Origin of the sequence: Hymenobacter translucens, assembly GCF_020685205.1 — a bacterium.
Lineage (GTDB): Bacteria > Bacteroidota > Bacteroidia > Cytophagales > Hymenobacteraceae > Hymenobacter > Hymenobacter translucens.
The window spans coordinates 228,313-285,983 of record NZ_JAJERB010000007.1 but is presented as its reverse complement, the minus strand read 5'-3'; the positions used below and the strand labels follow the sequence as shown (position 1 = coordinate 285,983).

Annotated in this window: 44 protein-coding genes (2 of these 44 only partly in view); 19 read left to right on the top strand and 25 right to left on the bottom strand. The window is 64.5% G+C overall.

Annotated features, from left to right (window positions below; all coding sequences use genetic code 11):
- From LJY25_RS16455 to LJY25_RS16440, 4 genes are all read right to left on the bottom strand, one after another.
- Positions 1–18, bottom strand: the beginning of a protein-coding gene (locus LJY25_RS16455; protein WP_227609480.1) for a sensor histidine kinase. It extends 1,770 nt beyond the left edge of the window; only the first 18 of its 1,788 coding nucleotides appear in the window; the start codon lies at positions 16–18; its stop codon lies beyond the left edge, outside the window.
- Positions 19–261: 243 nt separating this feature from the next.
- Entirely contained in the window at positions 262–1,026 is a 765-nt protein-coding gene (locus LJY25_RS16450) for a response regulator (protein ID WP_227609479.1), read from the bottom strand.
- A gap of 128 nt (positions 1,027–1,154) precedes the next feature.
- On the bottom strand, positions 1,155–2,084 hold the full coding sequence (locus LJY25_RS16445; RefSeq protein ID WP_227609477.1) for a DUF389 domain-containing protein: 930 nt from the start codon (positions 2,082–2,084) through the stop codon (positions 1,155–1,157).
- A 102-nt stretch (positions 2,085–2,186) separates the two neighbouring features.
- Positions 2,187–2,816 (bottom strand): flavin reductase family protein, encoded by a 630-nt coding sequence (locus tag LJY25_RS16440; RefSeq protein ID WP_227609475.1) that lies wholly within the window; start codon positions 2,814–2,816, stop codon positions 2,187–2,189.
- 304 nt (positions 2,817–3,120) lie between these two features.
- Between LJY25_RS16440 and LJY25_RS16435 the strand changes: the two genes are divergently transcribed.
- Both LJY25_RS16435 and LJY25_RS16430 read left to right on the top strand, forming a co-directional pair.
- Positions 3,121–3,612, top strand: coding sequence for a carboxypeptidase-like regulatory domain-containing protein (locus tag LJY25_RS16435; RefSeq protein WP_227609473.1), 492 nt, complete (start codon positions 3,121–3,123; stop codon positions 3,610–3,612).
- Positions 3,613–3,876: 264 nt separating this feature from the next.
- The gene (locus LJY25_RS16430; protein ID WP_227609471.1) at positions 3,877–5,013 is read left to right on the top strand and encodes a hypothetical protein; all 1,137 of its coding nucleotides are present in this window, start codon (positions 3,877–3,879) and stop codon (positions 5,011–5,013) included.
- Positions 5,014–5,061: 48 nt separating this feature from the next.
- Here the strand turns inward: LJY25_RS16430 and LJY25_RS16425 are convergent, their stop codons facing one another.
- From LJY25_RS16425 to LJY25_RS16415, 3 genes are all read right to left on the bottom strand, one after another.
- Positions 5,062–10,650, bottom strand: a complete 5,589-nt coding sequence (locus LJY25_RS16425; protein ID WP_227609470.1) for an alpha-2-macroglobulin — start codon at positions 10,648–10,650, stop codon at positions 5,062–5,064.
- Positions 10,651–10,794: 144 nt separating this feature from the next.
- On the bottom strand, positions 10,795–10,989 hold the full coding sequence (locus LJY25_RS16420; protein WP_227609469.1) for a PID-CTERM protein-sorting domain-containing protein: 195 nt from the start codon (positions 10,987–10,989) through the stop codon (positions 10,795–10,797).
- A 68-nt stretch (positions 10,990–11,057) separates the two neighbouring features.
- Positions 11,058–17,477, bottom strand: coding sequence for a T9SS type A sorting domain-containing protein (locus LJY25_RS16415; RefSeq protein ID WP_227609467.1), 6,420 nt, complete (start codon positions 17,475–17,477; stop codon positions 11,058–11,060).
- A gap of 499 nt (positions 17,478–17,976) precedes the next feature.
- On the opposite strand from LJY25_RS16415, the gene LJY25_RS16410 reads away from it, so the two are divergent.
- The 7 genes from LJY25_RS16410 to LJY25_RS16380 all read left to right on the top strand — a co-directional run bounded on the left by LJY25_RS16410 (position 17,977) and on the right by LJY25_RS16380 (position 23,786).
- A complete protein-coding gene (locus tag LJY25_RS16410; RefSeq protein WP_227609465.1) occupies positions 17,977–18,540 on the top strand; it encodes a helix-turn-helix transcriptional regulator in 564 nt (187 codons plus the stop codon).
- Between the two features lie 115 nt (positions 18,541–18,655).
- Positions 18,656–19,072, top strand: a complete 417-nt coding sequence (locus LJY25_RS16405; protein ID WP_227609463.1) for a hypothetical protein — start codon at positions 18,656–18,658, stop codon at positions 19,070–19,072.
- 212 nt (positions 19,073–19,284) lie between these two features.
- Entirely contained in the window at positions 19,285–20,286 is a 1,002-nt protein-coding gene (locus LJY25_RS16400; RefSeq protein WP_227609462.1) for an LLM class flavin-dependent oxidoreductase, read from the top strand.
- Positions 20,287–20,393: 107 nt separating this feature from the next.
- Positions 20,394–21,596 carry a dipeptidase gene (locus LJY25_RS16395; protein WP_227609460.1) on the top strand — a complete coding sequence of 401 codons (1,203 nt, stop codon included), beginning with the start codon at positions 20,394–20,396 and terminating at the stop codon, positions 21,594–21,596.
- Positions 21,597–21,699: 103 nt separating this feature from the next.
- Positions 21,700–22,761 carry an endo-1,4-beta-xylanase gene (locus LJY25_RS16390; protein WP_227609458.1) on the top strand — a complete coding sequence of 354 codons (1,062 nt, stop codon included), beginning with the start codon at positions 21,700–21,702 and terminating at the stop codon, positions 22,759–22,761.
- A gap of 134 nt (positions 22,762–22,895) precedes the next feature.
- On the top strand, positions 22,896–23,189 hold the full coding sequence (locus LJY25_RS16385) for a hypothetical protein (protein WP_227609456.1): 294 nt from the start codon (positions 22,896–22,898) through the stop codon (positions 23,187–23,189).
- 231 nt (positions 23,190–23,420) lie between these two features.
- Positions 23,421–23,786 (top strand): response regulator transcription factor, encoded by a 366-nt coding sequence (locus tag LJY25_RS16380; RefSeq protein ID WP_227609454.1) that lies wholly within the window; start codon positions 23,421–23,423, stop codon positions 23,784–23,786.
- Positions 23,787–23,866: 80 nt separating this feature from the next.
- Here the strand turns inward: LJY25_RS16380 and LJY25_RS16375 are convergent, their stop codons facing one another.
- Positions 23,867–24,010 (bottom strand): hypothetical protein, encoded by a 144-nt coding sequence (locus LJY25_RS16375; RefSeq protein ID WP_227609452.1) that lies wholly within the window; start codon positions 24,008–24,010, stop codon positions 23,867–23,869.
- A 144-nt stretch (positions 24,011–24,154) separates the two neighbouring features.
- Here LJY25_RS16375 and LJY25_RS16370 point away from each other — a divergent pair, with 144 nt between their 5' ends.
- From LJY25_RS16370 to LJY25_RS16350, 5 genes are all read left to right on the top strand, one after another.
- Complete coding sequence (locus tag LJY25_RS16370; protein WP_227609450.1) at positions 24,155–24,958, top strand: penicillin-binding transpeptidase domain-containing protein; 804 nt, start codon at positions 24,155–24,157, stop codon at positions 24,956–24,958.
- Positions 24,959–25,100: 142 nt separating this feature from the next.
- On the top strand, positions 25,101–26,051 hold the full coding sequence (locus tag LJY25_RS16365; protein WP_227609449.1) for a sugar phosphate nucleotidyltransferase: 951 nt from the start codon (positions 25,101–25,103) through the stop codon (positions 26,049–26,051).
- 115 nt (positions 26,052–26,166) lie between these two features.
- The gene (locus LJY25_RS16360; RefSeq protein WP_227609447.1) at positions 26,167–29,508 is read left to right on the top strand and encodes a UTP--glucose-1-phosphate uridylyltransferase; all 3,342 of its coding nucleotides are present in this window, start codon (positions 26,167–26,169) and stop codon (positions 29,506–29,508) included.
- A gap of 109 nt (positions 29,509–29,617) precedes the next feature.
- Positions 29,618–30,526 carry a LysR family transcriptional regulator gene (locus LJY25_RS16355; protein WP_227609445.1) on the top strand — a complete coding sequence of 303 codons (909 nt, stop codon included), beginning with the start codon at positions 29,618–29,620 and terminating at the stop codon, positions 30,524–30,526.
- Positions 30,527–30,599: 73 nt separating this feature from the next.
- Positions 30,600–31,793 carry a threonine synthase gene (locus tag LJY25_RS16350; RefSeq protein ID WP_227609443.1) on the top strand — a complete coding sequence of 398 codons (1,194 nt, stop codon included), beginning with the start codon at positions 30,600–30,602 and terminating at the stop codon, positions 31,791–31,793.
- A gap of 85 nt (positions 31,794–31,878) precedes the next feature.
- Here the strand turns inward: LJY25_RS16350 and LJY25_RS16345 are convergent, their stop codons facing one another.
- Genes LJY25_RS16345 through LJY25_RS16335 form a run of 3 tightly spaced genes read right to left on the bottom strand, consistent with a single transcriptional unit; the run spans position 31,879 to position 34,267 of the window.
- Positions 31,879–32,328 carry a hypothetical protein gene (locus LJY25_RS16345; protein WP_227609442.1) on the bottom strand — a complete coding sequence of 150 codons (450 nt, stop codon included), beginning with the start codon at positions 32,326–32,328 and terminating at the stop codon, positions 31,879–31,881.
- A gap of 27 nt (positions 32,329–32,355) precedes the next feature.
- Entirely contained in the window at positions 32,356–33,747 is a 1,392-nt protein-coding gene (locus tag LJY25_RS16340; RefSeq protein ID WP_227609440.1) for a M64 family metallopeptidase, read from the bottom strand.
- A 4-nt stretch (positions 33,748–33,751) separates the two neighbouring features.
- A complete protein-coding gene (locus LJY25_RS16335) occupies positions 33,752–34,267 on the bottom strand; it encodes a hypothetical protein (protein ID WP_227609438.1) in 516 nt (171 codons plus the stop codon).
- Positions 34,268–34,282: 15 nt separating this feature from the next.
- Here LJY25_RS16335 and LJY25_RS16330 point away from each other — a divergent pair, with 15 nt between their 5' ends.
- Positions 34,283–35,272 carry a M28 family peptidase gene (locus LJY25_RS16330; RefSeq protein WP_227609437.1) on the top strand — a complete coding sequence of 330 codons (990 nt, stop codon included), beginning with the start codon at positions 34,283–34,285 and terminating at the stop codon, positions 35,270–35,272.
- Here LJY25_RS16330 and LJY25_RS16325 read toward each other — a convergent pair whose 3' ends face one another.
- A complete protein-coding gene (locus LJY25_RS16325) occupies positions 35,273–36,475 on the bottom strand; it encodes a tetratricopeptide repeat protein (protein ID WP_227609435.1) in 1,203 nt (400 codons plus the stop codon). It abuts the gene before it with no gap.
- 102 nt (positions 36,476–36,577) lie between these two features.
- A complete protein-coding gene (locus LJY25_RS16320) occupies positions 36,578–37,951 on the bottom strand; it encodes an ATP-binding protein (protein WP_227609433.1) in 1,374 nt (457 codons plus the stop codon).
- Between the two features lie 111 nt (positions 37,952–38,062).
- On the opposite strand from LJY25_RS16320, the gene LJY25_RS16315 reads away from it, so the two are divergent.
- Both LJY25_RS16315 and LJY25_RS16310 read left to right on the top strand, forming a co-directional pair.
- Positions 38,063–39,901, top strand: a complete 1,839-nt coding sequence (locus LJY25_RS16315; RefSeq protein WP_227609425.1) for a polysaccharide deacetylase family protein — start codon at positions 38,063–38,065, stop codon at positions 39,899–39,901.
- 263 nt (positions 39,902–40,164) lie between these two features.
- Positions 40,165–41,556, top strand: coding sequence for an ammonium transporter (locus LJY25_RS16310; protein WP_227609424.1), 1,392 nt, complete (start codon positions 40,165–40,167; stop codon positions 41,554–41,556).
- A 20-nt stretch (positions 41,557–41,576) separates the two neighbouring features.
- Here LJY25_RS16310 and LJY25_RS16305 read toward each other — a convergent pair whose 3' ends face one another.
- The 7 genes from LJY25_RS16305 to LJY25_RS16275 all read right to left on the bottom strand — a co-directional run bounded on the left by LJY25_RS16305 (position 41,577) and on the right by LJY25_RS16275 (position 50,251).
- The gene (locus LJY25_RS16305; RefSeq protein ID WP_227609423.1) at positions 41,577–42,200 is read right to left on the bottom strand and encodes a ZIP family metal transporter; all 624 of its coding nucleotides are present in this window, start codon (positions 42,198–42,200) and stop codon (positions 41,577–41,579) included.
- Positions 42,201–42,403: 203 nt separating this feature from the next.
- The gene (locus LJY25_RS16300) at positions 42,404–42,673 is read right to left on the bottom strand and encodes a DUF167 domain-containing protein (protein WP_227609422.1); all 270 of its coding nucleotides are present in this window, start codon (positions 42,671–42,673) and stop codon (positions 42,404–42,406) included.
- 61 nt (positions 42,674–42,734) lie between these two features.
- The gene (locus LJY25_RS16295; protein ID WP_227609421.1) at positions 42,735–43,487 is read right to left on the bottom strand and encodes an endonuclease III domain-containing protein; all 753 of its coding nucleotides are present in this window, start codon (positions 43,485–43,487) and stop codon (positions 42,735–42,737) included.
- 42 nt (positions 43,488–43,529) lie between these two features.
- Positions 43,530–44,390, bottom strand: a complete 861-nt coding sequence (locus LJY25_RS16290; protein ID WP_227609420.1) for a hypothetical protein — start codon at positions 44,388–44,390, stop codon at positions 43,530–43,532.
- Positions 44,391–44,550: 160 nt separating this feature from the next.
- Positions 44,551–48,162, bottom strand: coding sequence for a DUF2339 domain-containing protein (locus LJY25_RS16285; protein ID WP_227609419.1), 3,612 nt, complete (start codon positions 48,160–48,162; stop codon positions 44,551–44,553).
- A gap of 102 nt (positions 48,163–48,264) precedes the next feature.
- Positions 48,265–48,678 (bottom strand): response regulator, encoded by a 414-nt coding sequence (locus tag LJY25_RS16280; RefSeq protein WP_227609418.1) that lies wholly within the window; start codon positions 48,676–48,678, stop codon positions 48,265–48,267.
- A 58-nt stretch (positions 48,679–48,736) separates the two neighbouring features.
- Entirely contained in the window at positions 48,737–50,251 is a 1,515-nt protein-coding gene (locus LJY25_RS16275) for a sensor histidine kinase (protein ID WP_227609417.1), read from the bottom strand.
- Between the two features lie 86 nt (positions 50,252–50,337).
- On the opposite strand from LJY25_RS16275, the gene LJY25_RS16270 reads away from it, so the two are divergent.
- Entirely contained in the window at positions 50,338–51,150 is an 813-nt protein-coding gene (locus tag LJY25_RS16270; RefSeq protein ID WP_227609416.1) for a TrmH family RNA methyltransferase, read from the top strand.
- On the opposite strand, the gene LJY25_RS16265 is transcribed toward LJY25_RS16270, so the two are convergent.
- Entirely contained in the window at positions 51,110–51,844 is a 735-nt protein-coding gene (locus tag LJY25_RS16265; RefSeq protein ID WP_227609415.1) for a DoxX family membrane protein, read from the bottom strand. The genes LJY25_RS16270 and LJY25_RS16265 overlap by 41 nt on opposite strands.
- A 65-nt stretch (positions 51,845–51,909) precedes the next feature.
- Entirely contained in the window at positions 51,910–54,954 is a 3,045-nt protein-coding gene (locus tag LJY25_RS16260; RefSeq protein ID WP_227609414.1) for a DUF7948 domain-containing protein, read from the bottom strand.
- Between the two features lie 265 nt (positions 54,955–55,219).
- Here LJY25_RS16260 and LJY25_RS16255 point away from each other — a divergent pair, with 265 nt between their 5' ends.
- The gene (locus LJY25_RS16255; protein ID WP_227609413.1) at positions 55,220–55,507 is read left to right on the top strand and encodes an acylphosphatase; all 288 of its coding nucleotides are present in this window, start codon (positions 55,220–55,222) and stop codon (positions 55,505–55,507) included.
- A 48-nt stretch (positions 55,508–55,555) separates the two neighbouring features.
- On the opposite strand, the gene LJY25_RS16250 is transcribed toward LJY25_RS16255, so the two are convergent.
- From LJY25_RS16250 to typA, 3 genes are all read right to left on the bottom strand, one after another.
- Positions 55,556–56,380 (bottom strand): T9SS type A sorting domain-containing protein, encoded by an 825-nt coding sequence (locus LJY25_RS16250; protein ID WP_227609412.1) that lies wholly within the window; start codon positions 56,378–56,380, stop codon positions 55,556–55,558.
- Positions 56,381–56,597: 217 nt separating this feature from the next.
- Positions 56,598–57,500: a T9SS type A sorting domain-containing protein gene (locus tag LJY25_RS16245; RefSeq protein WP_227609411.1), complete on the bottom strand. Its 903-nt coding sequence runs from the start codon at positions 57,498–57,500 to the stop codon at positions 56,598–56,600.
- A 113-nt stretch (positions 57,501–57,613) separates the two neighbouring features.
- Positions 57,614–57,671, bottom strand: the 3' end of a protein-coding gene (typA, locus tag LJY25_RS16240; protein WP_227609410.1) for a translational GTPase TypA. The gene runs 1,751 nt beyond the window's last position; the window shows 58 of its 1,809 coding nt (coding positions 1,752–1,809); the start codon falls outside the window, past its right edge — the gene reads right to left on this strand; it ends in the stop codon at positions 57,614–57,616.

Here is a 57,671-nt window from a genome sequence, read left to right as displayed (position 1 = left end):
AGTATCAGTCGCCGCCAAAGCATTCGGTTTGCCAGCTGCCGTTTGCGCCCGGGCTTCTGGCGCCGGGGCCGAACCAAAAAGCAGCAGAAGCAACAGCAGACGAAGCATGGTCGCGGAAGAGGGCGGAAGAAGAGCCGGCGGCTGGCCGGGGTGAAGTCGGCACCAAACGAATGTAGCAGTCCGGATGCACTGCCGGGCCGAAAAGAAGGCCAACGGCCCTGCTGCGCCAGTGAATGACGCTATCTGGTAGGCCATCCCGGGTTAGCGGAACTGAAACTGCCGGAGAAACGCCTCCCGGTACTGCCGTCCCAGCGGCACGCCCTGACCCGCCACGGTGGCTTCGGAGTCGGAGAAGCTCTCGACCCGCTGAATGTTGACGGCAAACGAGCGGTGTACCCGAACCAGCTGGGCAAACTGCAGCCGCTCCAGCACCGTGCCCAGTGTCAGGCGCAGGGCGTACTTGCGGCCGGACGTGATAAGCGTGGTATAAGTATTGTCGGCCTCCAGCAGCAGAATATCGGCCAGGGGAATCCGCACGAACTGGTGATTGTCCTTGATGAAGACGTGGTCGTTGAGCTGCAGGATGGTGTCCCGCGTCAGCGCGTCGCGGTCGGCCGGGGCCGGGCCGGGCGTGGGAGGAGTGGGACGGGCAAAATTGTGCAGGGCCAGCGCCAGGGCAGTGCGCAGACTAACCCGGGTAGCCGGCTTGGGCAGATAAGCCGCCGGGCCCGTGGCCAGGGCCCGCTCCAGGGTTGGCTGGTCGGCCAGCGCGGTCAGGTAAATGAGTGGAACCGGGCGCAGCGCCAGCAGCCGGCCCGCCGTTTCGATGCCGTCCCAGGGACCCTGCAGATGAATGTCGCACAGTACCAGGTCCACGCGGTGCTGGCTGAACAGCTCCAGGGCCCGGGGACCGGTGCCGGCAATGCCCACCACGGTGTAGCCCTCCGACTGCAGCGTGGCCTTCAGGTCCAGGGCCAGCACGGCCTCGTCCTCGATAATCAGCAGCTGAACCTGGTTGTCGGACATGGCGGAAAAGCAGGGAATAGCCGGGCCGGCAATCCGGCGGCCCCGTAGTGCAAGTTCGCGTCCGGCACCCGAAGTGCCAAACGCCGGCCGGCTTTTCCCGCGCCTGACCGACCCGGGATGTCCTGCGGCTATACGATCGGCTTGCGCTGGTGCACCAGCTTCTGCTTGATCCACAGAAACGGCGCCCCCAATCCCACGATAAAGCCCCAGTCGGCCCCGAACCGCTCCAGGCCCTCGAGCGCCAGCTCGGGCCGCCCGACGGCCAGGCCGGCCCCAATCAGTGCGGCAGCCGGAATAAAGGCCATGGCAATGAGTGGGCCGGCCTGGAAGCTGCGCCGGTACGCCGCCAGCATTACCACGCCTGCCAGCGCCCCGGCCCCCGAAAGCAAAAGCTCCATCAGGCGGGGGTGAGACAGGTGCTCAACCTCCGGGTTGGCCGCCAGCGCGGCGCCCGAGGCCTCCCCGGCGGCCGTCAGCGCCAGCATGGTCAGGGCAGCCGTGGCAATCAGCACCGCATAGCCGGCCAGGGTGGAGGTCACGCCGTGACGCACCACGCTCCAGCGGCGCAGCACCAGCCCCAGCGTTACTTTCGTCATCGGGTCGAAGCCCGGCGCGATGATGGCGGCGGCTATAAACGAAATGGCCTGGGGCACCGGCTCCGATACCAGGCCCACCGCGCAGATCAGTCCGCCCAGGGCCATAAGCAGCAGGTAATTGGCCGTAATGGCGCCCTGGTGGCGCAGGCCGCTTTCCATTTCCTCCCAGATAGCCTCATCCTTGTCGTGCTCGATGGTTTCCTGCCTGGCCGGAGCAATAAAGCTGGCTACCTCGCTGGTTATCACGCTCAGGTCGTTGGCAGTCGGGACGGCAGCCCGGGCCAGGCGCAGCACCTCGTCAGCTCCGCGGTTGAGCACGTGCACGGTGAGCACGTCACCAACCGGCTTGCGGGACGCGCCGGGGCTTACGCTCAGACCAATAACTTCCGGCACGGCGGTTAGCTGCTGGCACAGGAGCTCGGTGACAGAGGAGGCGACGGTGATTTCCAGGGTGCGGTGCATAGCAGCGGGGTAGAGGGCGGAAACTGCCCCGTTTCCAGCTGAGCAGTAACGCCTGTACGGACCAGCCAGCTCGGCTGTTGGAAGAAAATTCCTGGCTTCGGCTTATTGAGCCACCGGCGGCTGCCCCACCCGGGCGTAGCCAAACCGCACCGGAGGCAGCACCTCGTGGTAGGCATCGAGGCCTGAAATACAGGCGTCGCCGAGGGCTACCAGGTCCAGGGTGCCATCGGGGCGCAAAGAGGTTTCGGGCAGGTACACGTGCTCGACGGTGCCCACCAGCAGCACGGTGCCATTGGAGATGGGCAGCTCTTCGAGCAGACGCAGGCCGATGCCCAGCGGACTTTCGGCCACGTAGGGCGCCGGAAAACCGTCGCGGTAAACTGGCGTGAACCCACAGGCGTCGAACTCGGATACTTCCGGGGCAAAGTCGGCGGAGGTGTAGTGCGCCCGGGCCGCCAGCGCCGCCGGTACGTGGTTGAGCGTGTAGCAGCCGCTGGCTTTCAGGTTCTGGTAGGTGTGGCGGGGAACGGTGGTGGGCCGGGTTACGAGGCCGAGCAGGGGCGGGTCGGAGCCCAGGTGCAGGGCCGAGCTGAACACTGCCAGGTTGGTGGCCCCGTCGGGGGCGGCGGTGCCCACGAGGTTGGCAGGCTTGAAACCGGGAAGGCCGTTGACGAGGTTCAGGCGGTAGATGCGCTCAAAGGCGTGAATGTCGGCGGCGGTGATATGGCGCATGGCGGCGGAGAGGTGATGAAGGAGGCACTAGCTTTTCAGACCCTGAGAGCGGGCTTTTGTTTAGACCCGGGTTCCGGCTGTTGGTACACATCGAGTACGGATAGGAGGTATCGGAGTCTGATTTGCTCTTTTCCTGGGTCGGCAGACATCATTCACCCAGCAAACCGGACCGTTGGCATGCGTATAGCCGAGCTTCGGCCAAGAGTTGAAAACCGGGCGGGCGCCTGCCGTAGGTTTGTTTCATCGCTCAGCCACTAAGCCGGTCGGGCCGCCAAAGATCAACTTCTCTACTACGTCCTGCGCCATGTTTACTTTTCGCACCCTCGCTTCTTTCGCCGCTGCCACCGCCCTGCTGCTGACCTCGCTCACCAGCGTAGCCTCCACCGGCGGCGCTGCTGCCACGGCCTCGGCCACCACCAAAACCGTGGTTGCCACCAAGCGCCCGGCTATGGCTAGAAAGACAGGTAAGCGGACGGTCAAGTTTACCGCGCTGAAGCCGCTGAAGGTGGTGCCCACGACGGATATTTTCTCTGACCACCGCCCCGTAACGCTGACCGGCTGGGTAACCGGCGCCGACGGCATGCCCCTGTCGGGTGCCACGGTCTGGATTACCAACGGCGTGCAGAAGCAGGTGAGCGTCACCGACGCCAAAGGCGACTTCGTGATGAGCCTGCCCAACAACGCCACGATAAGTCTGACGGTGGGCTACGCCGGCTACGAAAACCGGACGGTCGTGCTGACCCAGCCCCGGAAGCAGAATGGCGTAAGCATTTCCCTGGAGTCAGAGAAGCAGTAAACGCTTGTTCAGGAGCCCGCAAATAAGCTTCCTGACTTCGCGTCCGCCCGCCGCATCGGCCGGCCCGCCGTGGCGTTGTCCACGGGCAGGGCCGGCCGATGCGGCGTTAAGCGGGTTGCCCGTTCGGGTGCTTACAAGGAGCGCACCTGCTATAAATAAGCCGGTGTTTTGTGGTAAGAATTGCGGGATTCTGCTTAGGTTTCCGGTTGTGTCGCTGCCGGTCCGGGCTGCGGCCGGCTTTACTGCTCTTATCCGCTGCTGCCCATGCTTCGCCTGCTGTACCTGCTTGCCCTGCTTCTGCTCCTGACGCCGAAAAGCCACGGCAAAGAGAAGTACACCGACCTCGTAGCGGCCGTCAAAGGCGGCGACGTGCGGGTGTCGGCGGTGGTAGCCGCCACGCTCGGCAGCACCAACAATGTACGCTGCCAGCTTAAGAATCTCACTTCCCGCTCTCTGTCACTGCGGGTGCCGCCGGGCCTGCATTTCGGCTCCGAGCCCAGCGCCCAGGACCTGCTCACCTGGCAGCCGCAGCAGCTGGTCATAGCCCCCGGGGCCGAGCAGGCCATCAGCCTGCAGGGCTTCTGCCTGGAAGCGGCCGACCATGCCCCCGCCCAGAATGCGGGTCTTGCCTTTATCGGCTACGCCAAGCCGGCCCTCAAGTCCCTGGCCGACTCACTTGCCAAGTACCCGGTCATTGCGGCCGACTACGGCCAGAGCCTGGTCTGGGCCCTGACGGACAAGCGCCCCCTATGGGAAGACCTGGCCGTGGCGCCTGAGCTGGAGAGGGCGGCGCGGAACGTGAGTCGCTTTCTGAGCGCGCAGACCGGACAGCCGGCGGTGGCGGTAGTGCGTTCCCGGCCCGGCTACCGGCGCATGGCACCCGAAATATTCTCGAAAAAGGTGACGATGCTTTACCAGAACCATGCGGCTCAGCCCGTTACGCTGGTACTGCTGGACTCGGCGGGGCGGGAGCTGCGCACGTTTTTCCGCAACCGCCCGGCGCCGACCGGCGTGCTGCGCTACACGTTTGGCGTCAATGAGGTTGTGCGACCGGGCAAACGCCCGCTGTACTTCCTGAAGCTGCTCGGGCCCGGCAACCAGCTCCTAAGCCAGCTGCGCGTCGATGCCACGACCAGCGAGGCAGAGCCGGTGCTGCGGGTGCGCCGCTTCACTTATCAGTTCAAGCTTACCAGGCCGGTCCGGAACGTGCGCGTCACGGTGCGTCTGGCCGACGGCACCCTGGTCAAGGAGTTTCCGCGCGAAGGCTCCCTGCCCGCCGGTCCGGCCGAGTTTCAGCTCGGCTTCGACCACACGTACCCACCCGAAACGGCCTTTTTTGCCCAACTCGAAGGCGCCAACGGTGTGGTGTACAACCGCCAGCCGGTGCCGGATAAGAAGTAGCGCGAAGCCCGGCCGCAACGGCGCAGCGAAGCTTCGCGCTACAGCCCGTTACCGCACGCGCACCACGCCGGCCCCGCTGTAGGAGTGGTACTCGGCGTTGTACATGGCATCGGCGCTGACGGGGCCGAGGCGGAAGGTGCCCTTGCTGACGGCCCGGGCCGTGTAGTAGAACACCTTGGGTGCGGTAGTGGCGGTGGTGAACAGGTTGATCCGGTCGTCGCGCACGTCCAGGTAGTCGGGCTCGGCGGCGTCCTTAACCCAGGTCAGGTCGCGCACGGCGCCGATGCGCGGATTCTCGATTTCCAGACCGGCCGGCAGCAGGTCGGTAATGGCCACGTTGGATACCGACCCGGCCGCGTCGCCCGACTGAATCGTGATGCGCACTACTACAAGGTCGTTCTGGCGGAACGTGGCGCTGCCCACCGGCTGGCCGTTGCGGTCCAGGAACTCGCGGCGCACGCGCAGGTAGGCGTCCTCTTCCCGCACGGTGTTAGTGGGCGAGACACCCTCGGTTTCCCAGAAGTAGTACAGGCTGCCGGTACCCGACGTGCGCAGGTTTACTTTCCGGTTGGCCACGTTGTTTACCGTCAAGTCCTTGCCCGAGAAGGCGCCGATAACCTTGCCATCCGCCAAAAGCGAGGCCGTGGCGGTGCTGGCGGCGTTCTGCCGGGCTACTTTGCCCAAAGCCAGCAGGGCAAAGGCGCGCTCCTGGGTGTTCAGCCAGCCGGCCTGCTTTACCTGCCGGCTAAGCTGTCGGGTCAGGGACAGGGTGAGGGCGTTGCCGGGGTCGGCTTCGAGCAGGGCGTTCAGGATCAGGGCGTCGTCGCGCAGGGGGGAGTAGAACGAGCCGTCGAGGGCGCGGTGAGCGGGCCGCTCCGAAAAGCGGGTGGGCAGCAGGTCGCGGAAGTCGCGCTGGTTGCCGCCCACGGCCTGGGAGGCGGCCAGCAGAAAGCGCGAGTCCTGAGCCAGCAGCTGCCGGTTGGCTTTGTAGTAGTTCAGCGCCACCGGGTCCTGGCGGCCGGCCAGCGCCAGCACGTAGAGCGAGTAGGCAATTTCCTTTTTGGCTATGACCCTGCGGCGGGCAATGTTGCTCACGTCGAAGTAGTCGTACTCCTCGGTTTCGCGCTTGCGGTTGCGCATCTGCAGGTAGCGCAGCAGCTTGTCGAGCACGTTCTTATTCACCTCAAAGCCGGCGCGCTGGGCTTCCAGCAGGAAGTGGGCCGCGTAGGCCGAGGTCCACCAGTTGTCGTAGTCGCCGCCGGGCCAGTAGCTGAGGGAGCCGTTGTAGAGCTGCTGGCTTTCAATCTTGCGGATGGCCTCCTGCACGTTGTAGTTGGGGTTGTAGCGCGTGCCTTTGGCCTGCTTGCCGGCTTTCTGGGCTAGCGTCGAGGCCAGGTCGGCGTAGTAGAGCTGGGGAAACGCGGCCGACACGGTCTGCTCCAGGCAGCCGTAGGGATACTGCAGCAGGTAGCGCAAATCCTTGGCAAACTCCGTCATCGGTGAGCGGCTCACCACCAGTTGGCTCCGCAGCGTGGCCGGCAGGAAGTCGGTGCGCAGGTTCAGCGTCTGCCCGCTGCCCGCCTTAACCACGCCCGAGCCGGTTACTTTTTGCAGGGGCGAAGCGGGTCGGACGGGGAACTCCACTCTCTCACTGGCCCAGAAGATTGGCGGGGTAGGAGGAGCATTTTTTGGCAGTTCTCTTATAAAGCCAGCCAATAGTTCAGTAGCTCCTATTTGGCTTGCAGCTATTCGGAAAACCTCACGCCGTTCCGCGTTAGGAGGTAGTACTATTTTGTGGTTAAGGCTATTGTCAGGCAAGAAATCATCTCCTCCATTGTAAGCTAGCTCACGGTCACGAGCTGTTTCCACAACCTTGAAGAGAGCAGGTGGAGCATCCTTTGCGGAAGAGCGGGAAATAGCAACTATACCGCGTATCTCTTTCCCCGTCGTATTCGTCAGCGTTACGGGCACGTCAATCGTGTCGCCGGGGCTGAGGAAGCGGGGCAGGCTGGTGCTGATAACCACCGGGTCGGCAATGCGCATGGTTTGCTCGGCCGAGCCGAAGGCGTCGCCCTTGTAGGCGGCGGCCATGACGCGCACGGCCCCGCTGAACTGCGGAATCCGTACCCGGTAGCGCACTTTGCCGTTGGCATCGGCGCGCAGCACCCCGCTCCACTTCGCGAGCAGCTTCACGCGGCGGTTGGGCACGGGCGTAGTGCGGCGGGAAAGGTCGCTGCCGTCGCCGCCGGTGCTGCTGGCGCCGTTCAGCTCGGGCAGCAGGCGGGGATAGATGTCAAAGGCATTCACTTCCAGGGCCCGCTTCTGGTAGAAGTAGGCGTAGGGGTCGGGCGTGCGGTAGTCCTTGAGCTGCAGAATGCCCTCGTCCACGACGGCCAGCGTCACGGCGGCCCGAGGCGCGGTGCTTACCTCGATAGTCTGCCAGGTCTGGGACCGGCTCTGGGCGGCCACCTTCACGGCTACCGGCAGGTGGGTACCGGGCTTTTCCACGGTCAGCGGCATAAAGCCCCGGGCCACGGTCAGCGGCAGGTTGTTGTCCCGGATTTCGCGGATGGCGGTGGCCGTGACGTAGATGTTGGGCACGTGCGTCCCCTTGATCGGCACGCTGATGCGGGCGGACTTCTCGTCGGTGGTCACGTAGTAGTGGTCGATGACGCGGTTGCGCTCCACCGTCACGAGCACCCGGCCCGGGAAGGGCGTTTTCAGCAGCAGGTTGGCCGTCTGCCCCGGCTGGTACTTCGCCTTGTCGGCCTCAATGGTTACCTCACCCTCGTTGCTGACTTCAAACGAGTTGCTGTCGGTGTCGCCGTAGCCATAGGCGTAGAAGCGGCTGGTCACGTAGGTTTCGGCCCCGGGCCGGCTGACGCGCACCTCGTACTCGCCCGAGCTGACGGGCGTGAAGCCCATACTCGTGCCCGAACCCACGGTGCGGTCCTGGGTTACCACGACCTGCTCGCGCTTCTGGGAGTTGTACACGTAGCGCCCGCCCCGGCGCTCAATCACCGTTTCCCAGATCAGCCGCACGATCTGCACCCGGGCCGGGGCCGAGGTGGGCTGCCCGCCCGGCGTGAGCCCCACGAGCCGAACCGTCATCGGCTGGCGGGTGCTGACCAGCTCGGGCAGGCGCTGAATGCCGAACAACACCGGCTGGGTCTGCACCTCGAAGGTTGCCAGGCGGTTTACTGGCCGGCCGCTTTCGTCGAACACGGTGGCAAAGGCGGTTCCTTCCAAAGTGCCCAGGTTTTCGAAGTCGGGCACGTCGTAGGTGGCGGTACCGCGGCCGGTGGCGTCGGTGCTGCCTTCCCGCATGGTTTTCTCGAACCGGTCCGACACCTCGGGGTTTTCCTCGTCGCCGATATACTCGCTGTTGCGCTGCTCCCCGCTCTGGATGTAGAAGGTGTAGTCGGCGTACTGCTTGGGCTTAAACGGCTTGGCCTTGAGCGAGAATTCCACTTCAAACTTCCGGTCGGCGGCCGGCGGGCCGAACAGGTTCATCGCCGTGAGGGTGGCCGTGACGGGCTGGCCCGGTTTCGCCACGGCCGGGGCGGCTTTCACCGTCACCTTGAGGCGGTCGGGCATAAACTCTTCCACGCTGATCTTCTTGGAGGCCAGCAGCACGTCGTTGCCGGTCAAAACTTCCAGGGTGTAGAGGCCGGTCATGATGGCCGGGGGCAGAATAAAGCGCGACTCAAACGAGCCGTCGGCCGAGAGCTTACGGCGCAGGCTGGCGTACTCCTTGCCCGTGGGCAGCAAGAGCCGGATCTTGACCGGCAGGTTCGCCGGTGGAGTTTGCCAGGTGTCGGTACGGACCACGGTGTTGGTGCGCACGGTGTCGCCGGGGCGGTACAGGTCCCGGTCGCCGTACAGAAACGCCTGGTAGCGGGCGGCGTTGCTTTGCAGTCCGCCCACGTCGAAGCGCGAGGTTTCGACGCGGTTGGAGGCCAGGTCGAGGAAGGTGAAGTCGGCGCCCTGCTGGGCGGTGAGCATGGAGAGCCGGAACCGGCTGGTACGGGCCGTGCTGTCGAACAAGGCCACGCCGCTGCCGTTCGTGACGCCGGTGCCAATGACCTGGTTGTTCGACGACACAAACCGCACCGTAACGCCGCTCAGGGGCCTGGCGGTGCGGATAGAGTTGGCAAACACCAGCGTGCTGCCAGCCTGACCCTGCTTGACGATCAGGCCGATGTCCGACACCGAAATCACCTTGCTTACCTGCAGCCACTGCCGCTCGGTGTCCTGCACTTTCACGATGTAGAGGCCCTTCATGCCCCCGCTGAACTCCAGGTCCTTGAGGGTCATGTTCAGCAGGCGGAAGCCCTGCTGCTTCGGCAGATTCGCCACCGTGTAGGTGCGCTCCGACACCACGCTGCCCACGTTCTCGATGTCGTAGTACTGGTAGGAGTGAGACTCGTAGTCTTCGCCGTCCCCGCCCTCGTATTCGCCCCCTTCGCCTTCCTCATCCCCGTAGCCATAGCTCGTGCCCTGGCGCAGAAACGCCTGGATGTTGTTGGCATACACCTTGGCGATGGTGACCTGCACCTTGCCCACTTCCGACACCCGGATGCCCAGGTTGCGGGCGCCCAGCGCGTCGAGGTACATGGCCTTGCCGCCGTGGGCAAAGCTCAGCGAAGGCCGCTCGTCCACGAACGATACGGTCTGCGTGAACGGCTCGGCGAGCTGTCCGCCCAATGCCCCGCGCACCCCGGTCCGCAGCCCGACCTGGTAGGTTTTATCCACGTCGAACGCACCCTTGAGCGTAAAGCCGCTTTCCAGGGCTTCCACCGAAAACGCCACCTCGGGCGTCACCGTCAGCAGCGGCTGAATTTCCAGCGCCGACACCGGCTGGTTGGTGAGCACGGTAATCACCGGGTCGCCCTCGACCAGCGCGGCCGTTACTTCCCGGATCAGCAGGGTTTGCGGGTCGGGCACCTGGGCCTGGGCGGAGAAGGGCTTGCTGGTGGTCTGGTCGGAGCCGACGGGGTGCAAACCGGGCGCGATGGTCAGCTCCACGGGGGAGCCCTGGCGCACGTCCTGGGTGAAGGCCACACCCACCACGCTGTCGGCCTCGGTGCTGCTCACCAGCTCAAAGGCGACGGGCTTGCCGTCCTGCGTTACGCGCAGCAATGGCTGCACGTCGGCGGGCTTCACGGCGTAGTTGAACAGCAGGTTGGCGCGCATCTCGGCGGTGCCGGCAGCGCGGCGGCTCTGGGTCCAGAACAGCTGGGGCTCGTGCATCCGCAGCCGGGGCGTATGGAACCGGGCCAAGGGCAGGTCGGGCAGCTTCCCCTTCTGCAGCTGGGCCATGGCTACCGGGTGCCACTGCGCCTGGAAGGTCGTGGCGGGCCGGAACGGCTCCTGGGGCGAGAACACCAGCTCCCGGTCCCCGGTCCACTTAAACTTGCCGCGCACGGCGGGCTCAAACTTCACGTACTGCACGGTGTCCCAGCGGTTCACCCGGCCCGCACCCAGGGGCTCGTCGAAGGCAAAGACGATGTTCTGATAGGGCGCTATTTCGGTGCCGTCGGGGCCGGCTTTATCGTCGGGGCCGGACCGGGAGCAGGCGCACAGCAAAGCCAGCAGCACCAGCAGGGGCAGGCGGAGCAGTCGGGGGGTAGTCATAAGAATAGAGGGAGTAGAAATGACGCCGGAAGGTATAGAAAATAGGGAATTGCTGTTGAGGTAATAGCGCGCAATAATGGCGTGAATGCAAAACGCCGCCCGGTCTGCTGACCGGACGGCGTTAACCAGAGGGTAACAACTGCGCTAGGCGTGACGGCGCTTACGCAGTCGGGCCAGGGCGTAGGCCGCCCCACCGGCCAGCAGCAGCGAAGCTCCCCCGTCGATGGGCACGGCCGTAGGCGTGGACGGGTTCGGGGTGGGGCCGCCGGAGTCGGGGTCCTGGGCCTGCGCACTCCAACTGAAGGAGAGCAGCACGGCAGCAGCTAACAGGTATTTCATAAGGAACAGAGTCGGTAGTGGCTTTGCCGTCCCGGCTCCAGGAAGCCGGGACGGTTGCCGATGAGCAATTATTCGATGACCAGACGCTTGGTAGCCGTAGCCGCACCAGCCTGCACGCGCAGCGTGTACACGCCTTGCGCCAGGCCCGAAGCATCCACGAGGGTGCTGGTGCCGGTGGCGTTCAGGGTGCGCACCGTCTGGCCCAGGGCGTTGAGCAGGGTCAGCTGAGCCGAAGCGACACTGGCCGGCAGCAGGACCCGGAACTGGCCGTGGGCCGGGTTCGGATACAGCTGCACCTGCTGGCTCAGCACCTGCGAGGCCGTCGACAGGGCCCCGGTGCTGCGCAGCTCCAGGTAGAAGCGCCCGTTGGCCGTGGTGCCCGTCGTCTGGAAGCTGTAGCGCGTCGTGCCGGTGAGCAGCGTGCTCGTGCCCAGCAGATCGTCGCGCAGGGTGACCGTTGCGTTGGGCGCAAAGTTGAGCAGCTCCCCGACGGCCAGCGAGTAGGAGCCGGCCTGCGGAACCTGCACCGTCAGCGGCACCACCGTTGCCGTCGTGCCCAGCGTGCCCAGGCCCTGAATCGAGAGGCTCTGGCCGGTGCTGGCCGTGGCGGCCACGTTCAGGCCGGTCGTGTTGCGCAGCTTCTCGGCGTCATAGCCCGGATCCAGCCCGGCGGTGGCACCGGCCTGCACGTACACATACACGGCATCCGAGGACGAGCCGTTTTGCAGCTCCAGGCGCAGCTGCGGACGGGTGTCGGCCGTGCTGCGGCGGAAGGTCGCCTGGGTGGCATAGCTGGTCACGCGCTGGGCGTCGCGCAAGGTGAGCGTGGCCGTGGTCTGCCCCGGGGCAACGCGCACGAAGAAGGCCTGCCCGCTGGCAATGAAGGGTCCGCCCACGCCGATGCCGTTGGTATAGGAGCGGTAGGCGCCGGTGTACGTGTCGCGGCTTTCAAACACGTACATCGCACCCGTCAGGCCCATACGGTCGGCTTCAACAACCAGGCGCCAGTCGAGCGGGGCCGGGTAGGGGTTGCCCACCAGCTGCCAGCCGGCGGCGGCGGCGGTGGGGCTCGTGTCCGGGTTGCGCTCCAGGGCGAGCGGGTAAGTGCCCGTGTTGAGCGTGCCGGAGAAGCTGACCGTGCGGCTGCCGGGCACGTTGAACGTGTAGCCCGCGCCGACCTGCATCGTCTCGCCCAGGGTCATGGGCGAGAACCAGCCCTTGTCAAAGGCCGACAGGTTGTTGGTCGTGCGGTCCAGGCGCAGCTGCTGGTAGCCGAACACGGTGGGGAAGGGCGACACCGAGCCCGGCGTAGCGCTGCCGTTGTAGTCGGGGTTGACGACGGGCGTCGTGCCGGAGGTGCCCAGCTGGCTGACCGGGGCACTGGCGACGGGGGCCGAGAAGTGGCGGTAGCCCGGGCCTGGGTTCTGGGCCGGGCTGATAAAGCGCTGCACGATGGCCGTGCCATTCACCACGCCCGTGCCGCTGTTCACGACCAGCGCCGTGCCCGTCGCATCCGAGAGCAAGGTCAGGGACTGGCCGCTCAGGTCCACGTTGCCCGTGCTGCTCAGCACCAGGCGCTGACGCACACTCAGCGGCTGGCTGAGCGTGACGGTGTTGGCGTTGGTGGTGACCAGCTCACGCACCTGGCCGGGCAGGGCCGAGCCGGTAACCTGGGGCTGGGTGCCGTTGTAGGTGTAGGTCGCATCGGAGGAGAACGAGCGGGTGCCGGTAACCTGCACCATGCCGGCGCCGGGCGTAGTGCTCAGGCCGGCCGGGGAACAGATGCTTAACGAGGCGCCGGCCTGCAGGGTAAACGAGCCCGGACCGGTAACTTCGAAACAGCCGGAGCTGAGCTGACCGCCGGTTTCCACCAGCAGGGCGCCGTTGACGGTAATGTTGCCCTGCAGCGTACCCGCGCCGGTACCGGTCACGGTCACGTTGTTGTAGGTGCCGGCCGGGATGCTTTGCCCCAGCGTACTTACCACCAGGTCGGTTGCTCCCGAAGCGGTTACGACAACGGCGTTGGACGTAAAGGAGCAGCCGCTGGCCGGGTCGGTGGCCGTGGCCGAGTAGGTGCCGGCCGTGCTCACATTCAGCGTAGAGCCGGTGCTGCCGCCGGGAGTCCAGGCATAGGTAGCGCCGGTCAGCGGAGCGTCCACGTCGCCCCGGGTGCCGGTGGCCGTTAGGCGGGTGAGCAGGTCGGGGATGTCGGCTCCGTTATAGCTGCCGAACGTACCGCCTACCACTACCTGCGCATCCGGCTGCAAGGCCAGGGCGAATACCGTACTGCTGAAGCCCCGGGTGCCCGGGCCCACGGGGCCAAAGGTCAGGTCGCGGGTGCCGTCGGCGTTGAGGCGAACGAACTGGTCGGGGATGGATGCGCCGTTATAGCTAAGAATGTTACCGCCTACCAGCACCTTGCCGTCAGGTTGCACCCCCAGTGCCCATACCGAGCCGCTGAAGCCCGAGCCACCGGTGTTAAAGCTGGCATCATGGGAACCATCAGCGTTCAGGCGTATCAAAAGGTCTGGCACATTCACGCCATTATACTGCGTGAAATAGCCGCCGACCAGTACCCGGCCGTCGGGCTGTACCGACAAGGCAAAAACGCGTTCATTCAAACCGGCAGCGGCGCCGTTGAAACTCAGGTCGCGCGTACCGTCAGCGTTAAGGCGCACGAGGTAGTCAGGCGTGTTGGCCAGACCGTTGTACGAAGTAAAGAAGCCGCCCACCAGCACCTGTCCGTCGGGCTCCAGGGCCAGGGCGTGTACCGTATTGTCGAAGCCCGCGCTGCCGGCGTTAAAGCTTTGGTCCAGGGTGCCATCGGCGTTGAGGCGCACCAGGCGGCCGGGCACGTTCACCCGATTATACTGGGTAAACTCGCCGCCGACCAGTATCCGGCCATCGGGCTGCACGGCCAGTGCCCGCACGGTGCCATTGAAGCCTGCGCCGCCCGCGTTAAAGGTCGCGTCGAGGCTGCCGTTGGCGTTGAGCCGCACGAGGCGGCCCGATACGTTGGTGCCGTTGTAGCTGAAGAAGAAGCCACCCGCCAGCAACTTACCGCCCGGCAGCACGGCCAGTGCGTACACCGGGTCATTGAAGCCGCTGCCGCCGCTGTTAAAGCTGGCGTCGCGGGTACCGTCGGCGTTGAAGCGGGCCAGGTTTGTGGGAATTGCCTGCCCATTGAAGCGGCTGAAGCTGCCACCGGCCAGCACCTGCCCGTCGGGCTCCAGGGCCAGGGCCTGTACGCTTACCCCGCTGCTAAAGCTCCCTAATCCGGCGCCGCCCACGTTAAAGCCGGGCCGCACAGCTGCCGCCGTCAGCGTTTCGGAGCCGCCGGAAGGCAAGCTCACCGGCCCGACCGGCGTCACGCGCACGGCTACGGCAGCGGGGGCGTTTACCTGCACCAGGTTGCTGTAAGCCAGGCAGCCGCCACCGCTCGTCGCCGTGGCCTGATACAGTCCCGGCTCGGTTACGGTAATGCTGGGGCCGGTGGCCCCGTTGCTCCAGACGAAGGTGGCTCCCGCCACGGGCGTGGTCGTGCCCGGCTCGGTCGCGGCTGCGGTCAGCGTCAGGCTGCCGCCCGCGCACACGGTCAGCGGACCGGCCGGCGTTACGACAACCGTCGCGGGGGTGGTCTCGGTTACCTGCACGACGTTGCTGCCCGTAGTGCAGCCGCCGGCAGTGGCCGTAGCCGAATACGCGCCGGGCCGGCTCACGACGATGCTTGCGCCGGTAGCGCCGGTGCTCCAGGCAAAGGTAGCCCCGGCCGCGGCCGTAGCCGTGGTGTTAGCCGTGCCATCGGCATTGAGGCGGGTAAGCCCATCGGGCACGTCAGCGCCGTTATATGAAGCGAAGTTGCCGCCTGCCACTACCTGCCCATCGGCTTCCAGGGCCAGGGCCAGCACGAAATTGGCGAAGCCTGCATTGCTGCCGTTAAAGCCTGCGTCGCGGGTGCCATCGGCGTTCAGGCGCACGAGGCGGCCGGCAGTGCTGCCGTTATAGGTCGTAAAATAGCCGCCCACCAGCACCTGTCCATCGGATTTCAGTGCCAGCGAAGCCACCGAGCCGCCGTCAAAGCCCGTACCACCGCTGTTAAAGGTTGCATCGCGCGAGCCGTCGGTATTGAGGCGGGCCAGGTGTTTCGGAATGGTCACGCCGTTATACGTCAGGAAGAAGCCGCCAACCAGCACCTGGCCGTCAGATTCCAGCGCAAGCGCATTTACCGTGTCGCCGAAGCCAGTAGTTGTGTTGAAAGTCGCGTCGCGGGTGCCATCGGCGTTCAGGCGCGCGAGGCGGCCCGCCGCGCTACCATTGTAGGTAGTGAAGTCACCGCCCGCCAGTACCTGTCCATCCGACTTTACCACCAGCGCCCGCACGATAGCGTTGAAGCCTGCGCCTCCCGTGTTAAAGTTGGAATCAAGACTACCATTGGCGTTCAGCCGTACCAGGAAGTCGGGCGTGTTCACCCCGTTGTAGGTCAGGAAAGCTCCGCCCACCAGCACCTGCCCGTCGGATTCGAGGGCCAGGGCAAACACCGTATTCGTGAAGCTCGCCCCGCCTGCGTTGAAAGTTGCGTCGCGCGAGCCGTCGGTATTGAGACGCACGAGTCGGCCGGCAGCAGCTCCGTTGTAAAGCGAAAAATTGCCGCCAACCAGTACCTGCCCGTCCGGCTCCAGGGCCAGGGCAAATACGCCGCCATCAAAGCCCACACCGCCCGCATTGAAAGTAGCATCGCGCGAGCCGTCAGCATTCAGCCGGACGAGGTAGCCGGCCGTAGTGCCGTTATACGTCGTAAAGTTGCCGCCAGCCAGCGTCTTTCCGTCGGGCAAAGCCAGCACTGCATTCACGGCCGCGTTAAAACCCGCGCCGCCCGCATTAAAGCCCGGCAGGGTGGCCGTGGCCGTCAGTGTCTGGGTTGCGCCATCGCAGATGCTCAGCGAACCGGCCGGACTGATGCTTACCGTCGGGGTCGGGGCTGCGTCCACGCGCACGGTGTTGCTGTAGGTCGTGCAGCTGCCGCTGGTGGCCGCCACCTGGTAGAGGCCGGGCTGGGTCACCGAGAGGGTGGCCCCGGTAGCGCCGTTGCTCCAGGCAAAGGTAGTACCGGCCGGGGTAACGGGGGTGTTGTCGAACGAGCCATCAGCCCGGAGCCGGGTCAGGTAGTCGGGCACGTTTCCATCCCCGTTGTAGGACGAAAAGGAACCCCCTACCAGCACCTGCCCATCGGCCTGCACGGCTACGGCAATAATAGTGGCCTCGAGTCCGCTGAAGCCGGCATTGGTGCCGTTGAAGCCAGTGTCGCGGGTGCCGTCGGCGTTCAGGCGCACGAGGCCGTCGGGCGTGTTGGTCGGCGCACCATTGTAGGTAGTAAACACGCCGCCGGCCAGCACCTTGCCATCGGGCTGCAAAGCTATTCTACGAATAATTGTACCGCCAGTTGAGCCACTAGTAGATCCACTGAAGCCGGCATTAGTGCCGTTGAAGCCAGTGTCACGGGTTCCGTCAGCATTCAGGCGCACGAGCCGGTCAGGGGTGTTGAGCGCCCCGTTGAATACGCTGAAGGCCCCGCCCACCAGAATCTGTCCGTCGGGCTCCAGAACGAGGTCATACACGTGCTCATCGAACCCGGCTCCGCCGCTGTTGAAGGTCGCATCGCGCGAGCCATCGGCGTTCAGGCGCATCAGACGGGCCGACACGGCTACGCCGTTATAGGTCCCGAAGCCGCCCCCCACCAGAATCTGGCCATCGGGTTCGAGGGCTACTGCGGACACACTGCTGCCGAAGGCACTCCCGCCCGCGTTGAAACCGGTGTCGCGGGTACCGTCGGCGTTGAGGCGGATGAGCCGGCCGGCCGCCACGCCGTTATACATATCAAAGAAGCCGCCCACCACAATCTGCCCGTCGGGCTCCAGGGCCAGGTCCAGGACCGTGCTATTGAAGTTGGTGCCGCCGGCGTTGAACGTGAAGTCGCGGGTACCATCGGCGTTAAGGCGCAGCAGGTTGGCCGACTCATTGTTGCCGGTGCTGGTTCTGCCCGTGATGTTACCGCCTACCAGAATCTGCCCGTCGGGCTCCACAGCCAGCGCGAAGACGATACCAATCACAATAGCCGGATTGAAAGTGGCGTCGCGGCTACCGTCGGCATTGATACGCACCAGCGTGAAGCCCCCACTGCCATACGAGTTGAAGCGTCCGCCTACGAGGGTTTGCCCGTTGGGCAAAGGCAGTACGATGTTCACGTCGTTATTAGGCCCGGTAGTACCGATGTTCAGCCCGGGGCTCGTGTTGACGGCCGTAGCCGTGAGCGTGGTGCTGCCGCCAGGGCAGAGCGTGAGCGGACCAGACGGGGTCACGCTCGTCGTGAAGGCACACTGGGCCCTCGCCGCCGGGGCCGCGCCCAGCAGCAGCGCTGCGAGCAGCCAGCCGCTGAGGGTCCTGCTCCTGCTGGTCTTGAGACGAGGGTTAAAGGAGAAGAAGTGTTTCATTCAGTAGTGGAAAAACGGTGAGAGAAGCAGTGTTGATTAACCCTCAAACCTACCCGCTTTCTCATCAGGCGGCAATACCTACTTCCAGGTATTTTGCACGGTTAAAGTTGTTAACTGAACATTCGCCACCGCTGCTTCGCCGGGGGTAGCCCCGGGCCAGAACAGGAGGGTAGCTGAGCGGGCAAACCCGGCGGGCAAAGCCGGTGAAAAGGCTTGGCTGACCAAACGAGCCGCGAGATGCGGCACTCCTGGGCCAGCCGCGGCGGCCCTCCCAGCGCATGCCCGCGCGGCTTCCGCCGCTCTTCCTGAAAAGATATTTGGGCCGGACCCGGTGCTACTGTGCCGCCGGCGTGCTAAGTTCGCAGCCTTACCGGGCCGGCTGCGGCGCTGTCAGGCGTGCCGGTCGTCTTGTCTCCTTATTCTTGCTAAACGATTCTAAGGAGACAACGTATTTGTCTCCTTAGTTGGTGATCCAAATAATAAGGAGACAACCTCACGTATGCCCCGTTCCCTGCGCGTGCCGGCCGTTCCGCACTACCTTGTCCTGGTCCGCGCGGGCCTGGGTTTAACCCAGGAGCAGCTGGCCGGCGCCCTGGGCGTATCGCGCGGGCTTATCACCAAAGTCGAAGCCGGGCAGCGCACCCTGCCCGCCCGGGCGGCCCACACCCTGGCCTGGCTGGCCCAGGCCCTGCCCCCGGCCCTACCCCCAAGCCCGTTTGCCCCGCCTACGGCGACCCCGCCACTGTCGGCCGACGAGCAGGCCGTGCTGCAGGACCGGGCCGGGGCCGTGGCGTATGAAATCCGGCAGCTGACCCGCCGCCTGGAGCGGGGGCAGGCCCGCACCCGTCGGGCCCAGGACTGGCTGCGGGCCGTGCCGGCGCTGCAGGCCACGCTGCCCGCCGACGAAGAAGGCCCGCGCCTGTGGCTGGCCGCCACTACCGCCGAGGCCGAAGCCGCCCTGGAAGGGGAGGGCCGGCCGGTGCTGCACCGTCTGCTCACGGCCCGGCTAACCGGCCTTCAGGCCGAGGCCGCCGCCCTGGCCACGGCGCTGGGCGGCAGCTGAAAAATAATTCAGGTGGGGAGTATTTGAATACTGAATAGCTATACTTAAGATTATGGTGTTCGGCTGGCTGGCCCCGCCCATCGGCTATCTTATTTCACCTTTAACGTGCGCTTATATGTCTTATTCAGTGAATTTACTTACCACCGTGGCCGAGTGCGACCAGGTGCTCAGCGAAGCCGCCGACGAGCGGGCCGAGCTGGAATTCCGGCAGGTTCAGCTGCAGCGCCTGCACAGCATGGGGACGGGTAAAGCCGCCGAGCTGCAGGTCGAGCTTACCGGGGCCACGTCCGAGTACAACACCCTGGCGGCGCTGCTGCCCGGAATGGCCGAGGGCAACGCCAAGAAGCGCAACGAGCGGGAGTACAAGCGGCTTGAGTACCGCATCTACGTGCTCACGCAGCAGCAAAGCAGCGGGCAGGGTGGCATCCTGACGCGGTTCAAGCGCCAGTACGAGCTGAACTGCCTGGCCCAGAGTCTGATTGAAAACAACACGCTTAAAACCGAGGTGGAGGCGCGGCGCGCGGCGCTCTAGGCAACGTTCCGCCACTACCAGCCCTTCGGGAGCTCCGCCGCGAGGGGGTGGGGCTGCCGAAGGGCTTTTTGCGTAGCCGCGGAAGGGGGAGAAGCGGCGGAAGCCGGGAACCTAAGCGTCAGCGGGCGGCTTTTCGTAGGACTACCCTGTTCGGGGGCGGCCCAAACAACCGCGCCGTCCGCCGGTTTTTACCGGCTTATCAGAAGTCAGACATGCAAAAGACAATAAAGGAGCTGCCCCTGTCGGTTCTCGACCTGGCCGCTATCCGCGAAGGCCACACGCCCGCCGACACGTTCCAGAACAGCCTGGACCTGGCCCGGCACGCGGAAGAGTGGGGCTACCGGCGCTACTGGCTGGCCGAGCACCACAACATGGCCAGCATTGCCAGCTCGGCCACCTCGGTGCTGATCGGCTTTATTGCCGGGGGCACGACCACCATCCGCGTGGGCTCGGGCGGCATCATGCTGCCCAACCACGCCCCGCTGGTGGTGGCCGAGCAGTTCGGCACCCTGGCTTCCCTCTATCCCGGCCGCATCGACCTGGGCCTGGGCCGGGCCCCGGGCACCGACCAGCGCACGGCCATGGCACTGCGCCGCGACATGCACGCGTCCGTCAACGACTTTCCCGAGCACGTGCAGGAGCTGCAGACCTACCTCTCGGCCGAAAACAAAACCAGCAGCGTGCGGGCCATTCCGGGCGAGGGGCTCGACATTCCAATCTGGCTGCTGGGCTCCAGCACCTACAGCGCCCAGCTGGCCGGAATGCTGGGGCTGCCCTTCGCCTTTGCCAGCCACTTTGCACCCACCCACCTGCACGCCGCCCTGCACCTGTACCACTCGTCGTTCCGGCCCTCGGCGCACCTTGCGGAGCCCTACGCCGCGGCCTGCGTGAACGTGGTGGCGGCCGACACCGACGCCGAGGCGGCCCGCATTGCCACCTCCTACCAGCAGTTTGCCCTGGGCATCATCCGGGGTACCCGCCACCCGCTGCCCCGCCCGGTGGACAGCATGGACGGGCTGTGGAGCGATATGGAAGAGGAAGCCGTGATGCAGATGGCCGCGTACGCCTTCGTGGGCGGGCCCGACCGGGTCGGGCAGCAGGTGCAGCGGTTCGTGGACGATACCCGGGTAAACGAGCTGCTGGTGGTGTCGCACATCTACGACCACGCCGCCCGGCTTCGGTCCTACGAACTCCTGGCCGGGCTGAAGCGGTAGCCGCGCGGCTTCGGCGGCCTTACCGGGCATTAGGCGCCGGCGGGAGGGGCTGCCGGGGGCGGATGTGCGCCCGATCCGCCATATTGCCGCTGATGCCGACGTCCGCCATGCCAACGACCACCCCAGCCGCGGAAGCCCGGCTGCAGACCCGGGCCCGCCTCCTGCACGAGCGGGCCTTCACGCTCGACTCCCACCAGGATACGCCCGGCAACCTGCTGCGCCCGGGCTTCGACCTCACCCACGACCACCGGCCCGACGAGAAAGCCCAGGTCGACCTGCCGAAGCTGCGGCGGGGCGGGCTCGACGCGGCCTTCTGGGCCGTGTACGTGGGGCAGGGGCCGCGCACCGCGGAAGGCTACGCTGCCATCCGGCAGGAGGTGGAAGCCCAGTTCCGCGTCATTGAGCAGGCACTACGGCACTACCCCCGCGAGCTGGCCCTGGCTACCTCCCCCGACCAGGCCCGCCGCATCCGCCGGGCCGGGCCCCGGGCCATCTTCATCGGGCTGGAAAACAGCTACCCCGTGGGGCTCGACCTGCGCTGGCTCGAAACCTACTACCGCCGCGGGGCCCGCTACGTCACGCTCTGCCACTCCTCCAACAACGACATCTGCGACTCGGCCACCGACCCCACCGGGCCCGAGCACCACGGCCTGAGCGACTTCGGCCGGGAAGCCATCCGCGAAATGAACCGCCTTGGCCTGATGGTCGACACCTCCCACACCTCCGACGATACCTTCTACGACTGCCTGGCCGGTTCCCGGGTGCCCATCATTGCCTCCCACTCCGGCTGCCGGGCCCTCAGCGACACGCCCCGCAACCTGTCCGACGCCATGCTCCGGGACCTTGCCCACGCCGGCGGGGTGGTGCAGGTAAACCTGTTCAGCCCCTACGTGAAGACCGAGGTGAAGTCCGCGGCCCGGCAGCAGGCGGAGGCGGCGTTCTGCGCGAAATGGGGACTGAAGACCTTTCTGAACGTGTACGCCCTGCCCGCCGCAGACCGTACCCCGGCCCTGGCGGAGTACGCCCGCCTGGAGGTCGACTTTCCGGTGCCGCTCAACACCGTGGCCGACGTAGCCGACCAGATCGACCACGTCGTGCAGCAGGCCGGCATCGACCACGTGGGCATCGGCTCCGACTTCGACGGGGGCAGCGTGCTCAACGGCCTGGCCGACGTGGGCGACTTTCCCAGCCTGACCCTGGAGCTGGTGCGCCGGGGCTACCGCGCCCGGGACCTCAACCGGATCTGGAGCGGCAACCTGTTCCGGGTGATGCGCACCGTGGCCCGGGGGAAAGTCCGCCCCGCCCGCTAAGGCGGGCAACCCGCCAGGTTGTATCTTCGGGCGACCCGGCGCCGGCTCAGCAGGAAGTACCTGCTGCAGCCGAAGCTGGCCCGGGTATTACGCGCTTTACGTTATGTCGACTTTCCGCTCCTTTGCCCGCCGCGCGCTCACCTTTGGTTTGCTGGCGGGCCTGGCCAACTGCGCCCCGGGGCTCGTGGCACCCCGGTCCACGGGCCTGGGCGGCATTGCCCCGTTCCCCATCGGGGTAAGCGTCTACGGCCCGACGCTGAAAAACAATCCCCGCTACCGCGAAGCCATCCTGCGCGACTTTAACAGCGTGACGGCAGAGGTGGAGATGAAGATGGGAGCCCTCAAGCCCGTCAGCGCTACCGAGTACAACTGGGAGGATGCCGACTACCTGGTAAAGTTTGCCAAGGACAACCGCATGCGCGTGCACGGCCACACGCTGATCTGGCACGTGGTGCAGCCGCGCTGGCTGGAAACCCTGCCCAACGACTCGGCCACCTGGGAAGCCGTAATGCGGGACCATATCCAGACCACCATACGTCACTTTAAAGGCGACGTGCACGCCTGGGACGTGGTGAATGAGGCCTACGAGACCAGCGGGGAGCTTTCGAATACGATGTGGCGCAAGCACCTGGGGCCCGGCTACGTGGCGCGGGCGTTCCGCTACGCCCGGGCCGCCGACCCCAAGGCCAAGCTGTTCTACAACGACTTCGATCTGGAAGGCGGCCCCAACAAGCTGAATGCCGTGCTCGTTCGCCTCGACGAGCTCAAGGCCCAGGGCGTGCCCATCGACGGGGTGGGCCTGCAGATGCACAGCTCCCTGACAACCCACACTCCCTCGGTAATCGATGCCCTGGAAAAGCTGGCTGCCCGCGGCTACCTGATTCACATCTCCGAGATGGACGTGGCAGTAAACCTTTACAACCTGCCTACCACCCGGGTGCTGACCCCGCAGCTGCTGGCCGACCAAAAGCAGAAGTACAAGGAGATAGTGGCCGCTTACCTGAAGATTCCGCGCCTGCAACAGTACGGCATTACCATGTGGGGCGTGCACGACGGACAGACCTGGCTGCGCGAGAACCGCCCGGAGTGGCCGCTGCTGCTCGACGACGACTTCAAGTACAAGCCTGCCTACGAGGGCTTTGTCGAAGCCCTGCGGGGAAAATAACGCCCGCGCTCCGGTGGGGCGCATTGCGCCGGCGGACGTATCTTTGCCGAAACAAACACTGCCGACGGCGGCCGCACCGCGTGGTCCGGGCCGTCCGCTTCCAGCCATTCGCCGGTAGCCCGCCGCTATTTACCATGAACCCTCCTCTGTTTCACCCCGGTCAGCAGATTGTCTGCACCAACGACGACTTTACCGTGCTCAAGGCCCAGAACCCGGCCATTGAGACGCCCAAGCGCGGCCCCATCTACACAGTGCGGGGCCTGTTCGACACCCACCGCGGCTACGGCCTCACGCTGCAGGAAATCAACAACGCCGGCGTGGCCCCGGGCTTCCCGGAGGCCAACTTCCACGAAAGCCGCTTTGCCGCGCTGCCCGACGTGGAGGAGGTGAGTCTGGCGGAGCTGATGGAAGAAACCGTGACGGCCTAACTGAAAAAGCCCCTCCCCGGAGGGGCTTTTTCGTGGTCGTTCGCCCGGGTTCTGCTGCCGGATCAGGCGGACGGCTGACCGCGCTGCCTCCGTACTTTTCCGCATAACTACTACTACTACTACTACTTACGTAATCATTCATACTGATCGGACCATAAATCCGTTTTTAGTCGGATGCGGCGAAAGGCGCGGCGTCCGAACTTTGGCAACTTCTCTTTACTCTGTTATGCTATGTGTGCTTATCGGGTCCTGATTGTCGAAGACGCGCCTATTGTCCGCCACGGGCTGGAACTGCACCTGCGGCAGTGGGGAGTTGAGCACATTGATACTGCCACTACCGGGCAGGAGGCGCTGGCCAAGCCGGAACGCCCCGACCTGCTCATCGTCAGCACGGCCCTGCCCGGCCACCCCGACGGCCTCGAAACTGCCCGCCTTCTGCAGCAGCAGAATCCTCCGGTGCCCGTGCTGCTGCTGCACGAGTCTACCAACCAGTCGGTGCCGGCTTACCGGCCGCCGCTCACGCGCTGCCACTGCCTGCCGAGCCCGCCCACCGTGGAAGAGCTCCACGCCAGCCTGGCTGAGGTGCTGCGCGGCTAAGTCTATCCGCCCCTTACACGCGAAAAGCCCCGGCTGCTTCAGGAGCAGTCGGGGCTTTTGATTCGGGGTCAAACCGCAAACTAGGGGTTGATGTGCTTCTGCTTCTGACGGCGGCGCTCCTGGTTTTGCTTTACGCGGCGGTGCAGGGCTTCGCGGGCAGTCTCGGTGCGCTCGGGCGTAGCGGGGGCGCTGTTCTCAGCGTCTTTAACGGTGTTCTTGGCCATGATGAAAATTATTGGGTTCTGCCCAAAGATACGCCGAGCAAATAACATAGCCAGCGGGAGCCGTACGGATAAGGCGGAGGCACCCCCGGAACCGGCTGCGGAGGAAATGCTAAACTTGCCTGCTGAACCTTATTTCCTGCTCTGATGCGCCGGCTTCTGTTACTGCTTCCTTTCCTGTTCCTGGCCGGTGCCGCGGCCCCGCCCGTAACGGAGCGGTCCTTTGCTGCCTACTTCGACACCTTCGGGCTGGAAGGCTCCTTTCTGCTGCTCGACGTGCAGTCCGGGCGGTACACGGCCTCCAACCTGAACCGCTGCCGGCAGGGGTTTCTGCCCGCCTCCACCTTTAAGATTCCCAATACGCTGATCGGGCTCGAAACCGGGGCCGTGCGCGACACCGCCGAGGTGTTCCGCTGGGACGGGGTAGTTCGTGACGTAGAGCCGTGGAACCACGACATGAGCTTTGGCCGGGCGTTGCGGGTGTCGTGCCTGCCGTGCTACCAGCAGCTGGCCCGGCGCATGGGTCCGGCAACCTACGATAAGTGGCTTCCCCTGCTTCAGTTCGGCCGTATGGTAATGACCCCGGCTACCGTCGACCGGTTCTGGCTTGAAGGCCCTTCCCGCATCACCCAGTTCGAGCAGATCGACTTTCTGCGCCGCCTGCAGAGCGGGAAGCTCCCCGTCAGCGCCCGCACCCTGCAGCTCACCACCGACATGCTGGTTTTGGCCCGGGGCAAGAACTGGACGCTGCGGGGCAAGACCGGCTGGACCCGGCAGGAGGGGCGCCACAACGGCTGGTTTGTGGGCTGGGTAGAGCAGCAGGGGCGGGTTTACCTGTTTGCCCTGAACGCCCAGCCCAAGAACAACGGCCCGGCTACCGACCGGTTTGTGCGCGGCCGCCGCGTCATTACCGAGCGGATTCTGCAGCGGGAATTCGGCCTGCTGAAGTAAGCGCCCGGCCGGCCCCCGGCACCGGCTACCATTTTTCAGCGTTTCTTTACAGGCCCGGCCTTCCCGGATTTGCGGCCCGCCTGAAGTGGCGGTCCGTGCCGGACCGGAAACCATTCCGGTGGGGCGTTATTCCTTCTCAGCTATGAAAATAAGAAAGGCGGTAATCACGGCAGCGGCGCGCGGCGCGCGGCTGTACCCCGTTGCCGATACGATTCAGAAAGCCATGCTCCCGGTGGTGGACGTGGATGGCCTACCCAAGCCGGTGCTGCAGATTGTGGCCGAGGAAGCCTTTGAAAGCGGGGTGGAAGAGCTGGCCGTAATCGTGGCTCCCGGCGACGGGGACCGGTACCGCGCCGCCTTCGGCTCCCTGCGCGACAACCTGGTGCACACCTACCAGGGCATCGACTGGGCCCGGCAGCAGGCCGGGAAAATCGACCACCTGCTTCGCCACACCCGGTTTGTGGAGCAGCCCGAGCCCCGGGGCTACGGGCACGCGGTCTTCTGCGCCCGGGAGTTCGTGGGCGACGAGCCGTTTCTGCTCATGCACGGCGACTACCTCTACGTGCCGGCGGTGCGGGGGCAGCGGTGCGCGGCCCAGCTGCTGGCGCTGGCCGGCGCGGAGGGCTGCGCGGTGTCGGCCGTAAATGCCACGCCCGAGCACCAGGTGGGCCGCTACGGCACGCTTACCGGCCAGCACCGGCCGGGCCGGACCGGGGTGTACCAGGTCGAGAAGATTATCGAGAAGCCGGCCCTGAGCACGGCCGAGCTGGAGCTGCAGACCCCCGGCCTGCGCATGGGCTACTACCTCTGCTTTTTCGGCATGCACGTCCTTACACCTGCTTTGTTTCCGATTCTGGACCGGCACCTCGCCGCCGGCGCCGACAGCCTGCTGCTGACCCCGGCGCTGCAGGAGCTGGCCGCGACTGGACCCTACCTGGCCCTGGAAGTGCAGGGCAGCCGCTACGACCTGAGTGCCCCCCAGGGGCTGCTCCGGGCCCAGCTGGCCCTGGGCCTGGCCGGCGAAGCCCAGGCCGAAACATTGTCGGCCGTGGTAGAGCTGCTGGCCGAAGCCAATGGCCGCCCGCGCCTATAACCAGTTGTCCGTTGTTCGTTGTCCGTTGTCAGGACAGGCGTAACCAAAACCGGACAACGAACAACTGACAACGAATAACTATCCAAGAGGCGCCAACCCGCGTTTCTGCTGCCCTATGAACGTCTTTGTAGAAACGATACTCGCCACCGACCCGGTCCTGCGTAATCGGTCGTTTTTCGACCTTAGCCGCCGGCTGCCGGCCCGGGAGCTGCTGCCGGCGCTGCGGGAGCTCGACGAGTTTCGCAAAACCACGCCCAGCCTTTACGACAAGGTGCGGGCCATCCTGTTTCTGTACGCGGGCTTCCGGTTTTTCCTGCAGGAGTCGGCCGAGGTGCCGGCGGTGGGCCGCATTCCCTACGCCGGCTTCGAGGACCTTTTGGGGCGCCGCTTCGAGCAGGCCATCCGCACGTTTCTGGGCGAGCTGGACCGGCACGGGCCCAACGCCACGCTGTTCAGCGCCCTGGCCGACAGCTACCACCACCTCTCGTTTCAGATTCTGGCCGACCAGGTGCGCAAGAGCGTGCGCTCCAGCAAGGGCAACCAGTGGATGTTCCGGGTCGGGCACCAGGACGAGCACCCGATCCGCCTGCACCCGGCTTTGCTGCGCCGGGAGGAAGGCGCCCTGTTCTTCCCCGTGCTGCACGAGCACACCGCCGTACGCATGGACCTTACCCACAGCGGCTGGTCCGACATCTTTTTCCTGGGCATGGACTACCCCGAGGGTGCCCGGGTGCTCAACCTGAGCATCGACCTGGGCGTGTTCGGGCGCGATGCCGACATCCGTCCGCCCCTGCACTCGTACGTGCGGGTGGTGCCCGAGCCGGTTTTGCGCCTGACCAGCATCGACCTGAACACCACCAAGGACATCACTGACCTGGCCGACCTGTTCAACTTCGGCAACGACTACCTGAGTCTGGTGAAAGCCGGCGTTATTGCCTCCGGGCTGATTCCGCCGTCATTTGAGGGCACGGGCCAGTCCCTGCCGGCCATCCTGGCGCGCATCGTGGGGCCGGGCATGGGACTGGAGCTCGTGACCAAGGTCAACGACATTCCAAAAGGCTCCCGCTTTGCCGTGTCGACCAACCTGCTGGGTTCGATTATCAGCCTGCTGATGCGGGCTACGGGCCAGACCAAAAGCCTGACCGATGGGCTGCAGGAGTCGGAGCGGCGGCTGGTAGCCTCGCGGGCCATTCTGGGGGAGTGGATCGGCGGCTCGGGCGGGGGCTGGCAGGACTCGGGTGGCGTGTGGCCGGGTATCAAGGCTATTCAGGGCACGTTTGCCCAGGCCGGCGACCCGGAGTTCGGCGTCAGCCGGGGCACGCTGCTGCCCCGGCACCGCGTGCTCGAAGGCGCCGACGTGCATCCCGAAATCGGGGAGCGGATCATGAACTCCCTGGTCTTGATGCACGGGGGCATGGCCTCGAACGTGGGCCCGATTCTGGAAATGGTTACCGAGAAGTACCTGCTCCGGGGCGAGCAGGAGTCGGCGGCCCGGCAGCAAACCAACGAGGTGTTCGACAACATCCTGGCCGCCATCCGCGAAGGCGACGTGCAGAAGCTGGGCGCCAACACTGCCCGCAACTTCGCCGGACCCATCAAAACCATCATTCCCTGGGCGTCCACCTACTTCACCGAGCAGCTGATTGCCAAGGCTAAAAAGGAGTTCGGGGCCGACTACTACGGCTTTCTGATGCTGGGCGGGATGTCGGGCGGGGGCATGGGCATGTTCGTGAACCCCGCGCGGTACACCGAGTACAAGCAGCGGGTGCTCGAGCTGCTCCGGACCACCAAGCAGGAGCTGTCCGACGCGCTGCCGTTTGCCATGGAGCCGGTGGTCTACGACTGGCGCATTAACCACCGGGGCACCTGGGCGACATTGCACGAGGGCAAAGACGCGCTGATGCCCGAGCCCTACTACGCCATTCAGGTGGCCGGGCTGGTGAAGAAAGCTCCCGCCGAGGTTTCCTACCTGCGCCGGGCCGAAATCGACTTTTTCACGACGCATTGCCAGCACAACAACCTCGCTTATCCGCTGCTGCGCACCATCGTCAGCAACCTGTTTCAGGTGTCGGACCCCACGGTGCAGGGCAACCGCAGCGTGGAAAACGAGAAAGCCGCGGCCATCAAAGAGGAAAACGGCTTCGACTACATCCAGCACGAAGACATCCGCCAGGACCTGCAGAAGGGCCGCATCGGCTTGTCGCGCAACCGCCTCGCCGCCGAAACCTCGATTGAGGACGTGCGCCCCGCCGACGTGGTGCAGTTGGCCGACGTGCCGGCTGACGCGCGCAAAGCGGGGGAAGAGGCCATCCGGGCCGGGGAGGTGGCCGTGCTGAGCCTCGCCGCCGGCGTGGGCAGCCGCTGGACCAAGGGTGCCGGCGTAATCAAGGCGCTGAACCCCTTCGTGGAAATCAGCGGGCAGCACCGCAGCTTTCTGGAGATTCATCTGGCTAAAACCCGACGCGTGGCCCAAGCCTACGGCGCGGTGATTCCCCACCTGGTAGCAACGAGCTACCTGACCCACGCGCCGATCCGCCGCCACCTGGAGCAAACCCAAAACTACGGCTACGCCGGGCCGGTGCTTTTGTCGGCAGGGCGCAGCATCGGGCAGCGGTTTGTGCCCATGGAGCGGGACCTGCGCTTTCTGTGGGAGGAGATGCCCCAGGAAACGCTCGACGACAACAAGCAGAAGGTGCGCGACGCGGTGCGCGGCAGCATGATTGCCTGGGCCAAAACGAAAGGGGAGGGCAGCGACTATGTCGACAACATTGCCGCCCAGCGGTTTTCGCCCCTGGGGCACTGGTACGAGGTGTCGAACCTGCTGCGCAACGGCACCCTGGCCCGCCTGCTGCGCGAACAGCCCGCCGTCCGGACGCTCATGCTCCACAACATCGACACGCTAGGCGCCGACGTGGACGCCGCCGCCCTGGGCTACCACCGGGCGGCCGGCAACGTGCTCACCTTCGAGGTGGTGCCCCGCCGCATCGAGGACCGGGGTGGGGGACTGGCCCGCGTGAACGGGCAGGTACGCCTGCTTGAAGGGCTGGCCCAGCCCCGGGAAGAAGACGAGCTGGCGCTGAGCTACTACAACACCATGACTACCTGGATTGAGGTCGACCCGCTGCTAAGCCTGTTTGGCCTGACGCGGGAGGATCTGCAGCGCAGCGACGACAACCTGCTGGCCAAGAGCGTGCGGCGGGTAGCCCAGCGTATTCCCACCTACGTGACCATCAAGGACGTGAAGTATCGCTGGGGCCATGGGCAGGAGGACATCTACCCGGTAGCCCAGATCGAGAAGCTGTGGAGCGATATGTCGGCCCTGCCCGACGTGCGCTGCGGCTACCTGGTGGTGCCCCGGCCCCGCGGGCAGCAGATGAAGGACCCCGCCCAGCTCGACGCCTGGGTGACTGACGGCAGCAAAGACCACGTAGCCGCGCTGGGGCAGTTTGATTTTTAGTTGTCAATTGTCAGTTGATAGTTGTCGGTTGGCAGTTGTTGTTTTTTGGTCTTGCTTTAAATCGATTGACTAACAACAGACAACTATCAACTGCCAACTACCTTTCCCCATGCTCTCCCACAAGCACGAAATCTTCCTGGAGGTGGCCCGGCTGCTGAGCTTTACCAAGGCCAGCCAGACGCTGTTTATCAGCCAGTCGGCCATCAGCAAGCAGGTCAAGGCGCTGGAGGAGTTCTACAAAACCGGCCTGTTCGAGCGGCTCGGCAACACGGTGGCCCTCACACCGGCCGGGCGCCTGTTGTACCAGAAGCTGCTGCTGGCCAAGCAGCTTCAGCACGAGCTGCACCAGGAGTTCAGCACCCTCAGCGCCGACTTCTCACCCCAGGTGCGGATGATGGTGGGCGCCAGCACCACGATTTCCTTGTACGTGCTGCCCCCGGTGTTGTCGGCTTACCTGCAGCAGCATCCCAACACCCAGCTGACCCTGCGCAACCGCAACAGCGAAAACATCCTGCGGGCTTTGCTCGACCACGAAATCGACCTGGGCATCATCGAGGGCATCAACAAGGTGAGCACCGTGAGCTACACGCCCCTGCTCACCGACGCCGTAGTGGCCGTGTGCTCGGCCCGCAACCTGCTGGGGCAGCGGGAGCTGCGCGCCGCCGACCTGCGCACCGTTCCGCTGGCATTGCGCGAATCAGGCTCCGGCACGCTGGCGGTACTGGAAGCGGAGCTCGTCCGCCACGGCCTGAAGCTGCTCGACCTGCCGGTGCGGGTGCGGCTGGGCGGCACCGAGGCCCTCAAGAACTTTGTGCGCGTCGACGACTCCTGCCTGGCGTTTCTGCCCCGGCAGGCCGTGGTGAAGGAGCTGATAACCGGGGAGCTGGTAGAGGTCCGGATTGCCGACCTGAGCATGAGCCGGGAGTTTCACTTCATTCAGCGCAAGGGCACCGAAAACAACATGCCCTACAAGGATTTCATCCGGTTTACCAAGCGGCATTATGCCAATAGGGAATAGCCGATTCCATATTGCTATTTGATTTACGCATAGAGAGTTTCCTACTTGCCGGCTCGTTCCACCTCTGCCAGCTATGTCAACTCTCACCGAAACCATCAGCCGCGTCACGGAGCTTCAGTGCTCGTCCTGCGGCAAGTCCTATTCCGCTTTTGTTCCGCAAACGATTGCAGCCTGCTGCGGCCTGCCGCTGCTGGTGCGCTACGACCTGCATGAGCCCCTTTCCCGTGCGAGCATCAACCCCGCCGAGGGCAGCATGTGGCGCTACCGGGAACTGCTGCCCCTGCTCGACGACGAAAATCGGGTAAGCCTCGGCGAAGGCTTTACCCCGCTGCTCACCCTTGGTTCCCTGGCCGCCCGCTACGATCTGCGTTCCGTGGTGCTCAAGGACGAAGGACAGAACCCCACCGGCTCGTTCAAGGCCCGGGGCCTGAGCATGGCCGTTTCGAAAGCAAAGGAACTGGGTGCCCCGGGCTGCATTATTCCCACCGCCGGCAATGCGGGCGTGGCGCTGGCCGCCTATTGTGCCAAGGCCGGCCTGCCCGCCGTGGTGGCCATGCCCCGGCACACGCCCAATGCCTTTAAGGAAGAGTGCTACTGGTACGGGGCCGAGGTGCAGCTGATCGACGGCCTTATCAACGACTGCGCCGCCTGGGTGCGGCAGGTGAACGCGGACCGGCAGCTGCTCGACGTGTCGACGCTCAAGGAGCCGTACCGCATCGAGGGCAAGAAAACCATGGGCTACGAAATTGCCGAGCAGCTCGGCTGGCAGCTGCCCGACGTGATTCTGTATCCCGCCGGGGGCGGCACGGGGCTGATCGGCATCTGGAAAGCTTTCCAGGAAATGAAAGCCCTGGGCTGGCTGGCGCCCGAAGTCCGGCTGCCGCGCATGGTGGCCGTGCAGGCCGCCAACTGCTGCCCGCTGATTGAAACCTATCTGGGCCGGCAGGCCAATTCCCACCACTACGTTGGAATGCCCACCATTGCCAACGGACTGGCCGTGCCGCGCCCTTTAGGTGAACCCTTGATGCTGGAGGTGCTGCACGAGTCGCAGGGCACCGCCGTCAGCATCACCGACGACGAGATGGTGGACGGCATGCGGGAGCTGGGCCGGCTCGAAGGGCTGTTTGTGGCCCCCGAAGGTGCCGCCGTGTGGATGGCTGCCCGCAAGCTCCTGGCTACCGGCTGGCTCCGCGCCGACGAGCAGATCCTGCTGCTCAACACCGGCTCCGGGCAGAAGTACCTCGACAACGTGCTGGGCCGCTACTAGCCGCGCCCGGTATTTATTCCGCCTTTGCTAGCACAAAAAAGACCGCTCCTGCTGGGGCGGTCCTTTTTTATAAGTAGCAGTTGTTTTACCACACTTTCCACCAAGGTTTCTTTATTACCTGATCTTGAGGATATGCCTCTTCCATCGGTTTTAATCTACCATTTATAGGGAATAGAGCTGGGGTCTGAACATTTGGGTTGAAGAAGCCCACCTGATGCTTCTGCGCAAGCTGGTAGGCCATTTCGTTAGCCTCCTTAGCAAGTGACCAACTGAAACATGCATATATGACTGCGCGGCCGACACTGTAATCTGTTTCGTAATCACTCTTCGTATCCTGAGTTGCGTCGTCGCCATTCAGGTCTGGGAATGTTAGCATCATTTCCATTAGCCAAGCCCGGAGTTCAGGAGTCGTTACGGACGAATTGTCATAGCTATGGTCTTCGGTAAATTGTGTTTGCGCTTCATACCAGCCTGTAAAGTCAGTCCTTGTTTTCGAAGCAGCAACTGGATCAAAGACCATCAGATCATAACTCATCTGGCGACAGCTTCGAATTCCTAAACTCTACTCCTTCGTAATCTGCCGGCTGGCCCGGCTACCGTTGATGTCGAGCACGAGCAGGTACTGCCCGGCGCGCTGCATACCGGCTCCGGCGGCGCTGAGGTGATACTCATAGGAGCCGGCGGCCTGGGTTTCCCGGGTCAGGGACTTGATTTTCCGGCCGTTGAGGTCGTACACGGCCAGCTCTACCTTTGAGGCACGGGGCAGCTTGTATTCGACGTTCAGGAACTGCCCGGCGGGGTTGGGGAACACGGCAATCTTGTACTCGCTTTGCTCGGCCGAAATCCGCACCCCGGTTACCGTGTTGTTCACGACCCATTCCACCCGGTACACGTGCTGCACAAAGTGGGTGTTGTTGCGGGTAAGGGCCGTGGTATCCACGATTTCGGCCTGAATGGTATTACTGCCGGCGGCCAGGGAAGCCAGGGGCACGTTCACCGCGCCGGCGTTGCGCCGGAAGATGGTGCCGTTGCGCTTCCAGGTTACTTTCAGCGTGTTCGGGTTGGGCTGCACCAGGCTCAGGGCGAAGGGCAGGTCCTGGGTGGGGGCATTTACGGTGAGGGCAGCCGGCTGATAGGACGCCAGCGGGGGCTGCAGGCTGTGAATCCGCTCCACGAAGGTTTCGCGGCAAACCGGGCAGAAAGGAGCCCCCAGATTTTGCATCTTACAGTTCTGGTGGGGGTGAAACCAGTTGTTCGGGCCGCCGATGTAGGGATAGATGCCGACGCCGCCGGTATTCATCCAGTTCGCCCACCGGACCACGGCCGGGTTGGTCTGCTGGGTCATGTTGGCCGTTTCGCGGGCGTACTGCGGCCCCGCCCAGTACTCGTCCGACAGCCCCGCGAACGAGTGGCCGATTTCGTGGATACTGACCTCGTTGGCGCTGGGATGGGTGGAGGAAGTGGCGTTTACCCCACCCGAGCCCCCGTAGAATGCCGAGTTCACCAGAATAAAGGCCTGATCGTAGAGCGGCAGGTTCGATGCCAGCACCGCTCCGATGTTCCGGGTCGGCACCAGCAGGCGGTGAATGCCGAAGGAGTCGAACGACGAGCCGAAGTAGTTGTTGACTGTGGCCGCCGGCTGGGTGCCGCAGTCGGTGAGGCTACGGGCGTGGGTGGCTCCCGACTGCGCCGAGGGCACGCGCACAGCGTACACGTTGAAGTAGCTGCGGTACTCGCGGAAAGGCGTCTGGCTGAACATGTCGTTCATCACCCGGGTGGCATCCACGATAAACTGGGCCTGCTCACTGGCCTGGTAGCCATCGGCCAGAAACACCAGGTTGATCTGCCGGCGCATGGGGCCGTTGTTCATCAGCGTATCCACCGGAAACTGCTGGGCCTGGCTAAGCTGAGCCAACACGAGCAGGGCGCTGAACAAGAGTAAGGCTTTCTTCATAGCATTAAAGTTTGCTGGGAAACGGGAGGTCAATAACAGTGGCGGGCTGCTGGGCCCGCACCTCCGCTACGCGGAGGAATGCGGCGCCGGGTTCCCGGCGCAGGCGAACAAAAAACTCGGCTTCGGGCAGCTGCACTGCTTTGCGGGCCAGGGCGCCGGCCTCGGTCTGGTACTCGACGTCTTTCAGCAGGGGATGCTCGACCCGGGCCGAGGCCAGAACCCGGCGGCTGGCGTCCAGCTCGGATACTTCCAGGTAATTCGGCCCGAGAGGCTGGTTGAGCGGTTGCTTCAGCGCTCCGGCCGCAGTTTTCGTATCTAGCAGCTCCACCTGCAGCGGGCCCTGCCCGGTGGAGCGGGCCCGGAAGATCAGAAATACTACCGTCGGGGCTTCCGCCGTGGCCGGAGTGCTGAGCGGCTGGTATGAATAAGCCGGCCGGCTGCACGCCGCCAGCAGGGGCAGGGCCGGCAGCAAACAACGTAAAAACCTGGGAAACCAGAACATAGGTCGAATATACACCATTGCGGGCAGGTAAAGATGGCAGCATATTCCGGCATTCGAAAGCTACTGTGGGGCCTGCTGGGCGGGGCTCTGCTTGTTTTTGGCGCCTGGCGCCTCTACGCCGCGTATAAGGCGTCGCATCCTTTCCCCCCTATTCCGATGACGACCAAAGCCCAGCCGGCCCGACTGCACGACGACGTGGCCTTCCTCACCGGTCTGCAGCCGGCCCGCAACTACCGCAACCTGACGTCCCTCAACCAGGCCGCCGACTACGTGCGCCGGGAGTTTGAGAAGTTGGGACTCAAGGTCGAAGAGCAAACCTACCAGGCCGATGGCCGCACCTACCGCAACATTATCACGTCCCTGGGTCCGCCCGACGCGGAGCGTATCGTTGTGGGAGCCCACTACGACGTGTGCGGCGACCAGCCCGGGGCCGACGACAACGCCAGTGCCGTGGCTGGCCTGCTGGAAACCGCCCGCCTGCTGCACGCGCAGCAGCCCCGATTAAAGCACCGCCTCGACCTGGTGGCGTATCCGCTGGAAGAGCCGCCTTACTTTGCCACCGACCAGATGGGCAGCGCCGTGCACGCCAAATCCCTGCACGACGCCGGGGTGAAGGTGCGGGCCATGATCTGCTACGAAATGATTGGCTACTTCCGCGACGAGCCCGGCTCCCAGAACTTTCCCAACCCCCTGCTTGCCGCGCTGTATCCCGATACCGGCAACTTCATTACCGTGGTGGGCAAAATGGGGCAGGAAAGCATTGTAAGCCGGATCAAGGACCTGATGAAGGCCAACTCCGCTATCGACGTGCAAAGCATCAACCTGCCCGAAAGTATGGGCCTGGCCGGCCTCTCCGACCACCGCAACTACTGGCGCTACGGCTACGAGGCCGTGATGATCAACGACACGTCCTTTCTGCGCAACCCCAACTACCACCAGAGCACCGATACCATCGACACCCTCGACTTTAAGCGGATGGCTGAAGTAGTGAACGGCGTGTACGCGGCAATCCTGGGGCTGTAGCTAGTTGCGCAGCGCCATAAGCCATACGTAGGCGAGTGAGCCCAGCAAAAAGCCGCTGAAGACGGTGCCACTGCCGGCAACGCCCAGCGCCGTAAGCACCACCGCCAGCAGGCCAACGGCCGCTAGCGCGTACCCAAACCACATCGACTGCCGGCGCCGGTCGGGCCGCCACATGCGCTGCGTACCAACGAGCGGAAACAGCAAAGCCAGCGCCACCATGCCGCCGACCGTGAAGGTTTCGATGCCGGTGCCATACCCGGCGCCCAGCAGCAGCAGGCCGGCAAGCGACAGGGCCAGAAAGTGGTTGGAGTCCGTCGTGTCCTTGGCATTCAGGGCAAAGCGGCCGTACCGGTTAAAGCGCAGCAGGGAGTTGAACAGCGGCTCGGCAAACCAGCTCATGTACACCAGCAGCAGGTACAGCGGCATCAGCCCGGGCACCACCCGCGAGAGCAGAAACAGCCCGATAAACATACCCTGCCGGGCGCCATTGCTCAGCGTCTGCGTCCACACGCTGAACCGGTAGAAGCCATTGTAAAGCCAGAAACGCGCCTTCAGCGCCTCCACGAGTCCTTCGCGGGCGTAGTCGGACTCAGGGTCGAGCCGCAGGGCTTCCTTGAAGTGCCGGGCGGCTTCTTTGGCCCGGCCCCGCTCCAGCGCCACCCAGCCCAGGTCGGCGTGGGTACCGGCGTCGGTCGGGCTCTGGCGCAAAGCTTCGTCGAAGTCGGCCTCGGCTTCGTCGCGCCGGCCCAGGCGGGCCAGGCAGCGGGCCCGCAGCCCCAGGCAGTCGACGTGGGTAGGGTCAGCCGCGAGGCCGGCTTCGGCCGCCCGCAGCGCCGCGTGCAGCTGCCCCTGCTGAAAGCGGATCTGACCAAGAATATGCTGGAAGTCGGCGTCCTCGGGGTCAAGCGTCAGGGCCTGCTCGATGGCCTCCAGGGCGGCGTGTAGATCGTGCTGCCGATGCAGGGCCAGGCTCAGCACGTAGAAGGCAAAGCTGTTTTCGGGGTCGAGGTGAATGGCCTGCTGGGCACTGGCCTGCGCCTGCGCCGGGTGGTTCTGCCCCAGCAGCGCCAATGCCAGCAGGCAGTGCAGGTAGCTGTGGTCGGGGTCGTCGCGCAGCAGGCGGCGCGCTTCCTGCTCGGCATCCTGGGGCCGCTTGTGCTGCAGCAGGAGCTGCACCCGGCTGATATTGGGAAAAGTCGACATAAAGGAATGCGGGGTCGCGTAAACAGTGGGTATTCAAAGTAGAAAGGGGCGCATCGGCAGCGCCCCGGCACCAGCCTGCGCACTGCCGGCGGCTGAATGCTGCTACTTCTTAATGCCCAGGTAGATAAGGATATCGTCGTAGTTGCCGCCTTCGTTGGAGTACAGCGCGTAATTCTTGGCGGTGGCAAACCACTCCTTGGTGCTGGGCCGCACCTGCTTGGCCGCCGCTGCGAGGTTGCTTTGCTGCACCGGCAGCGCCTTGCCCGTTTTCATCGACTCGCGCAGGCAGCTTTCCACGGCCGTGTCCACGACGGCCTGCAGGTCGGCGCCGGAGAGGCCGGCCGTTTGAGTAGCCAGCTGGGGCAGGTTGAGGTTGTCGGCCACGGGCTTGCCGCGCAGCATCACTTCCAGAATAGCCACCCGGGCGGGCTCGTCGGGCGGGGTCACCAGCACAATCCGGTCAAACCGGCCGGGGCGGCGGAAGGCGGGGTCGAGGTGCCAGGGGGCATTGGTAGCGGCCAGAATCAGCACGCCGTCGTTGGAGTGACGGGCCCCGTCGAGCTCCTCCAGAAACTGGTTGATCAGGGTGCGGCCGGCACTTTGGCGCAGGTCGTGGCGGTTGGCGGCCAGGGCATCTACCTCGTCGAAGAACAGCACGCAGGGCGCCTGCATCCGGGCCAGCTCAAACAGGTCGTGAAGCTTTTTCTCGCTTTGGCCCATCCACATATCTAGAATGTCGCTGATGCCGACGTGGATAAACGACGCCTTTACTTCCCCGGCGGTGGCGCGGGCCAGGTGGGTTTTGCCGCAGCCGGGCGGGCCATACAGCAGCAGACCGCCCCCGGCCGCTTTCCCGTAAGCCTTGTACAGGTCCGGGAACTGCAGGGGGTGAATGATTTTCAGGCGGATTTCCTCTTTTACGGCCTCCATTCCGCCCACGTCCTGAAAGGTGATTTTGGGTTTCTCCAGCCCCGCAAACAAGGCCCGCTCATCCAGCCCCTGGTCCGATACGCTGGCGGAGTGCTCGGCCGGGGCACCCCCGCCGGCCGGCTGGGCGGCGGGGCGCAACCCCAGCTGCTCATCCAGGGCCGCGTCGCGCAGGGAGCTGTCAAGCTGCAACGCCTGCCGGTAGGCAGCCCGGGCCTCATCGGGTGGGCCCCCGGCGCCGGCCAGCAGGCGGGCGTGCAGCAGGTGGGCGCGGCCGTGGTCGGGCTGGGCGCGCAGCAGCTCTTCGAGCACCACCAGGGCCGCCGAGGTTTTCTGCAGCGCCGCGTACGTCTCAGCCAGCCCCAGCTGCAGCTCAGGGTCGTTGGGGGCTTGGCGCAGGCCGGTGCGGTAGTGGTCTTCCGACTCGCTCAGGCGGCCGGCCTGGCGCAGCAGCGCGGCCACGTGGCGGCGCAGGGGTACATTTTCGGGCGTGAAGGCCAGCGCGTCAAGTAAGGGTTGTAAGTCGGAGGGATTCGGTAAGGTAGCCATAGCACGCACTGCAGGATGAAGCTGCAAGCTACGGGTTTTGCATCCAGGGCAGAATCCCGCTTCGGGGGTTTTGTACCTTTGACCGCCTTCCCGCCGTCTTCCCAAGCCCTTATGCGCATCCTGCACGTTTTGTCCGCCAACTTCTTCGCCGGCTCGGTCAGCTACGCCGTGCATTTGGCGGAGGCCCACCGGGCCCAGGGCCATGAGGTGGTGATGCTGTCGGATGCGGCCGAGCTGCCCACCGGCGCCCGGTGCGTGCAGGCTCCCATTTCCAACCGCCGCCACGCCCAGCGCCTGCGCAACATTCTGCTGATTCGCCGGCTGCTGCGCGAGCATCAGATTGAGGTGGTGCACGCCCACTCCCGCGCGGCCAGCTGGGTAGCCTATGTGGCCCTGCGCGGTACCGACGTTCCGCTGGTGTCTACCGTGCACGGCCGCCAGCACCTGCACACTTCCACCAGCCTGTTCGATATCTACGGCGACAAGGTCATTGCTATCTGCCGGAACCTGGGCGTCCACCTGCGGGAGGAAGTGCTGATGAAGCCGGAGAAGATCGTGCTGCTGCCCAACGGCGTCGACTTCGGGCAGTTTGCGGCCACGGCCTACCGCCCGCCCGCGCCGCCGGTGCTGGCGTTGATTACCCGGTTTAACGGCGGCAAGGGGGAGCGGGCGGCAGCACTGCTGGAGCACGTCTTTCCGGCCGTGCTGGCTGAATTCCCGGATGTGCAGCTCCAGCTGATTGGCGGGGAGCTGGAAGCCCTGCCCGAACCTGGCAAGGAAGCCCTGACCACGCTGCAGCAACAGTATGGTGAGCGGGTGCAGGCGGTGGGCTTCAGCCACGACGTGCCGGGCCAGATCAGCGCCTCCACCCTGGTTATCGGGGCCGGACGGGTGGCCATCGAAGCGCTGGGGGCGGGCGTGCCGGTGCTGGCCCTGGGCGAAGCCAGCTACGCCGGAATCGTCGATGCCGCTACCTACGAGCAGGCCGCCGCGTCCAACTTCGGCGACATTGCCGCCCGCGTGTCGCCCCACGCGGTCGACTATCCCGTACTGCTCGAGGATCTGCGGGCATTCCTGGCTTTGCCCAGGCCGGTGGGCGCGGAGCTGCAGGGCCGGGTGCAGGCCGACTACGACCTGAGCCGCGTTGCCGCCGGGGTGCTGAGGGTGTATCAGTCGGCCCGGATGCAGAAGAAGGTGCCGGGCTTTCTGCCGGTGCTGATGTACCACAAGATTCCGACCGAGCCCCTGCAGACCAAACACCGGATCTTCGTGACCCGGGACCGGTTCGAGCAGCACCTGCGCTTTTTCCGGCGCCAGGGCTTCACCGGCATCACCTTCCGCGACTACCTGGCCTTTGCCCGGGGCGAAAGGCCGCTGGCCGAGTTTCCGCGCAAGCCCATCATCCTCACCTTCGACGACGGCTATACCGACAACTACACCAACCTGCTGCCCCTGATGCAGCAGTACGGCTACCCGGGCGTCATCTACCTGCTCGGCGACTTCGACGTGCGCTACAACGCCTGGGACGTCGACAAGGACCCCACCGAGCCGCGCAGCGAGATCATGTCGGTAGAGCAGAAGCGGGCATTTGTGGCGGCGGGCTGGGAAATCGGGGCGCACACCATGTCGCATGCCGATCTTACCGCCCTGCCGGTCGAAGCCGCTGCCCGCGAAATCCGGGACAGCAAGCACGCGCTGGAGCAGGGGCTTGGTGCCGAGGTCGTATCGTTTGCCTATCCATTCGGACTTTACAACGATACGGTCCGCATGTTGGTAGCGGAAGCCGGCTTTGCGTTTGGGCTGGCTACCGACAGTGGGGGGATGCATCTCGAAGACGACCGGTTTCGGGTGTTCCGGGTGAATATGTTTCCCGAGGAAACCCCGTCGAGCCTCTGGAAGAAGACTGCCCCCTGGTACCGCCGCTATTATCGCTACAAGCGCAAGCGGTAGCCAAAGCAGCGCTTTTTAAGTCAGCTTTTCCCGATCGTACCTCTTCCCTTGCCCGGCGAAGCCCGGATTCCGCATGTAAAGGATTTATCTAAGGCTGTATCCACTGTTATGGTGAAATAGCCTTCTTAATAAGGGGGTATATGTGATATAAAGCTAAACATTTGACTGGAATAGCCTAAAATTATAAGGGGTATTTGACTTTCAACTAGTATTTTCAGTAGTTTAGGCATCGAAAATGACAGTGTGCCTTAAACCTGCTTGCTATGGCTTCTCTTTCCCGCCCCCGCTTGGGGTATAGCTTCCTGGCGTTGATTACACTGTTGCTGCTGACCGGTGTCGCGGCGTTCGTGGAAGTGCCGCACCCGGCCACCACGAGTCCCTTACAGTCTGCCGATGTAGCCTGGATGCTGACTGCCACCGCCCTGGTGTTGCTGATGACGCCGGGCCTGTCGTTTTTCTACGGGGGGATGGTCCGGCCGAAAAACGTGATTTCAACCATGCTGCAGAGCTTTGTGGCTCTTGGCGTTATTACGCTGGTCTGGTACTTCGTGGGCTTTTCCCTGGCCTACGGCGACAGTTGGCACGGCCTGATTGGCTCCCCGTTCACGTTTCTGCTTTTGCGCGACGTGGGCACGGCGCCCCACCCGGTTTTCTCACCGACGATTCCGTTTATTCTGTTTTTCGCCTTTCAGCTCAAGTTTGCCATTATCACCCCGGCGCTTATCACCGGCTCCTTTGCCGAGCGGGTGCGCTTTAAGGGTTACCTGGCGTTCATGGTGCTGTTCTGCCTGTTTATCTACTGCCCACTGGCGCACTGGACCTGGCACCCCGACGGCTTTCTGCGCCGCTGGGGCGTGCTCGACTTCGCCGGAGGCACCGTGGTGCACATCTCAGCTGGGGTAGCGGCGCTGGCCGGAGCCATTGTGCTGGGCCGCCGTACCGCCCACGTCCGGCAAACTACCTTCTCGACGCCCAACGTTCCTTACGTGCTGCTCGGTACCGGCCTCCTGTGGTTTGGCTGGTTTGGCTTTAATGCAGGTTCGGCCCTGGGGGCCAACGAGCTGGCGGTAAATGCCTTCGTCAACACCAACCTCGCTTCCGGGGCGGCCCTCATAGCCTGGCTGCTCACCGAGCTGGTGCGGGGTACCAAGCCTACGGCCGTGGGCGCCTGCATTGGCGCAGTGGTGGGCCTGGTCGCCATCACGCCGGCGGCGGGCTACGTCACCTACGGGCAAAGCCTGCTGATCGGGGTAGTGGCCGCCATGATCAGCCACGCGGCCGTGCACTGGCAGAACAGCCGTACCACCATCGACGACACCCTGGACGTGTTTCCCTGTCATGGCCTGGGCGGCATCGTGGGCATGCTGCTCACCGGGGTATTCGCCGACAAGGTGGGCTTGATTCACGGCACAGCTACGCTGTTCGGGTATCATGTGCTGGGCCTCGTGATTGTGGTGGTGTATTCCTTTTTCGGCGCCTGGGTGCTGCTTAAAGTCACTGACCGGTTTTTTGCCATGCGCGTGAAGCCCAGCGAGGAAAGCCTGGGCCTGGATTTAAGTCAGCACGAAGAGTCGACCTACCACGTGGACGAGGAGTTTGAGAAAACCTACCGGCAGGAGCCCGAAGCCGGCCGCGTGCAGCAGCCGGCTCACTAAGCCGCGCGGCGTACACGGCCCTATTCGCCAAGCTTGCTGAGCGCAAACGACGTCAGGAAACCGAGCACGGTAATAAGGCCGGTGAAGTTGTGGGCGGTTTCGAAGGCCTCGGGAATCATGGTGTCGGCAATCATGGCCAGCACGGCCCCGGCTGCCACGGCCGTGGTGGCCGAAATCACCTCGGGCGAGAACTGGCTGAACACGGTAAAGCCGACCAGGGACGAAACGCCGGATACCACCGCAATGCCGCTCCAGAGCAAAAGCACGTAGCTGACCGGGCGGCCCGCTTTTTTCATGCCCACAGCGCTGGACAAGCCTTCCGGCAGGTTGGAGAGGAAGATGGCCGTGACGGCCACAATGCTCACCGTGCCCCCGGCCAGCATGCTCAGCCCGATTACAATACTCTCCGGAATCCCGTCGAGCAGAGCGCCCACGGCCAAGGCCATGCTGTTGTCGTCGCCCGCTTCGGCACCTTCTTTCTCCCCGGCCTTTACCTGCTGCCGCTCCTGGTGCTGCTGGTGCCCCGAGCGTTTGCGGTGCTTGGCGCCCTGCCGGGCCAGCCACCAGTTGGCCAGGGTATACACCAGGGCACCAGTAAAAAAGCCCAGGGCCGTCGACGTAAGGCCGCCTTTCTTGTAAGCCAAGCCCCTTGCATCAGCTCCAGCGACAGAGTGGAAATAAGCACGCCGCTGCCAAAAGCCATGATGGCAGCCACCAGCCGCTGCGGCACGTGCGCAAAATAGCCGATAACGGCCCCAATCAGCAGGGCGGAGCCCGATACCAGCCCCCAGAAACCGGCCTGCACCCAGGTTGGAAAATTCATTGTCAAGCGTTAGGAGTACGCTGGTCAGGCCTGGTGCCGGGCCAGCACGGCCTGCAGGGCTTTGTCGGAAAGCCCGGCAATTTCAACCTTTTTGAAAGGTGCCGTGTGGCCTGTTACGAGGGTAACGCTGGATTTGGCTACATCCAGCACCTCGGCCAGGAAAGCCAGCAGGCAGGCATTGGCCTTGCCGTCGTGGGCCGGAGCCTGAAGCCGGACCGTAACGCTGCCGTCAGCACCCACTAGCAAGGCGTTTCGGCGGGCGTTGGGCTTGGCTTTCAGGTGGAGAGTGGCCACAGGCTGCTTATGCTACAAGTGGCCCCCGTCAGTCTTGGTCTGATCTGGGAGGCCGGCAAAACTAAGCGTTGGAATCAGAAGCCCGGACCGGTCTGGAACTGCCCTGCATTCGCGCCTGCCCCGTCGGACACAGGTCCAGGACCACGCACCGGCCGCAGGCGGGGGAGTGAAAGTAGCAGCACTTCTGCCCGTGAAACATGAACGCCTCGTGGTGGTCGTACACCTGCTGGGCGTCCCAGCCTTCCGGCAACAAGGCTTCGAGCAGGGCGTGGGCGGGGCCTTCACCCACTTTCGGTCCGATCAGGGCCATGCGCTGGGCCACGCGGTGGTGGTGACTGTCGACAGGCATGGCGGGGATGCGCAGGTTGCTGAAAAGCAGGGTCGCGGCGCTGGTTTTGGGCCCCACACCGGAAATGGTTTCCAGCCAGGCCCGGGCCTCGCGCACCGGCATGTCGGCCAGAAAGCTCAGGTCGCAGGGGCCGCCGCAGCGGGAGCCGATTTCGCGAAGCACGGCCTGGATGCGGGGCGCTTTCTGCTCCGGCCAGGTGCAGGGGCTGATGGCTGCTTCCACCTCAGCCATGGGCGCGTCGCGCACTTCCTCCCAGGTCGGGAACCGGGCCCGCAGCTGCTGGTAGGCCCGGTGCGACTCGGCGTTGCGGGTGCGGTGCGAAAGCAACGCGCTGATCAGCTCACTAAGCGGATCTTTGGTGCTGAAATAGCGGAAGGGCGCGCCGTACTCGGCGCACAGCCGCTCGTGCGCGAGCAACGCCCGCGCCCGGCGCGCTTCAAAGTCGGAAACAGAAAGGTCGGCCACCCTGCTGCCTACGCAGAGTAGCCGACCCGGTTCAGCTTACCGCTAGCGGTTGTACTGCAGAATGGCCTGCTTGATATTGTTCTGGACCTTGCTCTGCATCACGACCGGCACGATAAACAGGGGCAGACCAGCGTACACCAGGGGCGAAACGCCGCGCTGGTTTGGATTCAGCGTGGCGAGCAGGCCGTACGCCATCATGCCTCCGGCGGCCACGTAGCTGATGGTGCTGTAGCGCTGGTACTTGCGGCTTTCCGCCAGCAAGGCGCTGCTCGTGGGGTTGTCAGAGGTCGCCACGGCCAGGTTTTTCACGCTCAGGTCCTGAATCGGACCGTTGTTCTTGCTGAAATACTCGGTCTTCACGGTCCGGTAAGTGGGACCAAAGCCCCCGTAGGGGTAGCCGCCGTAGCGCCCGTATCCGCCGTAGCCGAAGGGACTATTGTTGTTATACTGAGTGCTCGTGACAGAGTACAGGCTGATGCGGCCCACCCGGTCGCGGCGCAGGGTGGTTTCGCGGGAAGAGCCGGGCAGGGCGGTACGCACGTAGTGCCCGGTTTCGTCTTCGTAGAAGCTGACTTCGCTCAGGTCGAAGCGCTGCTGCCCGTCGAGGAGCAGGTAGCTGCGCCCCAGAAAGGGCTGCTTGACTTCCACGTCGAGCGCGCGGAAGCTTTTACCGTTTTTCAAGCCCACGGCGTAACGCGTGGTTTCGGCGGGCGGAGCCACGGCCTGGCGCTGCTGTTGCTGCTGCTCCCGTACCGAGTCAGGCACGGCGGGCAGGGTGTTGAGCTGGCGGGGAGCCGGGGCAGTAGGCTGGGGCTGGGTGTTGAGCTCAGGACGCGTGTCCTGAGCCGGGGAGACAAACGGCAGGGCGCTAAGCAGAGCCGGCAGCAGAAAGCGGATTTTCATAGGACTTCGGAACCGCAATAAAAGAGAAGTTGAGAGGAAGAAGGTCAGCAGGCGCAACAAGTTAGGCTGTTACGCATGCTCCTTCATTCAAACCGAAAACGGCGGGCGTTTAGTGCCTTTCGCCGGTAAATAGAGCAGGTGCAAGCGGCTATGGTTGTCATCAGTCGGCGGAATCGGCGTTAGCCGGCTCCGCGGGTTCGGCGGCCGGCTGAAAACGGTCTTTGTAGCGGGCAAACAGCGCGCTCATACCCAGGAAAAGCAGGCCCACGAAGATGAACACGATGGCCCGGGTGATGGTATTGCTCTGGCTCAGGTCGAAGAACAACAGCCGGATGATGCAGGCAATGGCCCCACCCAGCGCCGCGTAGCGCAAATCCTTGCGCCGCAGCAGCAGGCTGGCTCCGAACACGGCGAATACTTCCAGCGTGAGCAGGACCGTCAGAATCGAGCGGTCGAAGCTTTGAACCAGCAAAACCGTGAGGGCGGTAAAGGCCGGATACAGCAGCAGCGTGGGCACCAGCCGGCGCATGTCCAGGCTGGCCTGGGGCTGAAGCCACTGCAGGCCGTGGGGAAACGCGTAGGCCGCCGGCCCGGGCCGGCGCAGGGCATAAAACACGTAAGCGAACAGCAGCGCCACGGCTGCTACGGCCGCTCCCCAGACCGGGCTGATAAGCCGGGCCGGGGGCAGGTACTGCAGCGACGCCCAGCTGCTGGTGGCCGCCGCAGCCCAGTAAAACAGCCGTCCGTAAAATGCCAGCCGGCCAAACCGGGCCAGGCGGGGCGCCACGCCCTCGGCCAGCAACGCCAGCACCACCCACGTCAAGGCCAGCCACTGCCCGCTGACTTCCCACCAGATCGTGAAAGCCAGGAGCAGCAGGCCGGCTTCCAGCAGCAGCGGATGGGCATAGCGCCAGCTCCGGTACTGCGGCTCCCCGGCCGGGGCCCGGCGCGAAGCCAGCACCAGCAGCGCCGTTAGCCCGGCTCCCGCCGCCACCCGCCCTACGGGCAAGCCGAGCAGATACTGCGCAGAGCCCACGTACCCGGTAAAATGACGCAGCAGGAAGGCCCCCAGCAGGGCGTAGGCCACGTGCAGCATAAACCGGTCGGGGTAGCCCTGCCGGGCCAGGGTGGCCGGGCTCGGAAAACGGGTCCGTACGGCCTCTGCGCTCAGGAACATGGCCAGTGCCAAGCCCAGCCAGAGCAGGCCGGGTACCAAGGCGCCCGCGGAGCGACCAAACGCCTCGTGGACGGTGAAAGCCAGGTGCAGGCCGAACAGATAAATCCAGGGAAAGCGCACGTAGCGCTGCGCCGTGGCCGACCAGGAGGAGTACAAGCCGACTCCCGACAGCACTGCGAGCGGAAGCAGGTGGAGCAGGGTAGCCCCGGTTCCCGGATGAGCCGCCGTGTTTTCAACCCACAGCCACTGCAGGCCGTGGTAGCCCACGATGGCCAGCAGTAGCCCCGCCCACAAGCCGGGCACCCGCCAGTGCTGCCGGATAAGCAGGAGCGCCGCGCCCAGCAGCACGGCCACCCACACGGTCCAGGTTTGCTGGTACTGGTAGGTACCGGCCATCAGCAGCAGCCAGCCGGTCAGCAAGCCCAGCAGGCGCAGCCGGAAAGCCGAGCTCAGGGGCAACTCGTCGTAGGCCGGGGCGTCGAGGCGGTGCAGCAGGCCGGCGTAGCCGATGGTGGCCAGGGCCGCGCCGAGCAGGAGCAGGGTGCGCCAGCCGGACGTGAGGGCGGCCGGGGCCATCGAGTACACTACTGCCGGCAGCACTACGCCCAGGGCCAGCAGCAGATAAGTCTGGACACGCAGAACGGGCAGCTCCCGCCGGTAAGCCAGCCAGAGGCCGAACGCCAGGCTTTCAAGGTAAAGCAGGGTGCCTACCACCGGCCAGCTCAGGTGCAGCTTATGCAGGGAGATAATCGTCAGCCCCACCAGCAGCTGCGTCAGCACCAGGTGCAAGGACCGCAGCCCGGCGCTCCGGGCCGGCAGCCAGTAAGCCAGCCCCACGGCGACGCCGGCCATTCCCAGCAGCGCGCCGGTGAGCAGCAGGGCCGGCGGGGCCGGCAGGTGGAACAGGCCGTACGTCAGCAGCAGACCGGCGCCGGCCAGCAGCAGCACGCCCAGCACGCCAAATACCCGCAGCAGCGGCTGGTGACTTTCGGTTCCGGGTTCAGCCGGGTCGAGCAGGGGTAGGGGGGCAGTAAACCGGTAATAGACGGTGGCAGCCAGTCCGGCGAGGAACAGAATAACGGCATTCCGGTAAAGCTCCGGGCCGGCGTACTGGGCGAAGGAAGCCAGGTTCAGCACCAGCAGGCCCGCGGAAGCCAGGATCAGGCCCGCAGATGCCAGGCGGAACACCAACGCCTCCCGCTCCCGGGCCATGATAAACGCCACCAAAGCAAATTCCAGGAGCATGAACAGCAGTACCACGCCCGGCAAAGCCCGCCAGCCAAGCAGGGAAAAGGCTGCGGCCAGTCCCAGCACCAGAGCAATGATGGTATCCGTCTGAAAAAGCCACTGGATGCCCAGGCGGCGGGCGTAGCGGGCCAGAAAGAACACCAGCACGGCACCCAGGCCCAGCGGCACGGTTTTCCAGGGCGAGCCGGTGCTGTGCAGGTACACGCCCAAACCCAGGCAGGTCCAGTTGAGCAGGTGAGCGGCAAACAGCAGCCCGTCGAAGCGGGTGTGGGCGTACAGGCGACGGTACTGCACCACGGCCGCTGCCACGCCGACCAGCACCAGCAGGCCAATGGCTATCAGCCGGTTTGCTCCTGCCCCGGGCATATGCTGGTGCCAGTACAGATGAAACAGGGCAAAGCTCAGGATGCTCAGCAGCAGCTGGTACTTCCACCGCTGCCGGTAGGTAATGGCAATGCTGAACACTGTCACGACGGCCGCCGCGCCCAGCGTAAGGGCCGTCGACGGCAGCACTGCCAGGGCTATCAGGCTCAGCACTCCGTGCAGCGTAGCTACCGTCTCGCGGCTGGCCACCCAGGCCAGGTACAGGTTGAGCGCCACGCCGATAAAGAGCAGCAGGTAGTCAAACGGGCTGGTCGCCCAGCGCAGGCCGGGCAGGGCAGCAGCCCCCACGCAGGCAAACAGAAAGATGGCCGCCGCGCTGCTTTGCAGCCACACGCTGAGCTGGGCTGCAAACGGGCGGGTACGCAGGTAAAACTGCACCCCCAGCAGCAGGCCGGCAAAGCCGGTAATCAGGAAAAACCGGTAAAAGGCGCTGATGCGCAATGCCGTGTAGATGCCCAGAAAGCCCACACCGGTAACCAGGATAACGGCGCCCAGAATACCGGTCCAGTTTTCCAGGAGCAGCCGCTCGGTCCGCTCCCACCACGTAGGTCCGGCCGGCACTGGCGGCGCAGCCGGTGGCACGGGCCGGGGCGCAGCGGGAGGAGGCACTACAGGCGGCGGCACGAAGACCGGGGCCGGTACGGGAACAGGCTGCGGCGCGCGGACTGGTTCGGGTTTGGCGGCCGGGGTAGGCATAGGAGAAGCCGGCGCGGCAGCCGGCTCAGGGGCCGGTGCTACCGGGCGGGCCGGCGCCAAGGTAACTGGTACGGGCAGCGGCTGGTCAGTGGGGCGCTGCCGGGCCATTTCCCGGCGCAATTCAGCCAGCTCCTCGCGCAGGCGCAGCTGCTCGGCATAGGTGCGGGCGAGGGTGTCTTCGAGGGTCTTTACCCGGTCCGGCAGCTTCAGGCAGCGGTAGGCTACGTAGGCGCTCAGGACGGCAATGATAAAAAAGACGGATTCCATTGGCCCCTAAATAGCAAAAAAGCGCCGGGACGAGCTGCCCCGGCTTTCGGAGCGCCCATTCCGGCGCGTAGTATGCGGCCTCGTCCCGGGGCCGGAATGCCGTTACTTCAGCAGCTTTTCCAGCAGGTTCATGCTGTCGACCAGGTCTTCGCTGCTTTCAAAATCTAAAGGCTTGAGGATGTAGCCGCTCACGCCCAACCCACTGACGCTCATCCGGTCCACGTCCATCGACGAGGTGGTGGTAATAAACACCGGAATGTCGCTAAGCTCGGGGTGCTGGCGCAGCTCGGTCAGGAACTCGTGCCCGTTCATCTTGGGCATGTTCAGATCGAGCAGAATAACTTCCGGGGCGGGCGAGATGGGCTCGATGCCGTTGCGGCCAAGCAGCAGATCGAGGGCCTCAAGGCCATTGAAAGCCGTGTAGAGCTTATGCTGGATGCTGAATTTCTCGAATGACTTCTGCACCACCATGGTGTCAAAAAGGTCATCCTCAACTAGCAGAACTGAACGCGTCATCGTGGGTAACTATAGAGTATGAACTGCAAAGAAACGCACAAGCGCCGACATCCCCGCATCAGGCAGCCTTTTCCGGCACGGCCAGCTTGGGCCAGGTGAAGATAAACGCCGTGCCCTGCCCTGGCTCGGACTCCACTCGAATGTTACCTTTTTGCTCGTCGATTATTTTGCGCACGATGCTCAGCCCGATGCCTGTGCTTTCGGCCGTGTTCCGGTCGCGCAGGGTCTGGAAAATCAGAAAGATCTTTTCGTGGTACTCCGGCGCAATACCGGGTCCGTCGTCGGCCACGCGAAACTCAAACTCCTTTTTCAGCTCCTGGCAGCTTACCGTGATAGTGCCCGCCCCGCGGTGGTGGTACTTCACCGCATTGCTGAACAGGTTGGTAAACACCTGCTGCAAGCTCAGGCGGTCCGTAAGCAGGGTCGGTAGCTCGTCAGCTACCACCAACCGGAAATCGGGGGGCACCACCAGGTCGGCCACTTCGCCTACCAGCTCCGGCACCGAGACTTCCTCCAGCTTCTGCTGGGTGCGCCCGATGCGGGCGTAGGCCAGCAGGCCGTTGATCAGGTCTTCCAGCCGGGCCAGGCGGCCCTTCATCATGTCCAGGTACTGCCGCATCTGGGGGGAGAGCTCCCCGGCCAGCTCGTCCTCAATCCACTTGACAATCGTGCTGACCCCGCGCAGGGGCGCTTTCAGGTCGTGGGAGGCCACGTAGGCAAACTGGTCGAGCTCCTTGTTGCGGTTCTGCAGGGTGCTGAACGTGTCGTCCAGCGTCTGGGTCATGCGGTTGAGCGAGGTGGCCAGCGCGCCCACGCTGTCTTTTTCCCGGTCCTTGATCTTGACTTTGTAGTCGCCCTGGACCACCTGGTAGGCCAGGTTCTGAATGATCTGAATGCGCTGGGAAGTAGCCTGGTTGATGGCCGTCAGCTCCTGCTGCAGCGTTTCGTTGGCGGCCAGCTCCTGGGAGATTTTTCGGAACAGCCACAGTGTAATCAGAATGGCCAGCACCGCCGAAACGATGATGGTAATCGGGGCAATGGTTTCGTAGACGTCCTGCTGGCGGCTGCGCTCAGCCAGCAGTCGCAGCTCATTGCTTTTGATGCGGTCAAAGAGGTCGAAGATGGCGCGCATCGTCAGGCGGCCGGTGTCCAGGATGGTTTGCATCGCCGAGCCGCTTACTTCCCGGCGGGGCCGCAGCAGGATGTCCATGTTGCGGAACTTCTGATTCACCAGGGTCCGCATCGAGTCCAGCCGGAGCACCTGGTCCGGGTTGTCGGCCAGCTGCCCCCGCAGGCGGTCGAAACCCTGCTCCACTTCCTGCTGGGAGGTGCTGTAGGTCTGCAGAAACGAGGTGTCGCGGGTCAGCAGAAATCCCCGCACCCGCGACTCGGCGTCGCGCACCCGGGAGGTGAGCTGCTCGGCCTCCTGAATCACGCGGTAGGTGTGCTCTACCTGCCGGGTTTGCACGGCCAGCTGCTGAATGCTCAGGTAGGAGGCAATGGCGGTGAGCAGCAGCACGCCGGCCGCTACCCCGAAGCCGAGCAGGATCTTGGTGTTGAGTTGAAGACGCATCGGCCGCAAACCTACGCTGCCGCCGGTAAAGTTCGTCGCCCGCCGTCCCGGGCGCGTATCTTCGCGCTTTCCTCACACCCGCGCCCATGCCTGCCGCTCCCGACTTCATTTCCAGCCCCCAGAACCCGCGCATCAAGAACCTGCTTCGCCTGCAGCAGAAATCCTCGGAGCGGCGCAGCCAGGACCTGACCATCATCGAGGGGTTCCGGGAGCTGACCATTGCCCGGCAGGCCGGCATTCCGGTGCCCACGCTGTTTGTATGCCCCGAGCTGGCGACGGCCGAGCAGGTGCGGGAGCTGGAGCAGCGCCTCGACCCGGCGACCGAGTGGCTGCAGGTTTCCAAAGCCGTGTTTGAGAAAGTGGCGTACCGGGAGGGCTCCGACGGCATTCTGGCCCTGGCCCGACCGCCCCGGCGGCGCCTGCAGGACCTGCAGCTGCCCGTCAATCCGCTGCTGCTGGTGCTGGAGGCGGTAGAGAAGCCGGGCAACCTGGGCGCTATCCTGCGCACGGCCGACGCTGCCCAGGCCGACGCCGTCATCATCTGCGACCCGCGCACCGACCTGTATAACCCCAACGCCATCCGGGCCAGCATCGGCTGCCTGTTTACGGTGCCTACCGTGGCCACGTCGCGGGACGAGCTACTCGCCTGGTGCGCCGAACAGGGCATCCGGACCTATGCCGCCGCCCTCACCGACCAGGCCCGGCCCTACACCGACTTTGACTTCCGCGGGCCCACCGCGTTTGTGATGGGCACGGAAGCCGACGGCCTTACCGCGGAGCTGCGCCAGGCCTGTACGGCCACCATCATCATTCCTATGCGCGGGGCCATCGACTCGCTCAACGTCAGCACCGCCACCGCTATTCTGACGTTTGAAGCGGTGCGGCAGCGGGACGCATAGCGGCACCACGGGTAAAGCCCGCTTTGCGGCTGCCCCACCAGAGCCTGCCGGCTGCGGCCAGCAGCACTGCCAGCCCGGCCACCATCGTGCCCTTCATCACCTCCAGGGAAACCGGGTACAGCAGGCTTCCGACCAGCATTATGGCCGCGCCCAGCCACCACAACAGCTCCAGCCCCACCGGACCGGTCCGCAGGCGCTCCTGCCGTAGCACCGCCGGATGCGCGGGCGGGTACACCAGCCATTTCAGCCGGTCGAAGTCGTGGAGCAGCAGGCCGATGGTGAGCACGAGAAAGCCAGTCGTGAGGTAGGGCGTACCGGTCCAGTGCTGCGACCAGGTCAGCATCACAATGCCCACCCACATCGGCACCAGCATTACCGCGCCCAGCAGGGCAAACCGCCCCGTGAGCAGCAGCAGCCCGATCGTGAACTGTGCTACGCCGATAAATTGGGCAAAGATTTCAAGCCCGTTGGCGGCCAGAAACGCGTGGTTCATTGGTGGGCCCATCAGCCCCCGGATCTGGTTGTCGGAAAGCTTATACAGGCCCCCGCCGAGCATTAACGCACCCAGCAGCAGGCGGGACGAAAAAACGTACGCCCGCCGCAGCCAGCCCCCGGCTGCCAGCGCCACCGCCGTAGCCAGCACCGGCAGCAGAATCATCAACAGGTAAAGCAGGGCAGCAGGAGGCCCGGACATGGCTCGATGATCAGGGGGAAATGTCAGGAAGCGAAGCGGGGCAGGAGGCGTCGGCTGAACGTTTGCTACCGCACGATTTCAACCCAGCCCTTCAGCGGGGCTTCAAGGCAGCCCGTGCGGGGCGTGACGTGGTAGTAGTAGATACCCGCTGCCTGTCCTTCGCCCTGCCAGTCGTTGGCGTACGTGCTGCTCTGAAATACCTGCCGGCCCCACCGGTTGTAGATGGCTACGGTGCTGCCCTGCACCGTAGCGGGCAGCACCAGGAAGTCGTTTAAGCCGTCCTTGTTGGGGGTAATGACATTGGGCAGGTTCAGAAGGGTAGGGTCGCGCACCACGTCAAAATTGATGGTGTAGGGGCAACCATCCGGGAACAGGGGCCGGACGGAGTAGCGTCCCGGCTGCGAAACCCGCTGAATCGTGCGGGTCCGCTCCCCGGTCGACCACTCATAATCCGGGGCGGCTACCCCGGCGTCCAGGGTCAGGGGCTGGGCGCAGTCCAGCTGCACCGTGCGCACCTCGTCGGGGGGGAAGGTTGAAGGGTCGCGCACCACGGTGAACTGAATGAAATAGGGGCACACTCCCGGGAAAATTGGCCGGACGGAGTACACGCCTGGCGCCCGGATGCCCTGAATGGTGCGGGTCCGCTCCCCGGTCGACCACTGGTACTCGGGCGCCGCCACGCCGGCATCGAGGCTGATGGTCTGGTTGCAGCCCAGCAGGACGTTGCGTAACTCATCGGCCGGCTTTGGCAGAACCGTTACGGTAACGGTGGCTGTGTCGCGGGGGCGGCCGCAGGCCACCGAGCGAATGGCAATCAGCTGCACCTGGTAGGTGCCGGGGTTGGTGAAGGTATGCTGTGGGTTTGTCGTAACAGCCGTGGTGCCGTCCCGGAAATCCCACTGGTAGCTGCTGGCGCCCACGCTGTTGTTTACAAACTGCACGGGCAGCGGGCTGCACCCCGGCGCCACCGGCGCTACCCGGGCCGCGAAGTCGGCAATGGTGTTGCTGCTCAGGTTAAACCGGAAGATGGCGCCATCGTTGCCCACGGCGCGGGACGTAAAGGCGTAAACGCCCGGCGTGGTGGGGTGGTCCCGGGCCGTGGTGCACTCAATATGAGTCAGCACGCCCTGCTTGTTGATGGAGCTGGCCGCCGCCGGGTGCAGGTGGGTGCTGAAGGCGTTGATGCTGCCCATAAAGCTGCCGTAGATGAGGGAGCTGGCTTGCGGGCCCAGCACCGACAGGTAGATGCTGCGGGTGGTGCCGTAGAGGGCATCACTGGTCACCGGTGCCGCCACCTGCTGCGCATTGGCGTAGGCGCTGAACATGATCCGGTCGCACTCGTCGATAGCAAAGGTGGTGACCCCGGAAGAATTTTGCCCAAGCCCGCTGATCCGGGTCGAGAAGATGGTGGACGTGAGGTTTGGCGACAGGCAGTGCAGGAAAACCGATTGTCCGGGCGCGGCCGTGTAGGAATACACCCCGCCCGTGATGGGGTAGCCCGTGCCTGCCGTTTCGCCGGCTACGCACACCTGGCCCTGGGAGTTGAAGTCGAGGTAATGCCCCGAGTCGAAGCCCGGGCTGCCCAGCAGGGTGCTGGCCTGAAGCACGTTGCCCGTGGCGCTGATGTTGGCCAGGAAGCCATCGGTGCCGGACAAGGTGCGGTTAATCACCCCGGGCGTAGTCGGGAAGTTGGCGCTGCTGGTTTGCCCGCACACGTACACCGAGCCGTTGGCCGCTACGCGCAGGTCGTTTACCTGGTCGTTGTTGCTGCCGCCCAGAAACGTCGACCAGACCAGGGCAGAAAGCGTGGGGTTGAGCTTTGTCACGAAGCCATCCGAATTTCCCCCGTAGTTGGCCTGAAAGGCGCTTTGGGTCGGAAAATCCATCGAAAACGTGGTGCCCCCCACCAGCACGTTGCCCGCGGCGTCGAGCGTCATGGCTCCGGGCACCGATGACAGGCTACCGGCCTCGGAGCTGCTGCCCCCGATGAAGGTGGACCCCAGCAGGGCGCTGCCGCTCGCGTTAAACCGCGTCACCGTCATGTCCTGACCGCCATTCAGCGTGCGGCGGAAGCCGGTCGGGGTGACGGGGAAGTCGGATGAGCTGGTAAGCGCCAGCAGGTGAATCTCCCCGGCGGCATTTACCACCAGCTTAAGCGGGTACTCGGTTCCGTTGGACGTGCGGCCGCCCATGTAGGTAGAGTACAGCAGGGTGCGGCCATCGGGGCTGTACTTGGAAATGCCCACGTTATTAAACCGCCCGGTGGTCTGGAAGGCCCCCACGGTAACGGGGTAAGGCGTAGAAATAAGGTAGCCCGACGTATACACGTTGCCAAGCGCATCAGAGGTGGCGCAGTTGGCCGACATGCCGCCCGAGGTGCCCGAGTACGTGCAGAAAATCAGGGAAGGGTCGATGATGAGCTTGCGGGTCGGGTCGTAGGAGCCGGTGAGCTCGAAGCTTACCTCCCCGTTGCGCAGCACGAAACGACAGGCCACCGGCTCCTGCCGGCCCCCAGCATTCAGCTGATACGCCACCGGAGCCTGCTCGGTCTGGGTGCCCAGGCTGGTATGCAGGCGTAGCTCGCCGTTCTGCAGCTCGACCTTGTCCAGCCCTTCGTAGCGCATCCGGATCAGGCGGGGGTTGGCCTTGGGCGCCACTTCGTAGTCGTACTCCAGCTGCCCGCTGGCCGCCGTGTGCCACACCAGGTCGATGCCCGGATACACCTGCTGGTAGCGCAGCTGCCCGAACACCGGCACGTTGCCGGCCCACTGCTGCGGGTCGTTGCCGAGAAAGAAGTTCTGGTAGCTGGCGCGCTTGGCTTCGGGGCTTATCCGGGGCGTCTTGGCCGCGCCCACCAGCTGCATCCGGAACGCGTGCCCGCGCACCGGCTTGTTGGCGTGAGCGTCGTGGTCGGAGAGGGGCTCCCGCAGGCTATAGGTAAAGGCGGAGTTTTCAAGAAACAGCCGGCCGCCGGGCACCTCGGTACTGTACCGGACCCGGGCCGGCCACTGCTTCTGGTTCGGCACAAAGTCGAAGCCGGGCAAGGCCGGCTCAGCCGCGAGGGTTACCAGAGGAAGAAATAAGCTGACAGCAGAGAGTAGAATGCGCATAGTAGGATGATCTTAAAAGAATAAAAACGGTTGCATCAGATCCGGCAGGCCTGGAATGAAAACAAAGCAAAACTCGGTACTAAAAGGCAGACCAGAGGCTGCCAGAGCCGTAAAAGCCCGAAGCCGCCCGTAAATTCAGCGTGTTGCAGCTCAACGGACAGCGGGTGCCTGAAGTAGCCGCTGCCTGAGCTGTTTTTCGTAGCTAAGACCGCCAGACCGGCATCCCGTAGACCGGAATTTCCTTCCGTTAATCCCAGCCAGCGCCATGACCCGTACCACCCCCGATGAGCACCGCACGTTTCATGTTCATGGCCGCGTACAAGGTGTTTTCTTTCGGCAGAGCACCCGGGAGCAGGCCCGCCGGCTAGGCCTCACCGGCTACGTGCAAAACAACGAGGACGGTACCGTCACGATTGAAGCCGAAGGCTCCGTTCCGGCCCTCGACGACCTGGAAAGCTGGTGCCGGCAGGGGCCGCCCGCCGCCCGGGTCGACAGAGTGGAAGTCAGCACCGGGCCCGTGCAAGGCTGCTTGGCATTCGACGTGCGGCGGTAGCAGAAAAGCGCCGCCGCATCTTTTCCACTACACGAATCCGGGGAGCGTTTACTGCCGGATAATGCGCTGGGTGAAGCTGCCTGCCGCAGTAGAAACCCGCACCAGGTACAAACCCGGGGCAAGGCCAGTCAGCAGCAGCTCGGCAGGGGCAGAGCCGGTCAGAATGAGCTGCTCCCGCCGGCAGGCGCCCCGGGCATCCAGAATTTCAACCCGGGCTGAGCCCGGCGTGGGCAGCTGCACAAATAGCTGACCGTTCGCCGGGTTGGGGTAGATGGCCAGGCCCGCAAGCTGACCGGGGCGGACCGGGTTTATCGAGGTCTGGAAGGCATAGCTCCGCACGGTGGCCTGCCCCTTTATGCGCAGCCAGCCGTAGCGGTACCCGCCACCTCTTTGGGCCATGCGCAGGCCGAGGTAGTGGGTTGCGGTATCCCGCCAGTAGCCGGAGGTGCTGGACCCGGATGGGGAAACCTGGCTGAAATACAGGGATGCTTTGCTCATCAGCGTACCCGAAGCCGGCTTCCACCACACGTAGCGCCCACTGCTTCGCGGCCGGCTGCTGATACTGTCGCCCGCGGCCAGGGGCAAAGCCATGCCGCGGTTACGGACCGTTGTTCCCCACGTAGCCGAGTCGGCCCCGGCTACTTCGGTATCGGCACGTTTGGCTTCTGCTTCAATGTAATATACGCCGGAGCCGCTGCCCGTACCGACGGTGCGGGTGCTGAGGATCAGGTCGTTCTGACCGTCGCCGTCTACGTCCAGCTCCTGGCAGAATCCCGCGGGACTACAGCCAAAATTGATTGTACTGGGCATGACGCGCAAGCCGGCGGTCTGACCCGCGACAATCCGGCCCTGCTGGGCATAGGACGCGGGCATTAATCCAACTAAGCACAACCCCAACAAGAGCAGCAGACGGAGTTTCATGGGATACCAGGCAGAGTATAGGTGAGGATGATTCGGGTTCTAAGCTAAAAGAGGTGCTTGTAAATTGAAAAAAGCTGCCTGCACGCGAACCGGGAGCAGCTGTGGGGCATGGGCTGTTGCAGTTGAATGAAAGAACACTTGACCGGCCTGGAGCCGGGCGCTCCTGGCGCTAAAGTTTGTGCAGCCGCTGGGTGGTTCGGCCGGCAGCGGTGGTAAGTTCCAGCAGGTAGATGCCCGCCGGTAACGTGGCAATGCTCAGTTCCTGCTCGCCCCCGGCGGTCAGGATGTGCTGCTGCACTACCCGGCCCGCGGCGTCCAGCAGGCGGAGCTGGCCGGACCGTTCCGTCCGCAGCCGGAGAATTTCTGCTGCCGGGTTGGGATAAAGCTGCCATGTGCGGGCCGCTGCCTGCGGGGTAGCCAGAATCAGCTGCTCGAACGCGTATCCTTTGATGGTGAGGGTGATGCTTTGCAGCGTCAGGTTGCTGACCTGCAATCCAACCCAGCCATACGCCCAGCCGGCACCAGCTGTGCTGCGGAGCCGCACGCCGGCATAGATATCCTGCCCGCTATTCCAGTACCCGTAGCTCCGGCCGCCGGCCGGGTTGGTTTCGATATGAGCCAGCGCCGCGTTGCGGTACAGATTGGAAGGGTTAGCCCAGATGTTGGGCAGTGAAGGGCTGCCGGTGGGCGGGGGTAAGCTGCTCTGAATCTCGCTGGAGGGCGTGAAGCCAATGATAACCGGGCCTCCGGATGCAGCGGCAATTTCAACGTCGGTGTGCAGGGGCAGAAGCAGCGCCTCGGAGCTGGTCCCGGTCCGGCCGGCCTGCGACCAGGTAGTGCTGAAGGCAACCAGGCGCAGGTCAAACCGCCCGTCGCTGTCCAGATCGAGCGAGTCAAACTGCTGCACGGTTGTGTTTGGTCCGGCCGGGCGGGTTACGGCGACAACCCGGTCCGGGCTGATGTCAACGTGACGCACCCCGGCAGTGGCCCCGGCGATAATACTTTGGGCCGTCGTTTTCTGATAAAAGGCTCCCGTGGAGAAAGCCAGCACAGTCAGTAGAAGTCGTATCATAATGAATTGTGTAAAATCATTATCAAGATAGCAGAAAGCACTGATACCGGTTGGCATAAAGACAAAAAAGGCACGACCGAAGCCGCGCCTTTTTTGATACTACCAATTTAAAACTAGTCGATTTTCTTGGCCGAGCGCAGACGCTCATTTTCGTCGAGCAGGATCTTGCGC

Excerpts from the sequence above, each read along its gene's own strand:
- LJY25_RS16450 (WP_227609479.1), bottom strand. The coding sequence starts at position 1,026 with ATGTCCGACAACCAGGTTCAGCTGCTGATTATCGAGGACGAGGCCGTG.
- LJY25_RS16445 (WP_227609477.1), bottom strand. The coding sequence starts at position 2,084 with ATGCACCGCACCCTGGAAATCACCGTCGCCTCCTCTGTCACCGAGCTC.
- LJY25_RS16440 (WP_227609475.1), bottom strand. The coding sequence starts at position 2,816 with ATGCGCCATATCACCGCCGCCGACATTCACGCCTTTGAGCGCATCTAC.
- LJY25_RS16435 (WP_227609473.1), top strand. The coding sequence starts at position 3,121 with ATGTTTACTTTTCGCACCCTCGCTTCTTTCGCCGCTGCCACCGCCCTG.
- LJY25_RS16430 (WP_227609471.1), top strand. The coding sequence starts at position 3,877 with ATGCTTCGCCTGCTGTACCTGCTTGCCCTGCTTCTGCTCCTGACGCCG.
- LJY25_RS16425 (WP_227609470.1), bottom strand. The coding sequence starts at position 10,650 with ATGACTACCCCCCGACTGCTCCGCCTGCCCCTGCTGGTGCTGCTGGCT.
- LJY25_RS16420 (WP_227609469.1), bottom strand. The coding sequence starts at position 10,989 with ATGAAATACCTGTTAGCTGCTGCCGTGCTGCTCTCCTTCAGTTGGAGT.
- LJY25_RS16415 (WP_227609467.1), bottom strand. The coding sequence starts at position 17,477 with ATGAAACACTTCTTCTCCTTTAACCCTCGTCTCAAGACCAGCAGGAGC.
- LJY25_RS16410 (WP_227609465.1), top strand. The coding sequence starts at position 17,977 with ATGCCCCGTTCCCTGCGCGTGCCGGCCGTTCCGCACTACCTTGTCCTG.
- LJY25_RS16405 (WP_227609463.1), top strand. The coding sequence starts at position 18,656 with ATGTCTTATTCAGTGAATTTACTTACCACCGTGGCCGAGTGCGACCAG.
- LJY25_RS16400 (WP_227609462.1), top strand. The coding sequence starts at position 19,285 with ATGCAAAAGACAATAAAGGAGCTGCCCCTGTCGGTTCTCGACCTGGCC.
- LJY25_RS16395 (WP_227609460.1), top strand. The coding sequence starts at position 20,394 with ATGCCAACGACCACCCCAGCCGCGGAAGCCCGGCTGCAGACCCGGGCC.
- LJY25_RS16390 (WP_227609458.1), top strand. The coding sequence starts at position 21,700 with ATGTCGACTTTCCGCTCCTTTGCCCGCCGCGCGCTCACCTTTGGTTTG.
- LJY25_RS16385 (WP_227609456.1), top strand. The coding sequence starts at position 22,896 with ATGAACCCTCCTCTGTTTCACCCCGGTCAGCAGATTGTCTGCACCAAC.
- LJY25_RS16380 (WP_227609454.1), top strand. The coding sequence starts at position 23,421 with ATGTGTGCTTATCGGGTCCTGATTGTCGAAGACGCGCCTATTGTCCGC.
- LJY25_RS16375 (WP_227609452.1), bottom strand. The coding sequence starts at position 24,010 with ATGGCCAAGAACACCGTTAAAGACGCTGAGAACAGCGCCCCCGCTACG.
- LJY25_RS16370 (WP_227609450.1), top strand. The coding sequence starts at position 24,155 with ATGCGCCGGCTTCTGTTACTGCTTCCTTTCCTGTTCCTGGCCGGTGCC.
- LJY25_RS16365 (WP_227609449.1), top strand. The coding sequence starts at position 25,101 with ATGAAAATAAGAAAGGCGGTAATCACGGCAGCGGCGCGCGGCGCGCGG.
- LJY25_RS16360 (WP_227609447.1), top strand. The coding sequence starts at position 26,167 with ATGAACGTCTTTGTAGAAACGATACTCGCCACCGACCCGGTCCTGCGT.
- LJY25_RS16355 (WP_227609445.1), top strand. The coding sequence starts at position 29,618 with ATGCTCTCCCACAAGCACGAAATCTTCCTGGAGGTGGCCCGGCTGCTG.
- LJY25_RS16350 (WP_227609443.1), top strand. The coding sequence starts at position 30,600 with ATGTCAACTCTCACCGAAACCATCAGCCGCGTCACGGAGCTTCAGTGC.
- LJY25_RS16345 (WP_227609442.1), bottom strand. The coding sequence starts at position 32,328 with ATGAGTTATGATCTGATGGTCTTTGATCCAGTTGCTGCTTCGAAAACA.
- LJY25_RS16340 (WP_227609440.1), bottom strand. The coding sequence starts at position 33,747 with ATGAAGAAAGCCTTACTCTTGTTCAGCGCCCTGCTCGTGTTGGCTCAG.
- LJY25_RS16335 (WP_227609438.1), bottom strand. The coding sequence starts at position 34,267 with ATGGTGTATATTCGACCTATGTTCTGGTTTCCCAGGTTTTTACGTTGT.
- LJY25_RS16330 (WP_227609437.1), top strand. The coding sequence starts at position 34,283 with ATGGCAGCATATTCCGGCATTCGAAAGCTACTGTGGGGCCTGCTGGGC.
- LJY25_RS16325 (WP_227609435.1), bottom strand. The coding sequence starts at position 36,475 with ATGTCGACTTTTCCCAATATCAGCCGGGTGCAGCTCCTGCTGCAGCAC.
- LJY25_RS16320 (WP_227609433.1), bottom strand. The coding sequence starts at position 37,951 with ATGGCTACCTTACCGAATCCCTCCGACTTACAACCCTTACTTGACGCG.
- LJY25_RS16315 (WP_227609425.1), top strand. The coding sequence starts at position 38,063 with ATGCGCATCCTGCACGTTTTGTCCGCCAACTTCTTCGCCGGCTCGGTC.
- LJY25_RS16310 (WP_227609424.1), top strand. The coding sequence starts at position 40,165 with ATGGCTTCTCTTTCCCGCCCCCGCTTGGGGTATAGCTTCCTGGCGTTG.
- LJY25_RS16290 (WP_227609420.1), bottom strand. The coding sequence starts at position 44,390 with ATGAAAATCCGCTTTCTGCTGCCGGCTCTGCTTAGCGCCCTGCCGTTT.
- LJY25_RS16285 (WP_227609419.1), bottom strand. The coding sequence starts at position 48,162 with ATGGAATCCGTCTTTTTTATCATTGCCGTCCTGAGCGCCTACGTAGCC.
- LJY25_RS16280 (WP_227609418.1), bottom strand. The coding sequence starts at position 48,678 with ATGACGCGTTCAGTTCTGCTAGTTGAGGATGACCTTTTTGACACCATG.
- LJY25_RS16275 (WP_227609417.1), bottom strand. The coding sequence starts at position 50,251 with ATGCGTCTTCAACTCAACACCAAGATCCTGCTCGGCTTCGGGGTAGCG.
- LJY25_RS16270 (WP_227609416.1), top strand. The coding sequence starts at position 50,338 with ATGCCTGCCGCTCCCGACTTCATTTCCAGCCCCCAGAACCCGCGCATC.
- LJY25_RS16265 (WP_227609415.1), bottom strand. The coding sequence starts at position 51,844 with ATGTCCGGGCCTCCTGCTGCCCTGCTTTACCTGTTGATGATTCTGCTG.
- LJY25_RS16260 (WP_227609414.1), bottom strand. The coding sequence starts at position 54,954 with ATGCGCATTCTACTCTCTGCTGTCAGCTTATTTCTTCCTCTGGTAACC.
- LJY25_RS16255 (WP_227609413.1), top strand. The coding sequence starts at position 55,220 with ATGACCCGTACCACCCCCGATGAGCACCGCACGTTTCATGTTCATGGC.
- LJY25_RS16250 (WP_227609412.1), bottom strand. The coding sequence starts at position 56,380 with ATGCCCGCGTCCTATGCCCAGCAGGGCCGGATTGTCGCGGGTCAGACC.
- LJY25_RS16245 (WP_227609411.1), bottom strand. The coding sequence starts at position 57,500 with ATGATACGACTTCTACTGACTGTGCTGGCTTTCTCCACGGGAGCCTTT.